Raw genomic sequence first — 57671 nt, forward strand, 5'->3', positions numbered from 1 at the left:
CCCTGTAGTTCTCTTTTTAGTGTGTTTCTGCTCGAGCCTTCTAAAAGCCTGTTATATGCATATCTCATGCAGGATGACCATCTTCTCATTAAATCTAGCACTATTTGCTCATCTTCCTTGCTTGGGAAAGTAAGCTTGGCCTGTATTGTTATCATGTTTTTTACCACTCCTGTTTTCATTCACCCCACTTGTTTCTTCCCTTTGGTGTCCTGATTGGGGCTATTAGCCCTTTCTTTTCTTGATTTATTAATGTACTTCTACTGATGTTATATGTTTCTTTAAGTTTTTACATATTCAATAACATCGATAATTATCCAATTAAAATTATATTATTTTGTATTGTTGTTTTTAACTGTTGTTACCTCCCTCTGACATCAAAGACGACATCTGTTCCCTTAACTCTTTTAGGATCTCATCCAGCTGCTCCAGCTGGCCCTCGGGAATGTATTTGGCCCGCCCTATGCGCTCTCTTACCGGAAGGTTGACCACCTGGCTGAACTCCGCCCCTGCATCCAGAGCTTTTTGTCCCAGATGATAAAACTCGATTATCAGCTTCAGCATCTTGTACTGCTTGGCAAGAGAAGTAGAAGTATAGGTATCCACGTCGTGGAAAGCGTTTTGGTGCAGGTAATCTTCCCTGATGGACTTAGCAGCCTCCAGCACCAGCCTATCCCTCACCGACAAGGCATCTACTCCCACCAGCCTGACTATCTCCTCAAGCTGTGCCTCCTCCTGCAAAAGGGCCATGGCCTCCTGCCTAAGCTTAAGCCACTCCTCCGATACTTCCTTGTTGTACCACTCGTTCAACCGATCAAGATACAGCGAATAGCTGGTTAGCCAGTTTATGGCAGGGAAGTGCCTGCGGTATGCAAGCTGCGAATCCAAAGCCCAGAAGACTTTAACTATGCGCAATGTGGCCTGGGTTACAGGTTCCGAGAAGTCACCGCCGGGCGGTGAAACGGCACCAATAGCGGTTATAGTGCCTTCTCGGCCGTCTTTCCCTAAACATATGACGCGGCCAGCCCGCTCGTAGAATTCCGCAAGCCTGGAGCTCAAGTAAGCCGGATAGCCCTCCTCACCAGGCATCTCCTCCAAACGGCCCGACATCTCGCGAAGGGCTTCGGCCCACCTTGAGGTGGAGTCGGCCATGATAGCGACGTTGTAGCCCATATCCCTGAAATATTCCGCAATGGTGATACCAGTGTATATGGACGCCTCACGGGCCGCCACAGGCATATCAGAAGTATTAGCGATGAGCACCGTCCGCTTCATAAGCGGTTCACCGGTCTTGGGGTCTCTCAGCTGAGGGAACTCCATGAGAACATCGGTCATCTCGTTACCCCGCTCGCCGCAGCCCACATACACTATGATGTCGGCATCGGCCCACTTTGCCAGCTGGTGCTGTACCACCGTTTTACCGCTGCCAAACGGCCCGGGTACGGCAGCCACCCCTCCCTTGGCCACTGGGAAGAAGGTATCGATAACCCGCTGGCCCGTTATCAGGGGAAGAGTGGGCGGGAGTTTTTCCTTGTACTTTCTCCCGATGCGAACAGGGGTCTTTTGCATCATGGTAATATCCACAGTAGCCCCATCAGCTGTTTTGACCTTGGCGACGGGCTCTACAATTGTAGCCAGCCCCTGGTGGATCCACTCTATGACACCTTCTATACCCTGGGGCACCATAATGCGGTGCTCCACTATGGAGGTCTCCTGGACCACCCCTATTATGTCACCGGGTTCAACCTGGTCCCCTGGCTTGACACGGGGCACAAATTCCCACTTGCGCTCTCGATCCAATGAAGGAACCTCAATACCCCTTACAATGCGGTCCCCCACCTTTTCACGTATGAGGGTTAAGGGACGCTGTATACCGTCAAATATGGAGCCTATAAGCCCCGGCCCCAGCTCTACGCTTAAAGGCTCGCCAGTGGAGTACACAGGCTCTCCCGGCCCTAGCCCCGAGGTCTCCTCATATACCTGAATCGAAGCCTTATCTCCCCGTAGCTCTATTATCTCGCCAATGAGCCTCTTGTCGCTTACTCGCACCACGTCGAACATCTTGGCATCGGCCATTCCTTCGGCTACGACAAGCGGCCCCGACACCTTTACTATCCTACCCTGCATAGCTCACCTACCCTCGCTCTCCAAATAAAATGTCGACTCCTACCGCCTTTTCCACGCTGGCTTTGATCCCTTTCATTCCCAGCCCCATGCTCCCAGCATTATTGGGAATCAAGGTAATAATAGGAAAAGGCTGAGCACTGTATCTATCGATGGTCTCCTGGATGTCCTTTGCTATCGGTTCGGTTATGAACAAAACCGCATAGTTCTCTTTGGCCAGCCTGTGAATAAGCCTAGCAGCCTGTTCAGGCTGTGTAACCGGAAAAACCGACAGGCCCAAAGCCTTAAACCCCAGTACTGAGTCCTTGTCGCCAATTACGCCCATCTTATACATACACATCACGTAGCCTTTCACGAATTTTTTCGGCAGGCAGATCGTTTATCTTACCCACCATGATTATGCGTATGAGCTTAATCTCGTTTTCCTTGGCCAATAGATACCCCACAATGGCTTCTATTCCAAATGGATTATATCTCACCGACTTGACGTAATTCAGCAGATAGTCGTCCATCAGCCTTTCAAAAGCAGTTAGAGTACCCGTCCGCAAAAAGTCCTGAACGCCCTCAGCTACAACTTTCCCGTAAGGAGTGGATTCCACCTCTTTGATCAACTGCTCATACGGCTGCTCAATGGCACGGCTATAGAAAGAAACGCTCAGGCTGCCGTGCGGGATCAGCATTTCCTTCAAAAAGTCAAACCCCTGGCCCAGCCTCTTTGCCCGCAAAAGCGAACGGAGGTTTAAAAGGTCAACCTGCATTTGAAAATAACGGAGAGCAAACGAATTCCTTTTCCTACGGCACACTTCAAATATATGGTCATACATGGCCCGGTCCAGCATGGTGTCAATCCTTTGTGGGTCAACCTTCAGCACACAAATCTCGTCAATATCCTTTACGACATCAGCCATAAACGGCGGAAGTATGCCGCTGTCCGGATCCTCCACGGCCTTCCTTAAAACCTCCACCGGAATAGTGCCCATTTGAGCCAAGGGCAACTCATCATCCTGGCCGCTTAAATACTTGTGTTTCAATAAAACCTTGAGATTATGAAAATCATATTTTAAGAAAAACAGGTCGGTAATGGCTGGGTCAGGCGAAATCTCATCGATGAAATCACGTACTCTCTTCATCTCTTTCGAAAGGAGCTCATCATATTCATAGGGAGAACTCAGCTCTGCAACCAAAGGAGCATAGCTGGTCTCCGACAGCACCTTGAGTGCCTCCTCGGCAGATTCGGCATCCACCATCCGCTCAATGCGCTCCCGAGTAAGCAGCCTGGTCTCCAAAACCCTGACTCTGGCCACCCCGTATTCATAACTGGGTTGAGGCATCATATCATCCTTCCTACAGCCAACAACAAGTCAATTATGTACTCTGCTACTCTAAAACCTTTTATAAGCTTAACAAGTTAAATTTAAGCAAGTTCACCGAATAGCATTTCAGCCACTTGAGGCTCCATTTCAATTCGCAATGCCCTCACAATTGCCTCAAACGAGCTGTTTATCTCAACTTCATGTCCTCGAAGGACAAAGCCGGCCTTAAACTGCCCTCTATCGGGCGCCAGGCGCAACTGTCCCTTCCGTCCTTGTTTTTTTAGCTGTTCATTGACGTAATCCAGGAAACCCTGGTCCAGGCGGTACTGGTCGTAAACCGAGAATACCACCTCTTCATCTCCCTGAAGAGGGGCATTCAAAAGCATGGAAGCAATGACCTCCCTGTATTGGTCATCGGCCATACTGCTTATCCTCTCAATAACCCCTCTAAATACGGCTTCTATCATGTCTCGCTTGGCGGCCAACACCTTTTTCTTCATCTCCAGCTGAGCTGACACCAGCATCCTTCTTTTATGCTCGCGGGCCGCCTCCATGTTTTGCTCGGTCAAGCGCTTTTTAAGCTTGCCGACCTCATTGGCCTTGGCCTCTTTAATCTCCCTTGCTTTTTCCTCAGCCGACTGGATTATGCGTTCGGCTTCCTGCTGAGCATCTTCCAGAATACGCTGTTTGATCTTGTCAAACCCATTCATAGCGCCCACTCCTACACTGGGATACCGTTCACCATGAGGAAGGAAGCCAGCAGAGCCAGCACAGCATAGGTTTCCACCACTACCGGGAATGTGATGGCCTTACCAAGCTCTTCAGGCCGCTTTGCAATTATCCCAATGGCAGCCGCAGAGGTTCTCCCCTGGTATATGGCCGATATAAGCCCCACTATGGCAATGGGCAAAGCGCTCACAAAGAGCAACAGCCCAGTCTCGGGGGAAACATCTATCATACCACCAAAGATGTTCAGCTTATTCATGATGATAAAACCTATGAGTAGGCCGTAAATCCCCTGAGTACCGGGCAAAGCCTGAAGCAGCAGTACCTGACCAAACTTATCAGGATCTTCGGTTACCACGCCTGCCGCACTCTGACCAGCAATGGCCACACCGAATACCGAACCGAGTCCTGCCAGCACCACTGCTGTAGCAGCTCCCAAAATAGCGTATATCTGTCCCAAGCTCAAACCTGTCTCAGTAGTTGACGCCGCAGTTCCCAATACTGCAAAAATCTGTCCTAATTCCATATCAAACAGCCTCCTCTTCCTTGTATACATCAATAAATTTTGTCTTTATGCGTAAAGGCTTAAAGGCATGGCCTCCAGCCTCAAAAAACCTGCCAAAAAACTCTATATACTGCAACCTGCTGGAGTGAACATATGCACCCAGTATGTTGATGAGTATGTTGAATGAATGCCCTGCTGCCAAAATAACTATGGCAATTATCCAGCCGATCCACGACTTTGCTGCCATAAGCCCCAGCTGATTTATGACCGTGCCGATGACGCCACCGGCCAACCCTAAGGCAAAGAGCCTGGAATATGAAAGCATATCGCTGAAATAACCGGTAATATTGTACAGGCTCAATATGCCAGACAGCAATCTCTTTATGATGCTCTTTTGATGTCTGCCTTGAGTGAGCACAAGCCCGATTGCCCCGGCCAGCGCCATGTACTGCCCTACCACTTTCGAATATGTCGCCATAAGCACCAGGCCTATTAAGGTAATATACCAAAACCCCTGGTCAAACATGGCATCCCACACCTTGCCCTGGCGTATGCTCATGTAAGCCTTGATGCCCATGCCTACGAAAATCTGAATGAGGCCTAAAGCAAAACAAAATATGAGCATCTTTATTGGCTGAGCAGCCGGTTCAAACCATAAGGGGGGCAGCCCTAAAAGCTGGCCCGCATTGCCAAACCATCCTCCAAACACAGCACCCCACAGAAAAGTGGATATCCCGCCCAAAAACACCAGCATACCCAGCTTTTTACCCATTCCCTTAAGCTTTAGCTTACGCATGGCCAAATAAGCTATAGATGCGATGACGATGCCATACCCCGCATCTCCCATCATTATGCCGAAAAATACGAAGAAGAACGGCGCCACAAAGGGATTGGGGTCTATGCTGCGGGGATGGGGCGTGCTGTAAAGCTCGGTAACCAGCTCAAAAGGCTGTACCAAAGGCGGATTATCATACGCCACCGGAAAAAGCTCATCAGGCTCCGGGTCCTCCAGCCGAATGTAAACCGCAGAGGTAATACCGTGCATTTTAGATACAAAGTCTTCGGCATAACGGCTGGGAACCCACCCTTTAAGCACAAAAGCCTGGCCGGTTTGCAGAAGCTTTAACCCTTCCTCTTCCTTATCCCTCTGTATCGACAGAGCATCGTAAAGGATTTCCAGCTCCTTGACCCGTACCGCCAGCGCCCTTGCCTGCTCCTCTATCTTTTGCCTTTCGGCATCAATGGCACGCAGCTCATGGTCACATTGCTTTATAATTTCTGCAGGAGTGCCTTCCATATTGCTGAAGCTTACGCGGTTGAACCCCAGCTCCTTCAGCCGCACATCCACCTCTTCTGCCAAATCCCTGTGATATGCCAAAAAGTAGTTGACCTGCTCTTTGTCCTCTCCGACTCTCTGTATGTAAAACTCCCTTGCACCCAGCTCCTGTACCATCCTCTCCTCAAACTGGGCTGCAACCCCTTTTTCTACCGTACCTATCATCGTATGGGTCGCCAAGGTATTGCCTATCTGCTCCAGAGGGACGTTCAATTCCTTCCAAGGCAACAGCTGTTGTTTTGTGCTGAGCATGCGGGTCTCACGAGACGACAGCTCTGTAAGGCGCTGTTCCAGCTTACGGCAGGTGGCTGCAACCTGCAATATGGAATCAGCATTTTTGCGCACCTTGTTGAGCTCCTCAAGACTGACAGCGGGTTTGGGCGCAAATGCCGAACGCTTCAAATTATTATAGCGACCAATAAAATCCAGCGCAAATTTTATTTCTGATAGCTGGGATTCGATGCGCTCCACAATCCCCTGACCGTCATATCTTTCTAAAAGCTGGGTCTCGCCATCCTGCCCCTCTTCAGCATACTCTTCAAGCTCGATATTATCGATTTCTACATTGCCCATGAGCTGAATGGCATTAAGTATCCTATCCTTGTCAGCCTGCAAGCCAACGAGGAGCAGTTTTTTCATTTCAACTATGGCCATGCATATTCACGACCTTTCCCATAATCAAGGAAATGGCTTTATCCAGCTTGGCCTGGGCCATTTGACGTATCTTTTGGCACTCTTCCTCCGCTTTCTGGTTTAAAGCCTCTATCTCCTTCCTGGCTTCCTCTTCAGCCTGACGCATAAACTGCTGCCTCTCTTGCTGCGCTTGCTGAGTCACCTCTACCAGAAATCTGTTACCCTCTTCCTCGGCCCTCCTCAATATCTCCCTTGCCTTTTCCATTGCCTGCTTCTTTATCTCTTCAGCCTGCTGCTCTGCCTGCCTAATCTCCTTTATGGCATCTATACCCATAACCGGCATCACCTCTCTTAACCCACCATTATGTTTCTCGGTGCAAACAGCAGGACCTCTAATTCTTATTTCGTTCCAAACAGCCTGTCTCCGGCATCCCCCAAGCCGGGTACTATATACCCGTGTTCGTTGAGGCATTTATCTATGGCCGCTACAAATATATCTACATCCTCATGATCCCGCCGAAGGCGTTCAATACCCTCGGGAGCGGCTATTAAACAAACGAACTTTATGCTTCTGGCACCCTTTTGTTTTATGAAATTCAAAGCCGCAGATGCTGAGCCCCCAGTAGCCAACATGGGATCGATTACAATGAGCTCCCTCTCTTCTACATCTGGGGGCAGCTTGCAGTAATATCCTACCGGCTCCAGCGTCTCGGGGTCGCGATACAGACCGATATGTCCTACCTTGGCAGCCGGTATGAGCTTGAGCATGCCGTCCACCATTCCAAGCCCTGCCCTTAAAATGGGTATAATCCCTAGCTTCTTGCCGAATATGACCTTGGTTCTGGCCTTGCCCACCGGAGTCTCTATCTCTACCTCTTTGAGCGGCAGGTCACGGGTGACCTCATAGGCCATAAGCAGAGATATCTCTTCCACCAGCTCTCTGAACTCCTTAGCCCCCGTCTCTTTATCCCTGACGAGGGACAGCTTATGCTGAATCAACGGATGGTCTAAAACGTGTACTCTACCCATTTTACCTCTCCTTTTGTTGTTAAGCTTTACGTGGTTACCGGTATGGCATTCAGTCCTTTTGACTTGCCAGCATTACTTCCACTCCATCCTCCCATGCAACCAAGGCTTTATGGGCCATTCCTAAAAACAGGCCGGTCTCCACCACTCCTGGTATCGATTTCAGCACACGATTTAACCGGTATACATCAGGTGCTTCGTCAAAATACAGGTCCACGATGAAATTGCCATTATCGGTCACCACCGGCCCAGCTTTTCTGACCGCCATTCTGAGCTCAGGTCTGGCGCCGATTTCTCTAACCTTTCGCATCACCAAACCAAGAGCTGCCGGAATAACTTCCACCGGCACCGGAAAAGATACAGCCAGCTTTTCCACCAGCTTGGAATGATCCACTATGATTACGAACTCATCGGCCATGGTGGCTATGACCTTCTCCATTGTATTGGCAGCGCCGCCACCTTTTATTGCGTTCAAGCTGTAATCGATCTCATCGGCACCATCAATGGCGATATCCAGCCTGTCCACCAACGAAGGATCAAGCAATGGTATCCCGTGCTGATAACACATGAGCTTAGCTTGATAGGAAGTTGGCACGCCGCGAATGGACAAGCCCTGTCTAACCCTTTGGCCCAGCTCCTCAATAAAAAACGCAGCAGTACTGCCTGTCCCAATCCCAACCGTCATACCATCCTTTACCAAATCAGCCGCTGCCAAACCGACAATTTTCTTGAGATTTTTACCCTCATCCTGTGCTTTCATGGCGCTGTAATACCCCCAAAAACATTCTTTAATATTATAACCTAACCCATCTGGCAATTGCAATAAAAAATATTAGGCTTTCAGCTTTTCTATCAGCTTTGTGAGGGCTTCCTCCAGCTCGCGAGCACAGCTTTCATAAACCTCCACCGGCTGGCCAAAAGGATCAAGTATCTGCGCCAATTCCCCTTTAACCGACCCGCCTTCGACGTATTCCTTAAGCACATGTATCTTGGATGCGGCTTCTGGATACATGCTGCTCAATATCGATTTGTGTCGATCGGTCATGGTCAATATCAGGTCAGCTTCTTCAACAAGCGATGCATCCACATTCCTGGCCCGGTGATCGCTTAAGTCTACCCCTCTTCGCTCCATAACTTCAATGGCCTGGGGCGTGGCGCTGTCCCCCTCGATAGCGGCTAGGCCCGCAGACATGACTTTTATATCGTCCAGCCCATTTTTCTTTGCCAGGTCTTTAAACAAGGCCTCGGCCATGGGGCTTCGGCAGGTATTGCCTGTGCACACAAACAGAACCGTTTTCAATCTATAAAACCTCCCTCTTGGCCGTAAAAATCCATTGGCCTACCGTTTTTTCTCCTATATTTCCCCAAATCCGTTCCTTGACATGCGCAATCAATTTATATGTTCTCTATTGTTCTATTATATAGTTACTCCATAATATCATACATGCTAAACCAAATGCTAGTTTTTACGCATCAATCACGCGGAATGCAGCTGCCCTCAACATGCGGTTCATTATTGCCAAACCTTCATCCTTTGTCTCTATCCATTCAGCAAAGACGACGTCCACTCCCAGGTCATCAAACTGCCTCAAAGCCGAAAACAGGTTGGAAGCCATCACAGCAGGCTGGGTGCGACTGCCCAATACCAGCACTTTCCCTTCTTTATAATAATCCTTTGTCTCATGAGTGGCAAGTATTCCTACCTTCATGCCCTGTTTTATATATTCTTCTGCCAGGGCATTTATTCTCTCCACCATTTGATCAAGCTCTCCCCGCACCACCACCACCTGGGCATGAGGCGCATAATGGGCATATTTCATTCCGGGAGATTTGACCGGTTGTCCTTCCTTGAGCGGTTTTAAAGCGCTGGCATCAACCCTTACCTGCCCCAATACCTCCGTCAGCATTTCATATGTGATCCCTCCGGGTCTCAAAATCGTAGGGACCTCGGCCGTCATATCCAAAACCGTGGACTCCAAGCCCACCTGACATTTCCCTCCATCCAGTATAAGGGGAATCCTGCCGTCGAGGTCATCCAAAACATGCTGCGCCGTGGTAGGACTGGTATGGCCCGACCTGTTGGCGCTCGGAGCCGCAATGGGCACCCCGCTGTATTCTATAAGCCTTAAAGCCACCGGGTGTCGCGGCATCCTAATGGCCACCGTATCCAAACCAGCCGTCACTGTATCCGGTATAAGATGGGACTTCTTCAAAATCAGGGTAAGAGGACCTGGCCAGAAACGCTCCATAAGGGTGCTGGCTGCGGGAGGCAATTCCCTTACCAACCTGTCCACATCCTGGCGTTTTGAAATGTGCACTATGAGAGGGTTGTCTCCCGGACGCCCCTTTGCCTCAAAGATCTTCTGAACCGCAGTTGCATCCAAAGCATTGGCCCCCAGGCCGTATACCGTCTCAGTGGGAAATGCCACTACTTCCCCACCCTGTATCAGCCTGGCAGCTTCCAGTATAGCACTACAATCGCTTTCCACATCATTTATCTTTAGTACCCTGGTCCTCAATTGTACCTTTCTCCTTTCGGATAGACGCGTAACTTGATATTCATTCACAATATAATATACTTTACTTTACATTAAGTCAGAAGATATGTTTATATTAAAGCAAAGAAGAAACCAAAATCCCCGTTATCACTCCCATTATAAGGCCCAGCCCAGGAATTCTGCCCCTGTACAGGTCCCTGGACCTGGGTATGAGCTCCAAACACGTTATGTATAGCATCGCCCCGCCGGCAAACCCCAGGCACAGGCTTATAAAATAAGGCGATATCTCGCCCAGCAAATATCCCACCAACGCACCAATGCCTGTCGGAACGCCGGCTATAACGGCAGCTAAAAAGACCTTCCACCTGCCCATACCGCCTATTCGCATAGGCGCAGCCATGGCAATGCCCTCCGGCACATCGTGAAAGGCGATGACAAGGCTCAATCCCACACCGTACGACTCCATAGCCGTGAACCCCGACCCTATAGCCAAACCCTCGGGGAAATTGTGAAGCGCAATGCCTATCCCCAGCAAGATGCCGGTCTTTATATACTGGCTTATGGAAGCGGCATTCCTTTTAAAATCGCTCCTCCAGGAGGTTATGGCCTCATCGCAGGCTATAATCATGACCACTCCCAGGCACACGCCCCCTATACTTACGCCAAACCCTCCTATTTCAAAAGCTTCAGGTAGAAGGTCAAAACACACCACCGCTATCATGAGCCCGGCAGAAAAATTCAATAAGGTGCTCAAAAATCGCCTGCCTGGATTGTTTAAAACAAATCCGATGATACCTCCTAAACCAGTGCCCAAAATTCCGGCTGCCGTACCCATGACACAGCTAAACAGCAGCTCATCCAACCCAAACCATCCCCAAACATAGAGCTTTTATAAAAATTGTATTCACTGGGATGCTTGGGTATTCTTAAGCCTTTCGGTCTGATCGTTTATTATAAGCTCATTTATGATTTCGTCCAGGTCTCCATCTAGAAAACCTTCCAGGTTGTAGATGGTCATCCCAATCCTATGATCTGTCACGCGGCCCTGCGGAAAGTTATAGGTCCGTATTCTTTCGCTTCTATCGCCCGTACCCACCTGGCTCTTTCTGGCCTGAGCATATTCCTGCTCCCGTTCCCTCTGAATGGCATCAAGTACACGGGCCTTTAAAACCCTCATGGCCTTTTCCTTGTTCTTCTGCTGCGACCTCTCATCCTGGCAGGTAACCACTATACCTGTGGGAAGATGGGTTATGCGCACGGCCGAATCAGTGGTATTGACGCTTTGGCCCCCATGCCCCGACGACCTGAAGACGTCGATCCTTAAATCGTCAGGATTTATCTCCACCTCAATGTCTTCAGGTTCTGGAAGCACAGCCACGGTAGCGGTGGAGGTGTGGATCCTGCCACCTGATTCGGTGGTGGGGATTCTCTGCACCCGGTGGACTCCGCTCTCGTATTTTAGCCGGCTATAAGCGCCTTTCCCTTCTACTACAAATATGATCTCCTTCACGCCACCCATGTCGGTATAGTTGGCGCTCATGACCTCTATCCTCCAGCCCTTACGCTCGGCATACCTGCTGTACATCCTGAAGAGGTCAGCGCCAAAAAGGGCTGCTTCCTCTCCTCCTGCCCCGGCCCGTATCTCCATAACGACGTTTTTCTCGTCATTGGGGTCTTTAGGCAGAAGCAGGAGCCTAAGCTCATGGAGCACCTTTTCTTTTCTTTCTTCAAGAGCATCTAGCTCATCTCGAAGCATGTCCAAAGACTCTTCATCCAGCTTTTCCTTTAACATCTCGCGCGCCACAGCTATGTCCTGCTCTATGGTCTTGTATTCCCTGTATTTGACCACAATATCCTCCAGGTCGGCATGCTCTTTGACCAGCTTTTTCCATTCGTCTTGCCTGGCAATCACTTCTGGATCGGCAATTGCCTTGCTCAATTCTTCATACCTTCTTTCGATAAACTCCAGTTTATCCAGCATATATCTTCCCCTTTTGCCACAAGTTTGTTTAAAAAATGAAACAAGATAGTTTGACAATCGGATCATAGCAATGCTGAGCTTAAAAACCTACTCGTATGATCAACTCAGCAGCGTGTGGCTGAAACAACGCGCTCAATACCCGCCAAATCTTTCTCGATTGTAATATCTTGATAGCAGCCCGTGCTTTCCAGTATGGCTTTAACGGCCCGGGACTGGCCGTACCCCACTTCAACGGCCAACAATCCCCCGGACTTCAACCAATCCAACCCCTCCCTGGCCAACCGGCCGTAAAACTTTAAACCATCATACCCCCCATCAAGGGCAATACGCGGCTCATAATCCTTGACCTGCGGCTCCAAACCCTCGATCTCCTGTGTGGGTATATACGGCGGATTGGATACAACAACGTCGAAAGGCTGAACAGCAGGATGATTATACAAAGGCGCGAAGAGGTCTCCCTCCAGAAAAGTTATGCGATCCTGAACGGCGTGCCGGCAAGCATTAAGCCTTGCCACATCCAATGCCTCGGCCGAAATATCAACAGCAGTTATACGGGCATTGGGCAAAAAAAACGCAAGGCTTACGGCAATTGCGCCGCTTCCCGTACCCACATCCAGTATCTGGACAGGCCCATCCTTTTGAGATCCCCATTTGATCACATGCTCTACTAGTATCTCAGTATCGGCACGGGGTATCAATACCCTGTGGTCAACATAAAATTCCAGCCCCATAAACTCCTGCCTGTTGGTTATATACTGAATGGGGCAGCCCTCGCATCTCCTGTATATCAGGTCAAAAAACTCATGGGTCTGAGTGCCGTCCAACTTCCAGTCCCTCATGAGATACAGGTCGTGTCTCTGGCACTTTAGTATATGTGCCATCAGAATCTCTGCCTCCAGCCTGGATGCCGGGACATTATAGCACTCTAAAATCTTCTGTCCCTTCCTTAATACCTCCATCCCCTTCAGCTGCATCTTCAGCCCCCTTGCCAGTCAACCCCGCGGCCTCCACAAAAGCCCTTATGGCAACTTCCAGCTGGGCATCATCCGGCTCGCGGGTGGTCAGTTTTTGCAGCATAAGCCCTGGGAACATGACGAATTTTACACCCGGCCAGCTGGTTTTACCCGCCCATTTTATTATCTCGTATGAGACGCCGGCCACCAGAGGTAACAACAATATCTTCATGAGGATGCGCACTATCAGGTTATCCCAGCTCAATGCCGAAAACGCCACGATGCCCACCACCATCACCACCAATAAAAACGCCGTACCGCACCTGGGATGCAGCGTGCTGTACTTTCTGGCATTTTCTACTGACAGCTCCTCGCCGTGTTCATAGCAGTGAATAGCCTTGTGCTCTGCCCCGTGATATTGGAAGACCCGCTGTATATCTTTGATCCTGGTCACCAGTACAATATAACCGATGAATATAGCAAGCCTTATTATTCCCTCAATCAATCCCAGTATAAAGCGATTGGTTATCCATTCTCTGAGCAATCCCGTCAGCACAGCAGGAACCACCACAAACAGCACTATTGCCAGCCCAATGGCCAGCAACAGCGCAAACCACGCCATTACGTCTTCCACCTTTTTGCCGGTTTTATCGGCTACAAACCTCTCAACCCTCGATGGCTGGTACTCTTCTACAGCGCTTTGGTCACCGTACATCTCGGCAGAGGCCATAAGGGATTTTACCCCTATAACCAGCGTTTCGGCAAAAGTTATAATCCCCCTTATAACCGGCAATTTAAAGATGCGATGCCTATCCTTTAAAGAAGAGAGCGGATGGCTGTGCACCACGATCTCGCCGTCACAGCGCCTAACGGCTATAGCCACGCAAGAAGGAGCCCGCATCATCACTCCTTCCAGCACCGCTTGACCCCCTATATCGCATTTTCTCATTGGCTACACCCCTCGTAACAAACAAAAATGCAGACCAGGGTACAACCCCAATCTGCACTCTTCTGTGGAATTCACACCTGGTCGCTGTCCAGACCATACCTCTTCTTAAATCTTTCCACACGCCCTCCTGTATCTACCAGCTTTTGTTTCCCGGTAAAGAAAGGATGACACTTCGAGCATATCTCAACCCTGATCTCCTTCTTGGTAGAGCCGGTAACAAATGTCTCGCCACATGCACACCTCACTATGGCCTCTCCATACTCGGGATGTATACCTTTCTTCATCACTGTCACCTCTTTCGTTGATAATTACAACCCTTTTATAACTATTACAGTATAGCACACCAAGAATATTAATTTCAAGACATTTTTCAGCCATAACTCGGCTTTCAACTACCTCTTTCATGCATATCTGGCTTTGCAACAGTAAAGCTAAGCTTAAAACCGTCGAATTCAGGCCCTTATGCCTTCCACTGAGGCAAAATCCTGGCTTTTTGAAGCGCTTTTATAATAGCCACAATAATGGGGCCCAAAAACAGTCCAATGATTCCAAAAAGCTGCAGCCCCACATATATCGATATAAGGGTGACAAGCGGATGCAAGCCCAGGCTTTGTCCCACCACCTTGGGCTCTAAAAACTGGCGAACTATCAATATGACGATATAAAGCGCTATAAAGGCAAGCGCCTTTGGAACATTGCCCATAATCAGGTTAATGGCTGCAGCAGGAATTAAGATGGTCCCAGTGCCCAATACCGGCAAGGCGTCCACCACTGCCGTTATGAGAGCCAACGAAAAGACGTATTTTACGCCTATCAAGCTGTATCCTATGAGCAGCTCGATAAAGGTAACCGAAATGAGGATGGACTGCGCCTTAATAAAGCCCATCAGTGCAGCGAAAAGGTCCTCTTTTACCGTGCGGACCTTGTTTCTCCATCCCTCTGGTATCTGCTTATAGACAAACCTCGAGATCTTCTCCCTGTCCCTGCTCATGAAGAAAGAGGACACTAGCGATATTACTATGAAGAGGAACAGCTGAGGCAAAAACTTTACCATATCCAACAGGTAATTCAACAGGCTTTGCAAGAATACCGATATACTCCCCACAACAGACCCCAGGCTGTCCCTGATCGTCCTTTCAAGCTCAGCAGGCAAGCTCAAATATAAATTCTGCACCCTGCCCAACAGCGTATCGACATACTCTCTAACCACTTGAGCGCTGGGAATCTCCCTGGTTAACCGCCATATCTCATTGACCAGCTCCGAGAAGATGAGTATCACAATGCCACCCGTAATCAGTGTGAAAAAGAGGAGCACTATGCCCACCGCTGTCCCCCGGGGCAACTTGAGCTTAGTCGTTAAAAAGCTGACCGGCCGTTCGATAATAAAGGTTATAAACAGGGCTACTACAAATGGGGCCACATAAGGTATGACCTTGATAAGCAGCAGGAGCACCAGCAAAAGTACCAGTACTATCCATGCTATGCTCTTTAAATATCTTTTATACCGTGGACTTATGCTTACCATAGTTTACCCATACCCCGCTGTACCATGTTTACCGATAGCTGTAATAGCTGTCGCGCTCGACAAAATAGCCGTCTTTCTCCATCTTTTCAAAGTGCTCCAGCATCAAGTCTATAAACTCTTCGTTCGAATTGGTACGCAACAGGTCGTTGATTATAATCTCAATTACCCTGTCCGGCCGCCCTTCGCTCAAGTTCTTTCGTATGGCCCATACGCATTCCAACTCCCTCTGACTGAGCAGCAGCTCTTCCCTTCGTGTACCCGACCGGAAAATATCAATGGCCGGGAAGATCCGCTTTTCAGATAGCTTTCTATCCAAATGAATCTCCATATTGCCCGTGCCCTTAAACTCCTCGTATATCACTTCATCCATACGGCTTCCCGTATCGATTAAAGCGGTGGCAATGATGGTCAGGCTACCACCCTCTTCAATATTACGGGCTGCACCAAAGAACCTCTTGGGCTTGTGAAGCGCCGCCGAGTCAATACCGCCTGACAGCGTCTTTCCGGTTGCTGGAACGGTGAGGTTATAAGCACGGGCCAGGCGGGTAAGGCTATCCAGCAGAACCACCACGTCCTTCCCGTGTTCTACCAACCTTTGAGCGCGTTCCAACACCATCTCGGCCACCTTTGTATGGTGTTCGGGCAGCTCGTCAAAGGTGGAATACACCACATCTCCTTTTATAGAGCGCTGCATATCGGTAACCTCTTCGGGACGCTCGTCGATGAGCAGCACTATGAGGTAGATATCAGGATAATTGGTTGCAATGCTGTCAGCAATCTTTTTGAGCAGCGTGGTTTTCCCTGCCTTTGGAGGTGACACAATTAATCCTCTTTGCCCTTTGCCTATCGGGGCTATAAGGTCTATCAAGCGCGTAGCCAGCTCTTTGGGATTTTTTGGATTTTCCAGCGTTATGCGCTCATTGGGGAATATGGGCGTCAGCTCATCAAACGGCTTTCTCTGAGTAGCCTTTTCAGGGTCTTCGCCGTTGATTGCAGTCACATACAGAAGGGCTTGGAATTTTTCTCCTTCCTTTGCAGGGCGGGTTTTACCTTCCACCAAATCGCCGGTCTTGAGATTAAAACGGCGTATCTGCGACTGAGAAACGTATACGTCTTTGCTGCCGGGCATGTAGTTTTCAGCGCGCAAGAATCCGTAACCATCTGGCAGCACTTCCAATACGCCTTTGGCGTCACCGCATTCCCCTGTACTCAGCAGAATAGGTACAGCGGGATTGGATGTATTAAAGTATTTGCGCGCGTAGGCAACCTGCCTTTCATACTCCTCTTTGTCATAGATGATCCTCTCTAACAGGTCCTCTTTTTTGCGGGCTGCAGCAACTCTCTCCTTTTCAGCATCCTCTTCATCGTCGTGCTCTTCGGGCTGATGCTGCTCCTTGGCTTGATCTGGCTGCTCATTTTCCTGAGCCTTACGCTCTTCCTCGGATTCCACCTGCTTTTCTGCCAATTCTTCCCTTTCAGGGCGCTGCTCGGCCCTTTGTTCCCGTACTTCTTCTTCCTCCTGTTTCACTACACGCAAATGCCGCTGCTCTGAATCTTCCTGCTTCACATCAAGGCCTCTTTCTATCTGCTGCTCTGTCTGGTCAAGCAGGTGCAGCTGTTGGGCAGTTTCCCCAGCTGTCTCTTTCTCCTCAGCAGCCTCCATTTTCCTTTTCCTGGGCCGCCCTCTTTTGAGAGGCTTGGGCTCGGCAGCTTCCCCCTCCAGCTGAGCAGCCCGCTCCTCCTGCCCAGCCTGCTGATCATCCTGCCGCTCTTCCTGCACAGCTTGATCCTGTTGTTCTTCCTGTTGTATCACCTGCTGAGCCTCCTGTTCCTGAGGTTGCTTATCCTGCTGCTCTTCCTGTCTTTTGGCAAGCCATTCCCGCTGCTGCTCTTCCGCCAGCTTCCTGAGCCTCTCTTTTATGCGTTCAATGAGCTCAGCCTTTCTATATCTGGTAACGCCCTTTACCCCTATTTCCTTGCCAAATTCTCTGAGTTCAAATATGTTGTTGTTTTCTAAATTGTTCAAATCAAAATTGCTCAAATCCAAAGTCCTTTCTCCTCGCTTTCTATTTAGGATTTTTGCTGCGAATGCACAAATAGGTATACAGCTTTTGTATGCACTGTGTTTTCTATCATGTTTTGATATTAAATGGTTTACGCGCTTAAAATACACGGAAATATCAGCGACACAGGGAATGTACTGATAAATGCTGACGGGAATACTCTCTCTTCCATATTATTTCCAGCTTCCCGTCTTTCATACAGTGTGCCTTAAATTCAATAAATAAAATAATCAACAAAACATCACAAAAAGCAGCACTTCACACAACATGAAACCATTATATATAATATATACCCCTTGTCATGCTTTTCAACCCAAAACGCCGTTTTATTATGGAAAACTTGCAAAAACAAAATGAACAAAAACTCATAAGCTTTTGTATGTAAATAAACTTCCCTCAATGAGAAAGTAGATTTGAAAGGCATCCAAGGGTACCCACAAGATGGCATTATGAGCAGTTTATAGATATCATACTCTAAAAGCCTTCTGCCGTCAACAAAAAAATTCACAAAAAAACCCCACTCAAAATTAGTAGGGTTACACAAAAAATATATAAAATCACTGCATATTACCGTTCTTACGCCCCTTGTATTCCACAGCAGCCCCCACAAAATCTCTAAACAGAGGATGAGGCCTGTTGGGGCGAGACTTGAATTCCGGATGATATTGCACGCCTACAAACCACGGATGGCCAACCAACTCCACCGCCTCTACCAACCTGTTATCCGGCGAAATACCCGATACAATGAGTCCATGGGCAGAAAGGATATCTCTAAAGCTGTTGTTATACTCATATCTGTGACGATGCCGTTCCTCCACAATTTCCTGCCCATAGGCTTTTCTGATGAGGGTGTTTTCCAAAGTCTTACACGGGTATACCCCCAATCGCATGGTTCCTCCTTTTGAATCCACTTTTTCCTGCTCGGGCATGAGATGTATCACAGGATAGGGGGTATGGGGATCAAATTCGGTGCTGTGAGCGCCGGTAAGCCCTGCGACATTTCGCGCAAACTCTACCACAGCTAGCTGCATTCCCAGACATATGCCGAAATAAGGGATTTTATTTTCCCTGGCGTACTTGCTGGCGTACATCTTGCCCTCTATCCCTCGATCTCCAAAGCCTCCCGGCACCAATATCCCATCCACATCCGACAGCAACGCATCCACATTGCTTTGGTCCACCTGCTCGGAATGAACCCATTTGATTTGCACTTCAGTATCATGATAAAGCCCTCCATGCGAAAGGGCTTCCACCACGCTAAGGTACGCATCATGAAGCTCAACATATTTGCCTACCAATCCGATGGTAACCTTGTTTTTCAAATTCTTCATGCGCCTGACCATCTCGCACCATTCATCCAAATCAGCCTGTCCACAGTTGAGCTTCAACCTTTCAATCACCAGGTCATCCAATCCCTCTTTTTTGAGTAGCAGGGGTACCTCGTACAAGTTATCGGCATCCAGGTTTTGTACCACCTGCCTGGCTTCCACGTTGCAAAACAGCCCTATCTTTTCTTTGAGCTCCCGACTGAGCGGCTTTTCAGAACGGCATACGATCACATCGGGTTGAATACCAATGCTGCGCAGTTCCTTAACGCTGTGCTGGGTCGGCTTGGTCTTCAGTTCGCCGGCCTTTCCCAGATATGGGACCAGCGTGACATGTATATACATGCAGTTGTCAGCTCCTACTTCCCACTTGATCTGACGGATGGCCTCCAAAAAAGGCAGGCTCTCGATATCGCCCACCGTACCGCCAATTTCGGTAATGACCACATCCACATCCGATTCCTGTGCCACGCGAAAAATCCTGTCCTTTATCTCGTTGGTTATGTGTGGAATAACCTGAACGGTGCCTCCCAGGTAATCCCCTCGACGCTCCTTGCTAATAACCGACCAATATATCTTCCCGGCCGTCACGTTGTTATTTTTGCTTAAGTTTTCGTCAATGAACCGCTCGTAATGTCCCAGGTCCAGGTCGGTCTCGGCGCCGTCTTCGGTGACAAAAACCTCACCGTGCTGATAAGGGCTCATGGTACCCGGGTCAACATTAATATAGGGGTCGAATTTTTGGATAGAAACCTTCAACCCCCTGCTTTTCAACAACCTTCCTAAAGATGCGGCAGTTATACCTTTCCCGAGAGAAGACACCACCCCTCCGGTGATGAATATAAACTTAGCCACCTTATCCCCCTCCGAAACATGCTTCAGCAAATTTCTACAACCATCAATTTTATACACCACTCAATCCCGTTGTCAAGGATTTTTATCACGGTTTGTAATCAAGCACCACAATGCGGGTTTTCTTTCCTCCTAAATCCTGCTTTTTAACCTCAAAGGTATGGTCATTGAGACGAGTCCCACCACCCATGACTTGCAAGAACTTATCCACGCCGTCAATGGGAAAATCTATCCTGTCGGTCTTGTAGTGCATGGGTATTACTATGGAAGGCTTGAGGGCTGCAACCACGTTGGCTGCCATCCCTGCATCGATAGTATATGTACCCCCGACGGGTATGAGCAGCACGTCTACATCGCCTATTTGCTCAACCTGCTCATCAGCAAGGGCATGCCCTAGGTCTCCCAAATGGCATACCTTTATGCCATCTATATCGAATACGTATATGATGTTGATGCCCCTTTTGCTGCCACCCTGGTCATCATGGTAGCTCTTTATCCCCTTTATAGGTATGTCCTTTACATAGAAATTTCCTATTTTGCTGATAACCTCGGGGTTCCCAGGCACACCCTGCACATAGTTATGGTCAAAATGTTGGTGGCTTACCGTGACAATATCGGCCTGCTCATCTGGGAGCCTGTATCCCACAGTCTCATCAAAGGGGTCGGTGATTATGGCAACCCCAGAATCCGAGACCAGCCTGAAACAGGCATGCCCAAACCAAGTTATCTTCATAACCTCTCTACCTCCTTTTTAATTTGAAAAAATCGCTAATAGTTTTCAATGTCCACCTTGCCAGCATATTCTATCTCCCTATTCAAAAAACGGCTTCCTATCTGTTTGAATCGCTGGCTGAAATCGCTCAAGTAATACAGGTATTGAGGCTCCTTATCGCTTTCATTGAGCATGCCCCGCTGCTCCAAAATCCGTTTAACCTCCTGAGCCGTATCCACCGCAGGGTTAATCAACGCCACATCAGGGCCCATGACTTTGGAAATGGTATTGATAAGCAAAGGGTAATGGGTACAACCCAATATGAGGGTATCTGCCCCCCACTCCCTCAAAGGCGCAAGATATTTTTCGGCAGTTAAATATGCTATGGGCGTGTCGCTCCACCCCTCTTCTACTATGGGCACAAACAACGAACAGGCCACGCTACAGGTGTGTATATTGGCGTTCATGCCGGCAATGGTCCTGGAATAGGAACCGCTCTGTACCGTGGCCTCAGTCCCAATTATGCCCACCTTACCATTGCGAGTGGCCCTCACCGCGGCAGCCGCGCCGGGTTCCACAACTCCTATTATGGGGATATCGAAAACCTCCTTTACGGCATCCAGGGCCATCGAACTGGCCGTATTACAAGCGATTACCACAGCCTTTATGTTCTGGGTAAGAAGAAACCGTATGCACTGCATGGAGTATTTGATAATAGTTTCCTTAGAACGGGTACCATACGGAAGGCGCGCCGTATCGCCAAAATAGACGATGTTCTCGTTGGGCAGCTGAGCCATCAATTCCTTCACTACCGTCAGTCCACCCAACCCCGAATCGAAAACGCCAATAGGCCTATGATCCACTGCGCAAGCTCCTCTCACTCGGGATGTTTTTCCTTGAACCTGTCCAGCGCAAGCTCGATTAGCCGATCTATAAGCTTGGAATACGGCACACCTGTCGCTTCCCACAGCTTGGGATACATGCTTATCTTGGTAAATCCCGGTATGGTGTTGACCTCGTTTATATACACCTCCAGAGTGTCCTTTTCCACGAAAAAGTCCACCCTGGCCATTCCGCTGCAATCCAGCGCTTTATAAGCCTTTATAGCCAGCTGGCGAATCTCATTGGCTTTCTCCTCCGGCAGGTCGGCCGGTATGATCAAACGCGATTTCCCATCATCGAAATACTTCGCATTATAATCATAGAATTCGTTGCACGGGATGATCTCTCCCAGCACCGAGGCCTGAGGGTCATTGTTACCCAAAACGGCGCACTCGATCTCCCTGCAATCGATAAAAGCTTCAACCACCAGCTTTCTGTCATACCTTCCGGCCTCTTTCAAACCTTCAATGAGCTCTTGCCTGTTGTGGGCTTTTGTAATCCCCACGCTGGAACCCATATTGGACGGCTTTACAAAACACGGATAACCTAAAGCCGATTCAATGGCATCTATTATGTGCTGTGGCCTTTGCTCAAACTCCCGCCTTAACACCACCAGATACTTCCCCTGTGGCAAGCCAAAGCTGTCAAAAACAGCTTTGGCCATAGCCTTATCCATGGCCACAGAGGAGGCCACCACGTCGCATCCCACATAAGGGATATTGGCCAGCTCCAGCAGGCCCTGTATAGTCCCATCTTCGGCATGAGGTCCATGCATTATGGGGAAAACCACGTCTACCTTGTATACCTGGGACGGGTTGTCTACAAGAAAAAATCCCTTGAACGAAGGATCAGCAGGGAACACTATGGGCTTTGAACTGGCTTCCCATACCCCGTTTTGTATGTCCTCCACATCTCCCTCAAACAGGAGCCATTTGCCAGACTTGGTAATACCGATAAAATATATATCATACTTGTCAGGGTCCATATTCTTTACAACCGAAGTGCACGACATCAACGAAACCTCATGTTCACCTGATTGACCTCCAAACAGAACGACTACCTTTAACTTTTCAGGCATATGCTTTCCTCCTTCAGCCTATCCGCCACTTTGCCTACCAAAACTTTGCGGCGGTATTTGGGCACCGTATAAGATAGTAGTCGACGTTGTGTACAGTTGTAGTTGATCGTTTCCATCGCTTTTCGTTCATAACATAGCTATATTATATCACAATTATTATAAGCCTACAATTTATTTAATGCCAGGACCGCCTTTCAGCCCACCCTTAAAGGGATGGGCTTCCTCGACGGATCTCCTTAAACAATTATTATTCAATGTTTCATCGATATTTTCTTTTAAAATATGATGAGACATAAAACTCATTTGATTATCAAAAAATTGCCAAAACACAAATGGTATAACCAAAAGCTTAAGCGGAGGCGGTAGCCTCCGCTTAAGCCTTTGGTACTATATGGCTACTTGGTTCGGCTTATGCTCCTCTCGGCCATTTCTATAGCCTTGGCCACCATGTTGCCGCAGTCGCGAGAAGTCACGTCTCCCCAACCCCTGCTCTTTACAATGTCGTACACGCCCAACTCCTTAGCAATTTCTTCCTTAAGCCTGTCAGACATTATCCCGCGCCTTCTAGCCATAATAATACCCCCTTCTCAAGCAAAAGACGTTTTATTGTCCTTTGCTGATAATAGTTTTCCCCGCCTTACAGCACACTATGCTGCAAAAAATATGGCTAGATTGCCAGGGTTCCATTGGCAGTGTCAATAATTTTCAATATATTAACTTCTTTCCCATTGTTTGCATCGATGTAGACTATGAAGTTATCTCCTCCGTATTCGCCCCTAAACTCATAGCACAGCTTCTCTCCGCCCGACTCGGTGGGAATGATGGCCAACCCTTCGGACTTTATCTTGAGGTTGGGGTTTACCAGCTTTCGCGCTTCGTCAAGCGACAGCCTTGGAGGTTTTATATCCCGCTCTTTATGGGCTATAAGGTAGTTGCGGGCATCAAACCCCACGATACTTCCATCTTCCAGTGACACCTTTACCTTGATCAAATCGGGATATACTATGACATCGCCCTGCTTATATGCAAAATTTATCACCAGGGTGCCATCAAACTTCTGGCTGTAAGTGGGTACCATCGACCTGTATCCTTTTTGGGATAAAAACCTTTCAGCCGAACGCCGCGCCTCCTCCACGGAGATCCTGGCGGACTTAATCTCCCCATCTGAAATCATATTTACCACCTTACCGCCTCTCTTGCTGACAGAGAGGAAGATGGTCCCATTGCCGTTTTTTGGTTTTATATACACTCCCCAAGTCTCTATATCAGCCGTAGTCTGAGGGCCGTTATTTATCTCAGCTACCCTGTCCCTCCCAACAAAGTCGGCAGCAATCTCCTCGGCCTTTTTCTGGTCAATAGCCTGCCCCTGGATGCGGATATCCCTTTTTTGCTGAAGCGTTTCAGAGAAAGGGCCATCATATATCAGTGTGGGGTAATCAATGCCAGTCCTCTCTATTCTCATAAACTGCCTCTCAATCAAGTTCTCAGCATCTTCATTGAGCTCCTGCTTGACCTTTGCCTGCCTTATTTCGCCCCATTTCACCCCGCCCGAATTGATGTTGTCAACCAGTACTTTAAGCTCATCGTTCAACCGCGCACAGCTGTTATGTAATTTCTGGAGGTTATTCATCTCCTCTACCGAGATGGTTTGATCCCGTCCCACCTTTTTGGTCAGGTAATAGCAGTAATCTGCTAGCTGATTTATGAACTTCGAGGTCTTAATGAGCGATAGATGTCCCAAAGGCAACTGTCCCAGATTTACCTGGGCGGCATCGGCCTGCCTCCACACATCAGAAAGTAGCATCATGCTCTGCCCCTGATCGCCGCTCACCATCAACTTTGAAAGCTTGGTCTCTATATCACCTATCTGCCCTACCAGCTCGAAAAACGACTTTTGATACAGGTTTTCCATATAGTTTCGATACTCCAAATTCTGCAAATACTGGTTGTATCCCCACAGCCCTACCACTATCAAAGCCACCGCCAACACTATTGTAAGTATCCATCTGGTCATGCGCCTTGCCTCCTGTCATACCATATTGGTTATCTCCTGTAAAGGGCCGATATGCCCCTGAACCGTAATGCTTTTGCTCCCCGAACACATGAATATTCAACAATATCGCTTGCGTTACCACACAGCCTATTTGGCAAAACGGTGATTACCAATGACGATGTGCACCGGCCTTGACCATATCCAGCCGCTGGTCGCCTTGGCCGGATTGTAATAATAAAGCGCACCGTAAGTGGGGTCCCAGCCATTTAAAGCATCCCTGGCAGCACGCAGCGATTCTTCATCGGGAGCCAGGTTGATCTGGCCATCAGCAACGGCCGTAAAGGCACCTGGCTGATATATTACCCCTGCGATAGTATTGGGAAAAGAAGGATGTTTTACGCGGTTTAACACCACTGCCGCCACTGCTACCTTTCCGATGTAGGGTTCGCCTCTGGCCTCGGCGTGTACCAGTCTGGCCAGCAAGTACAAATCCCCGCTGCTGTGCGTTCCACCGGCCCTTGAAGCCTGGTAAGAGGTAGTAGCAGTGCCCGTAAGGGTAATGCCCAAGGCCGCCGCCGTCTGCGGCCCCACCACTCCGTCCACTTTTAAACCATTTTTTCTTTGAAAAAGCTTCACCGCTTCAAAGGTCTCGGGACCGTAAACTCCATCGATAGGGCCATCATAATAACCCCATTGTTTGAGCTTCCTCTGAACCTCCATCACTTTGCTGCCAGTAGATCCCCAGTACAGTATGGTTTCAACGGCAGCATCTTGCCCTTTCCAATGATCTATGAGCATTGCGCCACAAATAAAAAGGGTTAACAAAACAGCTATAACAGAAAGCCTTTTTTTACGACTCATACCATCTCCCTTTCTAGCATATGGCTTCTGTTATATTTTTTGTTAACCCAAAACCGAATATACCCACCAAAATATTCCTTTGTAGTATCGCTATAATCAGGCTTATATATCTAGCACCTTAATATAGTTGATAAACGGGTCTTCTGTGCCCTGAAGCTGTGTCTCTTCTTTCTTTAAAGCCTGAACATACTCCACCACCTCATGGGTGATGCGTTCCCCTGGACAGATCACTGGAATCCCGGGAGGATATGCCATTATCATCTCGCCGCTTATCTCGCCCACAGCCTCCTCCAGCCTAACGCTTCGCTTCGGGCTATAAAAAGCATCGCGCGGTCTCACAATCATCTCGGTTTTGCAGGGCACCAGATTGCAATTAGGCTTGTTTTTTACACCCCTCTTCCTGGCAATGTCCTTTAAAGCCTCAATGAGCCTGTCTATATCTTCTTTTTCATCGCCAAAAGTTATGATCGCCATTATATTGTAAAAATCCGAAAGCTCGATCTGGATGTTGTACTCCTTGCGAAGGACGCTCTCCATTTCATAGCCGGACATGCCCAGCTGCCGAACGTATATGCTGAGCTTGGTCTCGTCAAAGTCGTATACACCAGGACTTCCCACCAGCTCTTTACCAAAGGCATACAGCCCTTCAATCTCGTTTATCTTTTCTCTAGCATACCGTGCCAGTTCCAGCGCCTTACTCACCAGTTCCCTTCCCCGCAAAGCCAGCTGCTTGCGCGCCATATCAATTGAAACCATGAGAACATACGAAGCACTGGTTGTTTGTGTCAGGTTAAGCACCGATTTTACGCGGTTGCTGCTTACCTTATCGCTTTCACGGATGAACAAAGCCGAACTTTGAGTCATGGATCCGCCGGTTTTGTGGAGGCTGACGGCGCTCATGTCGGCTCCCGCTTCCATAGCAGACATGGGCAGCTCATCACTAAACGGCAAATGCGCCCCATGAGCTTCGTCTGCCAATACCAACATGTTGTTCTGATGGGCTATCCTGCAAATCTCCTTCAGGTTGGACACCGCACCATAATACGTTGGATTTATGACAAACACCGCCTTGGCTCTGGGATGATTCTTTATGGCCTCCTTCACGCTGTCCACAGACATGCCCATGGCGATGCCCAAATCATAATTTATCTCCGGCTGAACGTATACGGGTATGGCACCGCTCAGTATCATGGCCCCGATGGCGGACTTATGGGCGTTTCGGGGTATGATTATTTCATCACCAGGTCCGCAGGCATAGAGGATCATAGCCTGTACCCCTTGCGTGGTGCCGTTTACCAAAAAGAACGAATCGTCTGCGCCGTATAGCTGAGCTAAAAGCTTTTCAGCCTGTTTGATAACACTGATGGGATTACATATATTATCCAAATCCTCCATTCCGTTGAGGTCTATTTGAAACACTTTTTCGCCTAAATACTCTACCAGCTCACCAGCTCCTTTGCCCTTTTTGTGCCCTGGTACGTGAAATGGAATTACTCCATCCTCGACGTTTTTCTTGAGAGCTTCAAACAAAGGGGCTGTGTTCTGATCTAGCTTTTCCATGCTTTCTACCCCTTCCCCTTGAGAAAATCAACAAAAAGCAAAAATCCTTTTTGCTTACAAAGAATTATTACAACACAAATCGGCTTAAATTGCAATAACAATTTTTTATAACAAAAAAAGGGTGCTATACGCACCCTTTTACCGGTCCCAGAAACTTAAAAAAGAAAACAACCTCTTTATCTTAACGCCTGAAACCTTTATCCATTCCACCACTTTCCACCTGTATTCTATTTTTGCTGCACCTTCAGATTCACTGGTCATACTATAAGAAGCAGATGAGCGCTGCTGGCCCTTTACACCATCCTGCTCATCAGCATGGCCCGTTATGCTACTGCTTGTCCCCGTATTATCAGCAGATTCATCGTATCTCGGCTTACCACTTCCTGTATAGCCTTCGTCCTCTTCATCAACCGATTTTCCAAGCACAACGGCTTCCGTCCCCTCGGCAACCCTCTCCTCTTGAGGTTCAGGCTTTTGAATCTCGATGGCTATACCGGTCTGTGAAGCGTTGTCACCCCTTGTTGCTGTCTCGTCTTTCTGTTTGGCCACCCCGTGGGAGATATCTATAAAGCACAGCGGCGGAAACATTACGCACCACCAGTTGGATCCTTCTCCCTTGCCTATGACCACCTTCAAAGCCTCATATTCCCCCGCCGGCAAAACCAGATGGCCATACGCCTTGGTGGGAAACGGAAAGCGCCCAAACTGAACCTGCACAGGATATGACTTGCCGGACCGCTTTATTTCAAGAAAGGCAATCCTCTCTATCTCGTCTATGCTGTCCTTGATTTTCTCTCTTCCCGTTTCTATCGAATCGATATTGGCAAACTCCCTACCAAACCTCTCCAGCAATCTGTCCCGTACTCTGAGCTTCAAAGCTTGATCTTCCGGAGAATCGCTGTTTGCCACCACATGAAAACGTATATACTGCTTTTGAGAAGCATTTGCGCACACGCCAACTGTTATCAACGCGACTATTAAAAAGATTACAAATGAGTACACCGCCCTTTGCTTGTGCTTCACTGCCAATACCCCCAATACCTGCCGCATTATTCTAGACCGATATTAGAAGTATTGACAGTTTTTAATTTTTTAATCATCTGGACAGGTATTTCTCCACCATTTCGATATCGCTGGGTTTGTCCACATCATTGGCCAGCTGCGGAAAGGGGGATATGATGGCCACTGCCTTTATGCCCAGAAGCTCAAAAAAGCGCTGCTCCACCTTTGATATCGACAGCCTGCCTAAAGTCAATAGGGTCAACAGGTCAAGGCCCAAAATCCTGGCTATTTCCCATGGGGTTTTACGGTTTTCAATGAGCAAAGCCGCAAAGTCGCGGCACCGTTCAAAAATGGCGGGATTTATGTAAAATATATTGCCTCCAGTAAAGGTACCTTCTTTAAGCCGCACGTAAGTCCTTTTAAAGCCGGGATACAGGCTTTCATTTAAACTCTTCTCAACGATGGGATAACACAAGTCAGCATCGGTAGTTATACACCTATTTACAAAGTCGTCCACCACTTCGCTTGTGAGCAAGGGTATGTCAGATGAGACGATTATTACCCTTTTATCGTTTTTGAAGGGCTGCATGGCAGCCTCCAAATTTTCAAAGAACGAACCTGTATCCTCAAAGTAATAGTCCACTCTGCTTCCAAGGCAATCCTTTAAAGGGTCAACCGGCCCCACGATAGAAATGCCGTCCACTGAAGAAGAGCACCTCAAAGCATCAACTACATATTCTATCATGGGCCGACCACAAATGCTCAGCAATGCCTTATTGGTTACATTAATCCTGGCCAGGTCGGCCTGGTTATCCCCTGCCAATATTACCGCATTCATGCCTTAAAAAACCTCCTCCACCACCTGTACCCCCAAGCTCACAGTTTGAGCAACAAAGCACTGCGAATATTTCCGATTGAGCGCTGCATATGCCTTTCGCGCCGCATGCTCATCCTCAAAAAGACCATATACAGTGGGACCGCTTCCGCTCATACAACACCCAACAGCCCCTTGCCTCATAATATCGTCCTTAACCGTATTTATCCGAGGGCACAATTCAATGGTTACTCCCTCAAGAACGTTTACCATGTTTCGGGCAATGCCTTTAAAATCCCTGTGCTGTAAACTATCCATCATGCCGGCTATATCCGGCCTTACAGACACTTGGCTCAAATCCAGCCTGCCGTAAACCTCGGCCGTGGGGACGCGCTGCTCAGGTGTTACCAGAACCAGCCACATGCCTTCAGCCGGAGGAAGCGCCGTTATCTCCTCTCCTCTGCCTCGGGCCAGGGCAGTGCCCCCAACAACGCAAAACGGTACGTCGCTCCCTATAATGCCGGACAGGGCCATAAGGTCTTTCTCATGAAGATTGAGGCCCCACATCCTGTTAAGCCCCACCAGCACAGCAGCGGCATCAGCGCTTCCTCCAGCCATACCCGCCGCCACAGGGATATTCTTGTGCAGCTCAATCTCAACCCCCTTTGCAATGCCAAACCTTTCTTTAATCAAAGCAGCCGCCCTGTAAGCCGTATTTGCTTCATCTACAGGGATGCCGTCCATATCGCATCTGATGCTTACTCTATTATCCTTTTCCATAAGGACGACGATATCGCATAAATCTATCGACTGCATGACCATCTCTACATCGTGATAGCCATCGGAGCGCTTTCCTATCACATCCAGCGCCCAGTTGATCTTGGCGTAAGCCTTTAAAGCAATCCTTCTCATCCCATTCTCAACCCTTGCTTTACAGTATTTATAAAAGGTAATGCTTTACTAATTATACATTACCACATGCCAGTTTGCCAATGTCTTCATCCATTTGACAGACCCGATGAACCGGTAAACGTATCGCCACAAATACAATCCAGCAAGCCATAAAAACAAAAGCGTGTTCCGATGCCCCAGAATACATAAATTTAAATTAGGGGCTGCGAACACGCAAAGGCTTCAACCCCCTTTGAATTTCACAGCGAAACCTCAAGCTTCTTATAGATCAGCAGCTTGTCTCCAGGGGTCAATATCTGTGACTCGTCTATCGCGTTATACTTCAAAATGCTGGCGATGGTGGTGTTGTACTTTTTGGCTATCGACCACAGGCTGTCGCCCGGTTGAACAAAATAGATAAACATTCCAGAGTCTTCTCCCTGTTTCAGCTCCTCGACCTCGACATCAAGAAATATTTCCTTTTCCACGCTGGTGAACACGCTTACTTCGGCCATCATCACAGCACGAAACTCAACTTCGTCAGGAGCGACTAAGGTACAATTTACATGGTCAACCACCAGCTGGCTCTGGCACTCCATGTCTTCCAGCGCTCCCTCAACCTCCACGCTTTGCCTGAAAGGGATATCCTCCTTTATGCTGGCCGGCCCATAGGACGGATCGGTAGATTGATAGATCACCTTGGTCACCAGGACTCCCTCAATGACCACCTTGCCGTCGCTTATATGCTGATCGGTGATGATAGGCTTGGCTTCAGCGTACAGGACCCTTGAGGCCTGGGGGACGTTCTCTGCTGGGAAGGTTATGCTATCCTTGACCACCACTTGGTCCTGTACCTCACCTACTACCTGGGTTAACTTTATCTTTCTTTTCTTAGGCTGAATGGACAATCCTGGGCAATAGGCGTCTATCAACAGCTCCTTTTCTTCGGTCTCAAACACCCGGGCTTCCGCTGCTATCACCGCTTCTACGTTGAGCACCCGCATCTCCCCATTGATATCTTCCCGCGGTTCAACGAAAAGCTCCTGTACCCATACATCGGCGGCGCACTCTAATCCCTGATACGCCCCTACAATGTCCACCGAATGGGTAAACGGCATATCGTAGCTCACTTGCTGAAGGGGCTCATTGGGCTCATCGCACAAGTAAAGAAGCTGAATCTTTATATCTCCCTCAATGACCACCCTGTTATCCATGACTTTCCTGCTATTCACCTTTACCGAAGCATTCTTCTTCAATATCTTCTGTATAGAGGGCATTTCTTCCTCCAGCTCCAGGTCCTCCCTGACAATGGCTTGCGAACTGCCCTGCCCCTGGCTGCGTGACACCGCTACCTCGTCCTTCAGCAGCTGGGCATTGGGCATATCCTTAAAATTCTGAATGACCTCCAGCTGAAGGACATCGTTGACCCTGCTCTGTAGATTGACCACCGTTTTTATGTTAAGTTTCCTGCTGTTTATGATTTCATACTCAACGTGCTCAACCTGACATTTCAATGTGGATAACATGTTGGGCTTAGCACCCGGCATATCAAGATAATGCGTAAAGCCTAGCTCTGTCTCCAGATTCTCTATAATTTTAGAATCGCTTTGGCCAACATACAGGACAGTGCAGCGCACTACTCCCTCAACCATTACCCTGTCCTGAATTACTTCTTTGCTGTTTACAACCGCCGTACCGTCAACATCCAATACCCTGGCGATATCGGGTTTAGCCTCTGGAACGACGACATCCCCCTCTACCAGCGCCTGCGACAGCTCTTGCCCCACCGTTTGGTCCACTTTCAAGACATCCTTTATGTATTCGACGGTCACCTTCACTCCTCCTCCCCATGCTTTTGTCCCATAAAGATACCTATTATAATAAATATAGGTGACCGTCGAAAAATATGTTTAAATCCTTTCATTATTTTTGCATATCACCACTTCTACATTGGAAGTGAGTATATCGAAATATGTAAAGGAAAGCGTTTGGACAAACCTGTCGTCTATGTTGACGCGTACTGTAAAAATGCTGGGGTAAACCTCATGGATAACCCCTTCTTTAATAAAGCTCTTCTTCCTTCCTCTGTTTGCCTTTAGTTTGACCCTTTCACCTATATTGGACTCTACTGCCTTTCGAACCCTCATCAAAGCTTGTGCGTCAATCATAAGGCATCACCTTTAAACAAAATTTCCATTCAGGATTATTTTTGCCACAAATGGCATAAAATATATTTAAAAATAAAAAATAATCATGTTCCCTTTCTCCAGCTTACACCAATCACAGGGTAAGGGATGCCAATTATGTGGCGTCCCTTACCTTTTTTATAAAAAAATAAAAACGCCCATGCTGTCAAAAACAGCATGAGCGCATATCAGTACTTTATTATAATATGATATCAATCATTCCGATTCCTCTTCTTCATCCTCATCCTCAAACTCTTCGTCAAATTCCTCGTCGATCTCCAAATCCTCCAGTGGTTCCAGCTCCTCTGGCTCGGCTAGATCCTCCAAATCCTCTAATGGACTCAAATCGTTGTCGATATCCTCGTCAAATATCTCCAAGTCTTCCTCATCTGTCAACAGGAAATCGTCCCAACCTTCACTCTCAATGCGGTCTTCCTCAGCCTCCTTCATGTGTTCCATGGCGCACTGATAACACATCTCTTCCCCCGGCTCAATGATGTTTTCACCACACTCTGGACATATATCGTATTCCTCTTCCCTATCGGTATCGTTTAAAGATTTCCCAACCTCCTCCAGGCAAACTTTGCATAAAGATTCGGTGTCTTTAATATAGTTCAAATTGCAACGCGGGCATTTCTTATAAGCCATCCCCTTATATCCCTCCGAAAACAGAATTTACCCTTTTAAGCCTTTGAATCAATTAAATACAATTTTACGGTTTGCATCTATTTTTTATTCATCACCTTTTAAGAAAATTCTCTTAAATAAATTAATATAAACCTATATTAAAATCAAGATATTTCCTCAACTAGTTATCTACAATTTGTTCATAAAGTTATCCACAATATCCACAAAATTATCCCCAGGCCTTCATTTTATAGCCTTTTCAACTGTGGATATATACCCTACTTTTCCACAAAACCCACATCACATATCCACACCTCATGCAAAAGGATATATGAGCAACCCGCCATCCAGCACTCTTAAACGTTCAAAGCCCAGCTGCTTAAGCTTAACAAAGGCAAGATAAGCCCTACGACCCCTCTCGCTTATCAACACTATACTGCGCTGCCTATCTAGTTCATCCTTCCGAGCTTCCAATTCCTCCAGGGGTATATTTATGGCCCCCGGCAACGTCCCCATCTTGAACTCGGATTCAGTGCGAACATCCAACAGAATGACTTCTCCATCCTGCATAAGGTCATTTAACTCAAAGGGCGAAATACCCTTCAACTTGCCTTCCAGCTTATTAACCATCACATGGGCCACAAGCGGAATGGGATGCAGGTTCATGAAATACGAAAAATGGCGCGCAACATCCAGCATGGCCAAGTCCCTGGCCGTACCTCCCATGCTTATAACCGCGGCCACTGTATCGACCAATTTATCCGACAAAACTCCTCCCACGCACTGCACTCCCAGTATCTTACCATTTGACCTATCAACCATGAGCTTAATCACATTTTCTCTGTAACTACCACCGCACGCATACCTGTCATCGTAGACCGAAACGATGGCTGTCTCCACCTCATAGCCTTCTTCCCTGGCTTGTGCTAAAGAAAGGCCCGTTCTGGCTATCCCAAGGTCAAATGCCTGTATACTCATAGTGCCCAGCACGCCTTTCTCCAACACGCGACCGTTTTCGAAGGCTATGTTTTCGCTGACTGCCTGGAGCGCCACATCATCAACCGCCTGCCTGTAAAGCCATACAGGCTTACCGGTTATCTGGTGAATTCTCTGGGCACAGCTGCCCAAGGCATATATCCCGGGTACATTGGTCTCCATGTACTGGTCCACCTCGATTGCGCCGCTGTCCCCGATTATAATGCCCGCTTTTTTCGCCACCTCCACATTGGGCTTCATGTCCTCCAGCCATATGACTAGGTCGGCAGGAAGGATGCGCTCAGGGGTATGGACCTCAACCACATCCCCCTTTGCATTGCCTATTAAGGACAAGACTTTCTCTCCCACCAGCACTTCAACGCCTTTGTGTTCCATCTGCCTTCTGACCAGCTCAGCCATTTCCATATCCAATTCAGGAAGTATCTGTGGCCCTCTTTCCACAAGGGTAACCTTAACGCCTCGCTTCCACAGGCTTTCAGCTGTGTACACCCCCACCATGTTGGCTCCTACCACAACGGCCTTCTTTATTCGCCCGGCTTCTATTCCCTCTCGAATAGCCATTACATCATCCAGAGACCTGAGAAACAGAACATTGCCCAGATTGATGCCCTCCACTTCCGGCACAACCGGCACAGCTCCTGTAGCAATGATCAGCTTATCGTATTCTACTGCAGAGCTATGGCCCTTTTTTAAGTCTTCAAACACCACTTTTTTTTCAAGAGGGAGGATGTCCGTTACTTTGAGATGCGTTAAAATATCAATCCCATACTGCGCTTTAAAGGTTTCTATAATGCCGTCCATGAAAGAAAAAATGTCCTCATCGGAGTTTTGAATGAAGTAAGAAAGTATATAGCAGTTAAACGAAAGATGTTCACTCGAAATCAAAACCTTTGCCTCTATCTCCGGATTTTCCCGAACAGCTCTAGCGGCTGCCCTTATACCGTCAAGTTCGTCCCCAATCACAACCAGCCTTTTCTTACCCATAAACTATTCCTCCTTTACCCCTGTAGAAAAAAGGTCCTCTTCATCCAACAGAACCTTAACCACCTTAATGGCATCACCGTGGATTACTGAATACTTTACCTCCACACCTCTCCGTTCTCCCTTAATGATACCTCTGGACTTCAATATCCCTAAGTGCTGGGAAATTGTGGACTGGGGAAGCTTTAAACACTGCTGAATTCCAGATACATTGCAAGCATTGTGCATAAGGCCGTGTACAATACACAACCTTACAGGGTGTCCCAGCGTCTTCAAAAGCTCAGCCTTTTGCTGATATTTCGACACATCCATTTATAACCCATCCTTCCTACCATAAATACTTTCCACGTCGTGTATCTATTATATCCTTGTACTATCATATTATGATAGGAATGATAGGAAGGCGCTGTCAACATTTATTAAGCGCTCAACAGCTAGGCTGACCGCTCCATGCTCAGCTTATCCGCAACCAGAGCAATGAATTCCCCATTGGTAGGCTTCTCGTTCTTGCTATATACGACATACCCGAACAGTTTGTTGATGTTCTCCACCTTGCCACGGCTCCAAGCCACATCGATGGCGTGGCGAATAGCCCGTTCAACCTTGCTGGGAGTAGTATTAAACTTTTTAGCAATGCCGGGATAAAGCTCCTTGGTAATGTGGTTTATGAGTTCGGAATTCTCCACCACCATCTTGATGGCTTCTCTCAAGAAGTGATAACCTTTGATGTGAGCAGGGATTCCAATGGTCAAGAATATGTTTGAAATTCTTTCTTCAAGGTTTTCGCTTTTTCCAGCACTGGCTACATTTGCCTTGGCCGGTTCGACTTTACGCATGACTTCCCTTATCCTCTTTACCATCATTCCTAAATCAAACGGCTTTACCATATAATATTTAGCGCCCAATTCTATGGCCCTTCTAATCAAGTCCTCCTGCCCTACTGCCGACAGGCATATCACCGAAGGAAACGATTGCAGGCCAGCTGTACTAAGATGCTCAAGCACTCCTAAGCCATCCAGCTGGGGCATGATCATATCCATGATGACTACATCAGGGCAGACCGCCTTTATGACCTCCAGGCCTGTCACTCCATCGCAGGCTACTCCAACCACTTCCATATCGTCTTGCATGTCGATGTACTCTTTTAATATCCCCCTTATACCCACATTATCATCCAATATGACAACCTTGATTTTCGATCCCATTTCCCACCTTCACTCCTTAAAACAGTATTTTTGATGTTAGATCTGCACGAATTTTGTTATTTTAAATCGAAATTTCCCATAATTAGTATAATTTGTAAAACACTCTTTTATTTTACCATATTTCTTTGGAATTTGGAAGGAGGTGTTAACAATATTTTTACACAAGAAAAAGGACAAAACGCCAAATATAGCGCTGTCCTTTCCGTCTTTACACCTCAGTTTAAACAACAAGGATATGCAATTTCTCGCACGTGATACGAGAGGCAACAGTATATATTTACAACAGGTTAGCTCAATAAGGATATGCAATTTCTCCTGTGTAAGCGTCGACATACAGCAGCCAGTAGCCTATCCCATAACCGTACCTTGATGGCACCCATCTGGAAAATCCCTGCATAAACATGGATGGCATGGTACCGTATGGTCCAGGAATTCCATATGCCACATAACGAACTTTGCCGTTCTCCTTTACAAGCCCCACGATGTAATGGTCATAATAATAGACACTGTCCATATGCTGGGCTCCTATGTAGGCATACTGGCCGTAATCATCCACGTATGGCACCTCAATCCATTGGACCTCTCCCATCTCCACCATAAATGGATAAACCCTTCTATGGGTTTCAAACAACCTGGTATAATATTCCTTGGTCTTCTCCCAGTAGGTTTGTTTGTCAACTAAGTCCGATTTATGCCATTGAATAACGCTTTCTCTCTCAAGAGGTTTCTGCTCAACCTCATCAATCTGCCTTTGAGCTTGCTCCTCTTCAAATAGTATCTCTTCCGCTGCAGCTTTCTCGGTTTTGTATTCTTCATCCACCTCGGCCCCTTGAGATATATTTTCCAGCGGGATAGCCGTTTCACCATCAGCTCCGACCTGAGCAACTTCATCGCCCTTCGCCTCAAGCACTTCTTGAAGCGCTTCAGACGCGCTATCACGGTCATCGGTCTGTTCCTCCACCGCCTCTTCATCCCTCTTTGCCTCATACACCAGCGTTGCGTCGTCTTTCAACTCCTCTGCATCACCATCTAAACCTTTCATGTCAACATCTTCTGGTTCCTTTTTTGTTTGTTCCTGTTCCCTCTGCATTTTTCTATCGCCTATTTCATCCTCCAGTTTTTTGCTCTGCAGCAAAGGTCCCAGCGCTGCAATTATATCCTGTATAGTTCTCTGCTTTTTATTTTCCATTGAAAATGGCATTTCGCTTTGGACCACCTCACGTTTTTCCCTTTCAACCGGCTGCACATCGCTGCGCTCCTTCCTGCCGTCAAATGTCGGCTTTACTGTTTTATTGTAAAATTGCCCGATATCCCTTTTTATTCGTCCCCCCCAATCCAGTTCCACCCGCTTGTTGGCATAGCCCACCAACGGATACCTGATATCATCGTGGCCATTATGCACAACGGCTAGTCCATGGAATTGGTCAAGAGAATAACCTGAACCGCCAATATTGTTCACATTTATTTCCACAGTGCATTCTCCACGTCCCCGTTGGTCAACATAGATGCTGGCAATCTTTTGGGGAGGAATCCCTTCCTGTGCCGACACCAAAAAGACGTCATATCCTTCCTGATCAGCGCCTTGGGGCTTTAAATCCTGCACGTGAAAATACATCTTACATTTATCGTTTCGCACCTCAATTTTACAGTAACCAGCAGCCGGCTTTTCAGCTTTAATATTGAATCTCGTATCCCTGGGCTGTAAAATAACAAATGAACGATGATAATACCCTTTAGCCAATTCTTCTCCCTCCTTTTTCCTTTTTACTAATAAATATATGAAGCAAAGCAAAAAAAGAAACCCCAATTCAACAGAATTGGGGTTTTTCATCGCCTATCGCACGCTCATCTATTGGCCTTTTTGGCTTTCCAGGCACAGCGCGTTGGCCATATCAGCGTATTGCTGTATTGCCAGATCCTCCCCCCTCATTTTGGGATCGATGTTACATTTTTTCAACATGTCCTGCAATTTCTGTTTGTCCACGCCTTCCATCTCCAAAGCGGTCAAGGCATTGAGCACGGTCTTGCGCCTCTGGCCGAAGGCTGCCTTTACCACTTTGAAAAATACCGTGGGGTCTTGCACATGCACGGGAGGATTCGGCCTTTTTCTAAGCAGCACAATGGCCGAATCCACCTTGGGAGGAGGGATAAATACGTTGGCCGACGCCACAGCCACTATTTCAGGGCAGGTGTAGTACTGAACAGCAATGGACAGCATTCCATAATCCTTTGTGCCCGCTACAGCCGTCATTCTCTGTGCCACTTCCTTTTGCACCATGACCACCATGGCCTCAAAAGGAAGGTTGCTTTCCAAAAACATCATCAACACCGGGGTGGTAATGTAATAGGGCAGATTGCCCACTACCTTAAAGGGCCGCTGACCAAAATACTTCTGCACCAGCTGCTTTACGTCCAGCTTAAGGACATCCCCCTGGATCAGTTCCACATTGGAGCAGCCTGCCAAGGTCTCATTGAGAATGGGAAATAGCCTCTTGTCTATCTCAATTGCCACTACAAGCTTTGCAGCATTTGCCAGCTCCCTGGTCAAAGTCCCTATCCCTGCTCCAATCTCCAGCACGACATCTTGCCTGTCAAGCTCAGCTGCCTGTATTATCTTCATAAGTATGTTTCTGTCAATCAGGAAGTTCTGCCCCAAACTCTTTTTAAAATTAACCCCATATCGGGCCATAAGCTCCTTTACGACTCTTGGCGAAGTAAGCGGTTGTATATCCTTACACATCATCATTTAGGAAAATATACTTTAACACTCCTTCTGCCAAATCTCAAGCACTGGTTTTCACTCTCCATAAAGATATCGATCCTGTATCCCTTGACAGCCCCTCCAATATCCATGGCCTTATAGTAACCGTTTAAGTGCTCCCATCCTCTGGGAAACTCTATATACACCGTTTTGTACAACGGAATTATCCTGGGGTCTACTGCGATGTACCCCACCTTTGGCATAACGCCCGTTTTAGTAGGCCTGCCGGTATGGGTATAAGCTGTAGCCTCAAAAGTCTTTACCGTTGAATAGCGCAAAACATCGCCACGCGAGGTTATCTTCTTCTTTACCGTTCCAACATGCACAATGCGATTTACCGGCTGTACCGCCACCTTTTCCTCTATCACTTTCCTGGATATCTCCTGGCCATCTCGATAGGTAACCAGTATCTTCCTTTGAAGTTCTCCTTCTCTGCCCTCCTGAACGACCTTCTGTACCCCTTCGTCCATATTGTCATCTTTTTTAACGATCACGCTGTAGGCAATGGGTTCCTTTTCTATTATAACCTCCTCGTCGTATCTGGTCACTATGATCTTTTCCCGTGGAATGGCGCCGGCATCCAACCTGTAGTTTACCACATCCTTTTCTCTTAAGGCAACACCAGCCTTGTTGAGTACATCAGCTACCGTAGCGCCTTTAGGAAGGTATACCGTTTTCTCCTTTTGATCAGCTACAACATAGAAAGGCAAGGTACGCGTTATCTCAATGACAACACCATCGTGAAGCCTATATCCTCTATCGAGATTTATGCTGTCTCCTGGTCCCAGCTCAATTTCATATTTCTTCAAAAAATCGCCAACCGTTTTCTCTAGAGTAACTATTTCGACCTCCCGGCCATCATCTCTCAACGTGACTGCATAGCTTACGCTGTCTATATAATGGACAGCTGCGGCCGAAGCTCCGCTTAATACCAGCAGGGCAACCAACACTGCCAAAAAAAACTTGCTTTTTGAAGCCCCACCTGCCCTGCCTATTTGAGGTTCCATGAATCACCCTCCTTCATTCGTCAATGGCTTTACGGGGGCCACATGCAGTAAAAACAGCTAAAAAAGCTGTTACTACATTGTAATACTTTTTTAATATTTTGTCAACATTTTGTAACATTTATGGCATGTGCATTGCTGTAGCCATAAGGTCCCCAAAAGTAAAGCCATCTCCAAATTTTTAACCATATTTTCCTTATTCTATTTCTATATTATTCCATAGGATATGGACTCTATACCCCTTGATTGTGATGGACAAAGAAAATTTTATGGATGAACCTTTGAACAATATATGATAAAATATACAAAAGTAATGGATTATTAACTTAAAGAGGTGAACCGCTCTCATGAAGAGATTTTTAATGGCAATAGCGCTAGGCTTAATCATGTGTTGGACAGTATCGAGTTGTTCCAAGCCCAATCCTGAAGAGCCTGCCAACGCCTACCTGGATGCCTGGAAGCAGGGCAGGTATCAGGACATGTATGAACTTCTATCGTCGGATTCGCAATCCTCTATCAATCAACAGGACTTTGTAAACAGGTACACTAACATATTTTCTGCCATCAAATTAAATAAGCTAGAAATCACCACAGAGGAAATTCTAATCGAAGGCGACAAGGCCTATCTTCCCTTTAGAGCGACATTTCATACCGGTACCGTCGGAACCTTCGAGTACGAGTATACCCTCCCGTTGGTGCTGGAGGATAAGCAGTGGAAGATCGCCTGGTCTCCCTCCCTCATATTTCCCATCATGCATGAAGGAGACAAGGTAAGGATCACTCAGCACAGCGCCAAAAGAGGGGTGATCACCGACAGGGAGGGTAACCAGCTGGCAGTTGATGGACCAGTTTATACGGTAGGAGCCAAACCGTCGGCCATCCCCGATATCGATGGCTTTGTAAAGGCCTTGGCACCCCTTATAGAAATGGATGAAAGCGCTATACGCAACATACTCAACCAAAAATGGGTAAAGGACAACCCTGACCTATTCGTACCCATCAAAAATCTTCCATTTAATATCTCCGAGGATTGCAAAAATCAGCTCCTCAATGTAAAAGGGGTTATGCTTTCCAGCAAAAGCCATACCACGCGCCAGTATCCCATGGAGCAGGCATTCGCCCATGTAACGGGGTATGTACAGCAGATCAATCAGGAAGAGTTGAAGGAAAAGTCACCTGAGGGGTATGAGGCAGAAGACTTGATTGGACGGCAGGGGGTCGAAGCAGCGCTGGAAGAAAAGCTAAGGGGCCGTAGAGGCTATACGCTCTACATAGAGGACAAAGAAGGAAAACAAAAAAACGTGATAGCAAAAGTGGAACCTCAGAACGGCAACGACGTTATGCTGACCATCGACCCTGACCTTCAAAAAACCGCATACGAGGCATTAAAAGGCCATAAGGGCAGCGTTGTAGCCCTAAACCCCGCCACTGGCGAGGTACTGGCCCTGGTGAGCCAGCCGTCCTTTGACCCCAACATATTCCCCGTGGGGGTGTCTCCCTCCTCGTGGAAGACCATATCCCAGGACCCCAACCATCCGCTTATAAACAGGTGCGTACAAAGCCTATATCCTCCAGGATCTGTATTTAAACCCTTCACGGCAGCCATGGCCCTAGAGGGGGGGATAATCACACCCCAGACCGTAGTGCCCGAAGCTCAAAAAGAAGAATGGGTTCCATCCCCCAACTGGACGGCCCCGCCAATCAGGCGGGTACCCCATCCGCCAGGGGAGGTAAACCTGCGCAATGCCATCGTGTGGTCCGACAACATATTCTTCGCATGGACCGGCTTAAAAATAGGCTATAAAGACTTCGAAGCCTTTGCTAACCGATACGGGCTGGGCACATCTCTCCCCTTCATCCTGCCGGTCAAAAGCTCCCAGGTGAAAAACGATACAACCCAGTGGAGCGATCCTTTGCTTGCAAACACCAGCTATGGACAGGGCGAAATGCTGGTAACTCCCTTGCAGATGGCCGCGATGTACACCGCTTTTTATAACGGCGGCGATATGATGCTTCCACAGCTTATAAAGGAAATCCGCACCGCATCCGGCCAAACCGTGGAATCCCTACAGCCCAAGCCATGGCTGGAGGACGTGATACCCAAGCAGCACGTGGAGACCCTCCTGCCCATACTGGTGGACACAGTGGAGGACCCAACAGGGACGGCCCATAAAGTAAAAATCCCTGGACTTACCATCGCTGGCAAAACCGGGACCGCCCAGGTTGGAGACAAAAAAGAAGAGATAGCGTGGTTTATCGGATTTACCTTAAATGCTGAAAGACCCCTTCTGGTATGCGTAGCACTGGAGGTGCCAGCAGGTGAAGGGGATATAAAGCTGGACATAGCCAGGAGGATGTTCGCCGAATATTACCGGTGAGCATCCTCCTCATTTTATCATTTGGCGTACCTTAAGCTGAGCTCCTATATCCTCGGCAATTGCACGACACCTTTCAATATCTTCAGGAGATAGCACATCTACCACCGAAAGCACCACTGTTGGGATGACCTTCACGCACTCCCTGGCAAACTGCAGAACGCCTTCAAAGGCTTGCTTTCCATAGCCCGAATGGCATATGGCGTCATACTGTTCAGCAGTGGGCGCATTGAGGCTTATGGATATTACATCCACCAATCCTTCGAGCAATGGCACCACGTTCCTACCATGATAGAGGTTGGCTTGGCCGTTGGTGTTGACCCTCACCCTGCCCCCCTTTTTCTTTACTTCCCTTGCAATCTCTATGAGCTCCTCAAGCCTCATCATGGGCTCCCCAAACCCACAGAACACTATTTCGCTGTACCGAGTGGGATCCCCTATCTGTTGCAGCACCTCTTGGACAGTGGGCTCCTTGTCCAGCCACAGGTTATACTCTCCCACACCCTCATAGGTATTACGTATGCAGAAATCACAGCAGTTGGTACACCGATTAGTCAAATTGATGTATAAAGCATCCCCTAGCCTATAAACATAGGTATCCATTTCCCCATCTCCTTTTTCATCAGCCTTACTTACCATCTTTAATTTTTAAACACAGTTACTCAATTTTAAATAGCTTTTTTGCATTATTCAAGGTAGCCTCAGCGATTTCCTCAAAGGACATTCCTCGGATTTCCGCGATCTTTTCGGCCACCAGCCTCACATATGCTGGATTGTTGCGCTTGCCCCGATGAGGTGTAGGCGCCAGATACGGGCTGTCGGTTTCAATGACCAGCCTGTCCAGAGGAATTTTTTGGGCTACCTCCACCGGCCGTTTGGCATTTTCAAAAGTGACAGGGCCACCTAAAGAAATATAAAATCCAAGGTCCATGAAATCCTTTGCCATCTCCCAGCTGCCTGAATAGCAATGCATTACCCCGCCCAATATCCTATCCCTTTTGGCTTTAAGTATGTCCAGCACATCGGCGTGGGCATCCCTGTCGTGTATGATTATAGGCATTCCCAGGCTATATGCCAGGTCTATTTGCCGGGCGAACCACTCCTTCTGCAGCTCCCTGGGCGAAAAATCGTAATAATAGTCCAAGCCGATCTCGCCAATTGCCACAACCTTATCGCTTTTAGCGATGGTTTCAAGAGCGTCCAAATCTTCGCTGCCCATCTGCGACACCTCATGGGGATGGACCCCCACAGCAGCGTATATGAAAGGATATCGCGCTGCCAGCTCCACCGACATACGAGAGGTTTCAAGGGTGGAGCCTACATTTACAACGTAGGCCACACCCTTTTCAGGCAATTCTTCAATCAGCTGTTTCCTGTCCTCATCAAATCTTTCATCCTCCAGATGTGCATGGGTATCAAACAACATCTCCATCCCCTCAATCCTCTTTTTTAGCTTATTTTGGAGCCGCTGGCGATGTCCTGATCCACCGTTAACAGGGCCAAATTCCCTTTATCATCGGTGGCAGCCAGTATCATGCCTTCGGATACTATCCCCATGAGCTTGGCAGGCTTTAAGTTGGCCACCAGTATAACTGCCCTGCCCACCAGTTGCTCGGGCGTGTAGTATTTGGCGATCCCCGATACAACCTGGCGCCTCTCCTTTCCTACCTCCAGCGTCAGCTTGAGCAGCTTGTTGCTCTTCTCCACGCGCTCAGCGCTTATAACCTTGGCCACCCTAAGGTCCAGCTTCGCAAAGTCCTCAATGGTGATCTGGCTGTCTGCCTGTTCTTTCTCTTCCGAACTCTCTTGTCGCCCCTGATGTGCAGCGTCGCCTGCAGTCTGCACCGCCTCTTGGCCAGCAGGGCAATTTGCGCTCTCGCTCTGGCTTGCTTGCTTCATCTTTTGCTGTATCTCTTCCAGCTCTTTAAGCTCCTTCTCCATATCCAACCGTGGGAATATGACCTCGCCGCGCTGTACCCTGGTCCCCGGCGGCAGCTTCCCAAACTCGGCCAGGCTATCCCAGGTGATGAGGCTTTCATCCTTTACGCCCAGCTGTTGGCGAATTTTCTCGGGCGTTCTGGTCATGAAGGGGCTGATCAATACCGATATCATGCGCAAGCACTCAGACAAGTTATAAAGCACCGTACCCAGTCGACCGCGCTTGCTTGGGTCTTTTGCTAAAATCCACGGAGTAGTCTCATCAATATACTTGTTGGCCCTGCCGATCAGCTTCCATATCTCGGCCAGAGCGTTGCTGTATTCGAACCTATTCATCAATTCCTCCACCCTGGAGGGAGTAGAAAGGGCCAACTGCCTCAGCTCGGTATCGACATCGTCAAGCTCTCCCGGCTCTGGGATCAAACCATCAAAATACTTTTCAACCATGGCTATTGTCCGGTTGACCAGGTTACCCAAATCATTTACCAGGTCCGAATTTATCCTGTTGATCAAAGCCTCATTGGAAAAGACCCCATCGGCACCAAAGGGCACCTCTCTCAGAAGGAAATAGCGTACTGCGTCCACTCCATAGCGCTCAACCAGTATCACCGGGTCAACCACATTGCCCTTGGACTTCGACATTTTGCCACCTTCCAGCACCAGCCAGCCATGGCCAAACACCTGCTTGGGCAGGGGCTCGCCTAGCGCCATCAGCATTATGGGCCATATGATGGTGTGGAACCTTACGATCTCCTTGCCCACCAAGTGCACGTCAGCCGGCCAGTACTTCCTGTATTTCTCGTCGTTTTCGGTCATGTATCCCAAAGCCGTAAGATAGTTGGAAAGGGCATCGATCCACACATATATCACATGTTTGTCATCAAACGGCACAGGAATACCCCATCTAAACGAAGTGCGGGAAACGCACAGGTCTTCCAGTCCAGGCCTCAGGAAATTGTTGAGCATCTCGTTCTTGCGCGAGGGCGGCTGTATAAACTCATCATGGGCCTCAATATACTCTATTAGCTGCTGCTGGTACTTGGACAGTTTAAAGAAATAGGCCTCTTCCTTCACCAGCTCCACGTTTCTGCCGCAATCGGGGCATTTCCCGTCCACCAGTTGCCGCTCGGTCCAGAACGACTCGCAGGGAGTGCAGTACCATCCCTGATATTCGCCCTTGTATATGTCCCCCTGGTCATACAGCTTTTTGAATATCTTTTGCACCACCTTCTCATGGCGCTCTTCAGAGGTACGGATGAAATCGTCATAGGATATATCCATCAGCTTCCACAGCTCTTTGATGCCGGCCACGATGTTATCCACATATTCCTTAGGGGTCACTCCCTTTTCCCTGGCCAGCCGCTCTATCTTTTGGCCGTGCTCATCGGTCCCGGTCAAAAACATGACGTCGTAACCGGTAAGCCTCTTAAATCGCGCCATGGCATCAGCCGCCACAGTAGTATAGGCATGCCCAATGTGAAGCTTATCGCTAGGATAATATATGGGAGTGGTAATGTAGAATGTCTTTTTATCGGCCATATTTAACCCTCCTTTTTTATTGTTGTTAGCTGCATTTTGCCTAACTTTTCACCATGCTCTTAGGTCCCGGTCAAAAACACAACGCCATAACCTTTAGCCACCCTTAAAACCTACAAAACCTATACAGCATTAAAAACGCACAGCTTTTTCCCCTGTTTACAGCGCGATAAATTTGGCGCTTGAAAAGCTTTAATGCAAAAAACCCCTCGCTCCAACATAGGGGCGAGGGGTATCCTTCGCGGTACCACCCTACTTCTTTTTCGCCTCGCGGCGAAAAACTCTGCCGGTGACCATCATCACCTGCGTCTATAACGGGACCTCCCGTAACGGCCTACTCGCCACTTCAGCCGCTCCGCTCCAGGGCCATGTTCAACAGGAAACTCCGCCACCGGCTTTCACCTGCCCCGGCTCTCTGAAGGCGGGTCTGCCTGCCTACTCTTCCCTTCATCGCGTTTACGAGTTTACAAATACTATACTATGATATTCTCCATTATGTCAAGTATTATTCCGGCAAGTCAGAAATTTCGCATCTTTTATAGACTCCTCTTAGAATTCATGACCTTTGAAGGCATTTTGAGCCCTTGAGCAACCGATATGGTTGTACTTTGCAGGATAACCCTTACTCCTTTGGCAGCTCTGCCTTGGATTTGACCGACACGGCATATTCTGATGGGGTCATATCAGTGATCTTCTTAAAAACGTGGGAAAAATAATGGACCGAACTGAAACCCAGCCTTTCGGCAATCTCAGAAAAGTTGTAGTTCTCCTCCCTTATAAGCTCTTTAGCTCTTTCAATCTTCATTCGCCTGAAGTACTGTATAATGCCCGTCTGCATCCTATCCTTAAACAGGCTTTTTATTCTGGTACGGCTCAGGGAAAACTCCCTGCAAAAGTCATCTACGGTAAGATTTTTTTCGATATTCTGCTTCATAAAGCATATCATGCGATTTACCAGGTCATCCTCTGCTCGCCGCCTGGTCAAAGAGGAAATGCGCTCCTGCTTCTTTATGGCCGTATTGTTCCTTATAAGCGTTATAAGCAGCAGCTCCAGATATATTTTTATAAGCTGCTGTGCACCAAACAGCTCATCCGGCCTCTTGTCCTTGACTGTGATGAATTCATTGAGCCTTTTATTAAAACAGTGGGTGCGCTCCCTTATCAGATTGGCAAGTATGTTTTTCTCCTCTTCCCCTGCCTTGAGTATCTTGTTCTCAAAAAACTTCATGGCAGGGCTGTTGCACACAAATGACACCACTATAAGGTTGGGGGCAATCTTGCCATTTGCCCATACGCTGTGGAATTCATTGGGCTTGTGAAATATCATTTCCCCCTGCTGCAGCTGATACCCTTCGGTATCGGCCATGACCTCAACCTGGCCCTTGTCCACATAAAGAAACTCCCAGAAATCATGGCTTTCCCCCTGAAACACGAAGTCCTTTGCGTACTCAAAATAAAACAGGCTTACGATCTCGTTTATCTCTATAACGCTGTCCAGGGGTATTTTGGGGTACTCTACCCTTCTATTCACAGACAAGGCAACGTATTCCCCTTTCCGAGCAAGAGTGTCCGATATTATAAAAAAAGAGTCTTTTTATGCAAAGAAAAAGAACCTGTTTCGATATATAATCAAAGACGTGTAAACCATTTAAGTCATACAGAAATCGATTTTCATAGTCTATATAAATTTTAACAAATTCCTGTCATCAAATCAATAAAAGAGGGGAGGTCAAGAGCAATATGAAAAAGGGTATCAACATCTGGTCTTTTAAAAAAGGCATGACGGTGGCCGAATGCATGGCCATGGCCAAAGATGCGGGGTTTGATGGTATCGAGCTCAGCTTGGATGAGGAAGGCGAAATTAGTTTAAACAGCTCTGAAAAGGATATCTTGCGGATCAAAAAGATGGCCGAGGACACCGGCATCGAAATAGCCAGCCTGGCAACCGGCCTATACTGGACATATCCCGTCACCAGCTCAGACCCCAAAATCAGGCAAAAATCCAAAGACATAGTGAAAAAACAGCTTGAGACAGCGGCTCTGCTTGGAACAGATGGCATCCTGGTGGTGCCGGGTATGGTAGCGGGGCTTTCGCCCGACAGCCAGGTGGTACAATACGACGTGGCCTATGAGCGCGCGCTGGAAGCCTTTATGCAGCTTAAAGAAGAGGCAGAGGCCATTAAAGTCAGCATATGCCTAGAAAACGTGTGGAACAAATTCCTGCTGTCCCCCTTGGAGATGAGGGACTTCATTGACAAGATCAACAGCCCATACGTAGGGGTTTATCTGGACGTGGGCAACGTCATATACACGGGGTATCCCGAACACTGGATAAGGATTCTGGGCAAACGCATTAAAAAAGTGCATTTCAAGGATTTCAGAAGAAAGGTTGGCACCCTGGAAGGATTTGTGGACCTCCTGGCCGGAGACGTAAACTTCCCTGAGGTAATGCAGGCCTTCAAAGAAGTAGGCTACGACGATTACGTCACAGCCGAAATGATACCGAATTATACTCATTACACCAATCAGATAATATATAATACTTCCAAGTCTATGGACAGGATTTTAGGAAGATAAAAACAAAAGGGGGAGATACATATGGTGAAGGTAGGACTTATAGGTATAGGCTTTATGGGTAGAGGCCATTTGGATAACTATATAAGGCTTGAAGCTGAAGGTTTTCCGGTCAAGCTGGTGGCCATATGCGATATAGACAAGGACAAATTCGAAAACAAATTCTTGCCTGGTAACATCAATGTAGGCAATAAGAAGTACGATTTTTCAAAGTACAACCTCTACACAGACATAGACGAAATGCTGGAAAATGAAGATCTGGATTATGTGGATATCACGCTGCCCACCTACCTGCACGCCGAAGCAGCCATAAAGGCCCTTAACAAGGGCATGCATGTGCTGTGCGAAAAGCCCATGGCTCTCACCGTGGATGAATGCAAGGCCATGATAGAGGCTGCCGAGAAGAACAACAGAAAGCTTATGATCGCCCAATGCCTGCGTTTCTGGCCAGAGTATGAATACCTAAAAGAGTGCGTGGAGACCAACAGGTTTGGAAAGGTGTTGGCTGGGTATTTCTTCCGCGGTGGCGGGACTCCGAAGTGGTCATATCAGAACTGGTTGTTACAGAAAGATAAGAGCGGGGGAGCAATTCTGGACCAGCACATCCATGACGTAGACATGATAAACTGGCTGTTTGGCACGCCCAAGGCGGTTTCCACAATAGCCAAGAACGTCATCCCAGGCAGCGGGTATGACATCGTGTCCACTCGATACATCTATGAAGACGGCAAGGTGATAACGGCTGAAGACGACTGGGTACTAAACGGCGAGTATGGCTTCAGCATGCTGTACAGGGTAAACTTCGAAAAGGGCAACGTGGTATATGAAAAAGGCACCCTCAAAGTCAATCCCAACGACGGCAAATCCTTCACGCCCGACCTGCCAAAGGAAAACGGATACTATCGTGAGATAAAGTACTTTATAAACGCGCTGATCAACGATACCCCCATCGATGTGGCCTCGCCATATAGCACCATGGAAACCATACGCATCGCCCAAGCTGAAATAGAATCAGCCGATAACGGCGGCAAATTTGTCGAGCTGTAAATTAGCAAATTAGCCACTGTAAGATTTAACTTTGCTATGAATCTACGCCTGTGGACACCAGAAACGACAATTTCAATACAACGCCGGTGGATGAAGCAGGAATTCAGTAATTAAATGTTGTTTACACTCTTATTAAAGCCTTTATAACAGTAGTACAAAAATTGGCCTATCCTAAATAAAGGAGTGAAAACGATGTATAATCTGGACATAGGGGTAATTATCTCCCTAGAAAAATTGCTTCAAAATGGGATACAAGAGCTAGAGGAGCTGGGCCTTGATACATGTCAGGTAAATGCATGGAATACCGATATACTGACGGAAGAAAATGCAAACAGATTAAAGGAAATTGTGGGGAACAAGGTTAAGATATCCAGCGTTTGGGTGGGATGGCCGGGCCCAAAGGTGTGGAACTTCATTGACGGCCCCTCCACTCTGGGGCTGGTACCAAAAGAATACAGGTATGTTAGGATGGAAGCCTTGAAGCGTGGAGCGGATTTTGCAAAAATGCTCGGGGTAAACGACGTTGTCACCCACGTAGGATTCATCCCCGAAAACCCGTCCACAACGGAGTACCACGAAACCGTGATTGCAGTGAGAGAAGTGGCCTCGTACTGCAAGAGCCTCAACATATATTTCAACTTTGAAACAGGGCAAGAGACCCCTATTACCCTGGTTCGGACGATAGAGGATGTGGGCCTGGACAACCTGGGGATAAACCTTGACCCGGCCAATTTGCTGCTTTACGGCAAGGCCAACCCGGTAGACGCTGTGGACATATTTAAAGGCCTCATAAGAGGCGTACACGTAAAAGACGGCAGGTATCCGACCGACGGCAAGCACCTGGGCAAGGAAACGCCGGTAGGAGAAGGGCTGGTCAACTTCCCGCTATTGATAGACAGCCTTGTAAAGTATAACTACAAAGGGCCGTTGATCATAGAGAGAGAAATATCAGGCCCTAAGCAGAAGGAAGACATACTCAAAGCAAAGAATATGCTAATTGAAATCTTAAGCAAATATTGAAAATCTCGATTCAAGACAAACAATGAGGTGCAACATTAAGAGGGCTATGCTCAAATCAGCATAGCCCTTTCAATTTAATTCACCATACCGTCTACCCAGGTCCTCTATCCCATATTTTTCTTTATAAAAATTCACTGCCGCAGTGACCGATATTTTTGAATGCTTTAAAATACTCTCCAGGCTCTCTTCAACACAAAAATCCCTTAAAGCCCTCTGAAACGCCCTGGCCATATGGGGATATGTATTGAACAACGTCCCATCGAAATCCCAAATGAAGTGCTTGAACATGGAAAACGACCTCACGCCGTTTCCAAAACCCTTATGACCCCTTCACGGTACACTGGGATGGTGGGCAACAGGTTTAGCTGAATACAGTAATCCACATCGGATTCAAAACCCGCCCTCACTAAATTTCTGTAATGATATGTACGCTCTAGCACCTTTCTGAGGTTTTGCTTATGGGTAGAATACATTTGCAGGCACACCAAACCCAAATCATCCATCTCCAAGGGTTTTCCCATATTTTGAAGCGCATCAATCATTGCACCTACGGCCAAAATATCATCCAACGAAAACTTCCCTTCAGTACCTGCGCATATGAAGGCCACGTCTTCATCCCGTTGTCCAATATATTGAGCTACAGCTCCAACGTTTAAAAATCCCCCAATGATAACTTCCTTTGCCTCACTGGCTTTTCTTATAGCCCTGGTACCGTTGGTGGTGGTCATAAGTACAGTACGACCCTCCACTACATCGCGGGTATACTCATATGGAGAATTTGAAAGATCGAACCCCTCTATCTTCTGGGCGTTTCTTTCCCCGCCTAAGAGGAAAGCACCTCTTTCATAATTCTTTGAGAGGTTTATGGCTTCTTCAATATCAATCAATGGAATAACTTCCCTGCAGCCATTATGTAAAGCAGTAATAATGGTACTGCTGGCGCGAAGTACGTCAATGACGACAGCCACGCGTTCCTTAAGCTCTTTTTCCTGTACATTGCTCGGTAATGCATAAACGTCTATCTTCATGATAACCCTTGATGCCCTCCGATCAAAATTGGATTATAATGCAACCTTATGAATTGATTTTAAAGCCAAAACACCCTCTTTGTCAACTTCAATTCAGGCAATCTCATAAAACCTAAATCGACATTATCTACCAAATACTATGCTACAAACCCCCACAGATGCGATAAGCCCCACCATCTCGGCCAACAGCGCAGCCCACAGAGTATATCGAATCCTTTTTATGCCAACAGCTCCAAAGTAAATCGATAGAGTATAGAATATCGTTTCGGTAGAACCCATAACTGTAGAGGCCACGCGACCGATAAACGAGTCGGGTCCATAAACCTTAAAGAGTTCAGCCAATATCCCCGTTGAAGCAATGCCCGACATAGGACGCATGATTACAAGTGGGAGTATCTGCGCTGGAATGCCCAAAAACTCAGTAACAGGGCTTATAACGCTTATAAGAATATCCATGGCCCCAGAGGCTCTGAAGATGCTAATGGCCACGAACATAGCAACCATATACGGCAGCACCTTGACCGCAGTGACAAACCCCTCTTTTGCCCCTTCGACAAACGAATCATATACGCTTACGCCGTTTAAATGCCCATATACTAACACAACAAAGATAAAGGCAGGGATCGCAAAAGAAGATATTATATCTATAATGTCCGCCATATTATATTTGCACCCTCGCTTTAGTAATACCTCTGTAATATCTTCGCCGCTATAATACCAGCAGCTGTTGAACAGACGGTGGCTATAAATACAGTACCAATAATTTCCGTTGGATTGCTAGAGCCGGCCGTACTGCGCAGGGCCACCACCGTAGCGGGAATCAGCTGTACAGACGAGGTGTTTATAACCAAAAACATGCACATGGCATCGGTAGCCCTATCCTTATGGGGATTTAACTCCTGCAGCTCCCTCATGGCCTTTATCCCCAATGGGGTAGCCGCATTGCCCAGCCCCAGCATATTGGCGATTATATTCATGGTTATCGCTCCTATGGCTGGATGCCTGGCCGGTATATCGGTAAATAAAAACCGCATTACACCCTGCATCTTCTGAGAAACCTTCTTGACCAATCCTGCCTCCTCCGCTACCTTCATCAGCCCCAACCACAACGCATAAACGCCTATCAATCCAAAACATAGCTCCACCGCATATTTGGCATTGTCCAGAGCCGCCTGTGTCACCGCCTCTATCTTTCCATTAAAGGCAGCAACTACCAGCCCAATTAATATCAACAGTATCCATACGATATTGACCATAGGCCTCACCTTTTCAGCAGCTTTTTTCTTTATGCATATGATATTGCTTTCAACAATAGAACACATGCATAAATTAATTATATTTTTTATATTTTTTACAAACAGCCTATTGACTTTTATTGGTATTATTGGTAATATAAATTACGTGATTGGTGTCGAATTTTGTTAGGGGAGGAGGGGACAGCGTGAAATCGACAGGCATTGTAAGGAAAGTGGATGAGCTAGGAAGGGTTGTAATTCCTATTGAACTTCGTCGAACCCTTGGCATTGATAAGAAAGACGCCTTGGAGATTTACGTAGACGATGAACACATCATATTGAAGAAATACGAGCCTGCATGCATATTCTGCGATAATGCGAAAGATATTCAGACCTACAAGGGCAAGAACATATGCAAAGAGTGCCTGGCAGAGCTGCGCAAACTGTCCGAGTGATGCCTCACCAACCCCCAGGCACTGTCTTTTTTCTTCGGTTGTAAACAAAGTTTCAGATAGATTCGATTCAACCAACAATTATTTAAATATTGATAGAGTGTTTGTACACCTCGCTTTTCGGTAAACCACGAGCTTTGGCCACCTGCTTTACAGCTTCCTTTTTGTCAAAACCTTGAGCCATATATTGCCTTATGTGGTCTTCTATGGAGATATCCCATGTGTGGTTCTGTATATCCTGCTGTGCGCATCCTTCTAAAATGAGCACAATCTCACCTTTGGGAGGGTGCTCTTTAAAATGCCGCAGCATTTGCTCAAGATCTAAAATAATGACCTCTTCATGCACCTTTGTCAGTTCACGAACCACCGCAATCCTTCTGTTACCCAGCTTGTCAAGCATATCCTCCAGCGTGGCGACTAATCTGTGCGGCGCCTCGTATAAAACAACAGTACGCTGCTCGCTCTTCAACTCTTCCAGCCTTGCTTCCCTTTCCTTCTTCTCTCGGGGGAGAAATCCTTCAAAAACAAAACGGCTGGTGTTCATCCCAGACAACACCAACGCCGAAATGCATGCCGTGGGGCCAGGCAATACCGTAACGGGGATGCCATTCTGCCTCGCCAGGCTGATTAGCGGCACCCCTGGGTCCGATATACCTGGCATACCCGAGTCGGATACCAGGGCTACGTTATGGCCTTGCATAAGTAGCTCGATTATCTTCTGACCACGCTCCCGCTGATTGTGTTCATGGTAGCTTATGAGCGGCTTTGAAATCCCATAGTGGTTTAAAAGCTTCAGGGTGTGTCTGGTATCCTCAGCAGCGATATAATCCACTTCCTTAAGGATGCGCAGTACCCTCAAGGTTATATCCTCTAAATTCCCTATTGGCGTCGCGCAGACATAAAGAGTCCCTCTTGCCGGCAAAACCATCGCCCCTTAAATTCTTATACAAAGTTGTCACTCTTCCAGTGCTCTAATTGCCTTAACTGCAAGCTCCATCTCCTGTTTGCCCGAAAAAGCTCCCATCTTAAAATAGCGAACTATTCCTTCCTTGTCAATAATATAATTGGCAGGTACTACGCTTCGATAATAGATCTTCCAAGCCTCGTCATCCCTATCCAGGAGTACAGGAAAAGTATAGCCATGCTCCTGTATAAAACTTCTGACCTTCTTTTCGGCGGCCTTGTCGTCTGTCCCGCCCCGAAGCTCCACAGAAGTGGAGCTGACTGCCAAAACAACTACATCCTCATCCTTGTATTCCTCGTAAAATTCTTCCATGTGAGGCATCTCGGCCCGACAGGGAGGACACCAGGTAGCCCAAAAATTGAGAAATATTATTTTGCCTTTATAATCCGACAGCTTAACCTTGTTTCCATTTAAGTCTTCAGCCTCAAAGTCTTCCATGGGCTTGTTGATCTCATAAAAATAGTATTTGTTCTTCAAGATATCCTGAGGCGACGCCCCATCATCGCCATTATTCTGTGAAGGTTTAGCGGCATTCTCATCTTGGGACTCAGCCGCCTGATCTTGTGGCGTTTCCCGAGGTGTGTCTTTCGATACAGCACACCCGCTTACAAACAGCCCTAGCACCAGCAAAAGGGTGAAGATTTTAATAATCCTGCTCATGGATTTCAAATCATCCTTTCATGCAATGATTTTTTATTATGCACCTAAAAAGGCCAATCTATTGAAAAATATCAATAACCCTATAATGATGAGGAGCCCACCACTGACCCACCGAATTGCGTCCATATACTTGTATAGCTTTTTAATGGGATTCCACAGCACTCGTATGCCCACTGCCAACGCCATAAAAGGCAACCCCAGCCCTAAACTGTATACCGCCAATAGCCCCATTCCCCCAGCAACAGTACGGGCCTGACTGGCCATTAAGAGCACCGAAGCAAGCATTGGACCCACGCAGGGTGTCCACCCAAATCCAAACCCCATCCCCATAATTACAGAGGCAATAAAACCTGTTCCATTAACGTTGACCTTAAACCTTTTCTCGTAATTTAAAAAGGGAACAGGAATGAGCCCTGTATGAAACAACCCAAAAAGTATGATTAGCACTCCGCTTATCTTTCGCATAACTTCTCGGTGTTTTACTAAAAACCTCCCAAAGGAGCTTGCCGCAGCACCCATGCTGACAAATACAAAAGAAAAACCTATTACAAATAAAAGAGCGTTTAACACCACAGTACGGTACGCTCTGGAGGATCCCTGCAACAGATTATCGACGCTCTGACCTGTCAAATAAGCTAGATACACTGGAATAAGCGGTAAAACGCAGGGAGATAAGAAAGAGGCTACCCCTTCAACAAACACCATAAAAATAAAGGCCAAGTCTCCCACCGGCATTCCCCCTTATTTTTTATTAATACCCCCCTCTTTCAATTTAAAACATCATATTATCTTTATATTAAGATAATACTCATAACATTCTTATGTTTTTAAGTATAGCACGTTAACGCGTTTATTTACGATGTGTGTAGCTTTTTTAACAAATTTTAAAATTTCACAATCTCATATTGACTTATAAAATAATTTGTAGAATAATGTTAGATGCTAAACAATAAGCTCAATGGGGGTATTTCAATGAAAAAGTTCTTCATAACCGCATTGTCCATATTGCTCATCTTTCTAATAGCCTCAGCTACTTATATCTATATACTACTTGATCAAATTGAAAATAATTCTGAAGATAATTCTCTAGTAGACTCTTTGGATTCATCAAATTCTTCGAATTCATCAAATCCTCCAAAGAAATTGACCCCTGAAGATTTAGGAATCTCTGAAACGGCTCCCAAAGCAAGCGAAACCGGGGTGACCAATATACTTTTGTTTGGACTGGACTCGCGAACCGAAAACCACATATCGCGGTCAGATACAATAATAATTACAACCATCGACAAGAAAAACCAGGTCATCAAACTCACTTCCTTGATGCGCGATATGTACGTACCCATCCCCGGCAGAAATAAAAACAGGATAAACACAGCTTACATCTTTGGCGGCCCTACCCTCGCCATTAAAACGGTAAATACAAACTTTGACCTTGATATACGCTATTATGTTACGGTAGACTTTTTTGGCTTAGAAAGAATCATTGACCAGGTAGGTGGGATAACGATAGATGTCAAAAAGCAAGAAATTCCCCACATTAACTCCTGCATAGCAGAGCTCAATAGTTTAAACAAAAACACCAAGCCTGTACCTCTACTCACGGAGCCCGGGCTACAGACGTTGAACGGCAGGCAAGCGGTAGCATACGCTCGCATACGAAACGTGGGAAATGCCGATTTTGAGAGGACCGAAAGGCAAAGACGGGTACTAGTAGAATTGTTCAAAAAAGTAAAAACCCTCAACCCTCTAAAGCTGCCCGGCCTGGTGAGCACCATATTGCCCTATGTGGAGACTAACCTGCCAAAGACGGAAATTTTGAGCTTAGGAATTTCAGTCCTAGGATTTAAGGACAAGGATATAATACAATACAGGATACCAGTGGACGGTACGTTTACTTCGCAGCGGATCAACGGGATGGCCGTGCTTGTACCTGATATAGAAAAGAACAAAGCCCTCCTCCACGATTTCATCTATGGGGACGACACAAATAGCGAAGTTGCTGGCAATGATGATATCAATGCCAGGCAATAAAGGCATTGATGTGGTCTATCTACTTAAAGCTCATTCAGTAGAATTTTTAATTACAAAACAGAGACCATGGCGAGAAAATCGTTTAACAGTGTAAATGCCGCAATAAAAGAAAGCGTGGGTTTAACTCCCACGCTTTCTTTTAAAACTTGGAAATGTTTCTTTTAAAATCCGAGGTAATCTCCAGAAACATATCCGGTCAACGTTCCATACCTGATCTTATACCAGGAACCCACCTTTTGGAGGATGGTCACTTGCGAATTCTTCTTTATAGCTCCAATCCTGGTATAGTTAGTCCCCGGCCCCGTCCTGACATTGAGCCATGTGGCCGTCACTACGGCTGTACTCGGCAAGCTCCTATCATCCTCTCCGCGGGAAGGTATAGCATTTGAAACCTTCACATAAGCGCTATGCACGTATCCTGTCGTACCGCCAAATTTTATTTTATACCATACGCCAGTCTGTCCCAAAATGGTCACCTGGCTATTGCGATACAAAAGCCCGATCTTGCTGTAGTTTGTTCCCGGACCAGACCGCACATTCAGTCCGGTAGCGGTAACAATTCCAACAAAGGTCTGCTCTTCTCCTTTAGAAGGTGAATCGTTAGAAGTCAGCCTTATATAGTCCCCATGTACGTATCCAACTGTGCCGCCATATTTAATCTTGTACCAAGCCCCTACCTTCTCCAAAATATCTACTTTTGCGTTTCTAGCAAGCTTCCCAATCACGCTGAAACCCATACCTGCACCTGAACGAACATTGAGAACGCTTGCCGTCACTGTTCCTTGCGCTATCACATTGCCATTGTTACCGCTAGGCGGTTGGCTGCTGCCTCCACTGGGCGGTTGAACGCTGGCACTTTCTAGCCTTATATAATCGCCGTATACATAACCTGTTAAGCCATTGTACTCTATCTTATACCACTCCCCAACTTTTTCTAACACAACTAACCTGGTACCTTTAATTACCAGACCTATCCTATGGTTTCTCGTGCTGGGGCCGCTCCGCACATTCAACGCACTGGCAGTCACAACAGCATATTTCCTCTCCTTGTTTGGAGGTACAGGCGGATCGACTGGCGGCAACTGTCCCTGGTTGCCCCCTGAAGAAGAGCCTGGTGGCTTTTGCCCTCCTTCTAATACAACGTAATCGCTATGGACATATCCCTGCAGGTTACCCGTTTTTATCTCGTACCATTCCCCCACTTCTCGCAATATTTGTACACGGGCATTTGGCCCCAATCCTCCAATACGCTTGTATTGGATACCCGGCCCTTGTCTGACATTCAGCGAAGTAGTCACCTTTACAATGCCGTAAACGGGTTGAGGCTGGCCACTGCCACCGCTGGGCGGCTGTGGATCCTGCTTATCATCCCCTCTTGACGGCATATCTGTGAGAGCAGGCGGAGAAATGTTGAGAGCCTCTATGACCGCACCAGGATAGTAGAAATTTAAG

The 57671-nt window shown here is 47.3% G+C and carries 56 protein-coding genes, 3 pseudogenes and 1 other annotated feature (1 of these 60 running past the window's edge); of the genes and pseudogenes, 6 read left to right on the plus strand and 53 right to left on the minus strand.

Annotation, left to right across the window (positions count from 1 at the left end; genetic code table 11):
• From BM241_RS13120 to BM241_RS06655, 41 genes and pseudogenes are all read right to left on the minus strand, one after another.
• Positions 1-155: pseudogene (locus BM241_RS13120) on the minus strand (IS200/IS605 family accessory protein TnpB-related protein); the annotation flags it as partial.
• A gap of 29 nt (positions 156-184) precedes the next feature.
• Positions 185-265: pseudogene (locus BM241_RS12760) on the minus strand (IS607 family transposase); the annotation flags it as partial.
• Between the two features lie 83 nt (positions 266-348).
• The gene (locus BM241_RS06465; RefSeq protein ID WP_092282327.1) at positions 349-2124 is read right to left on the minus strand and encodes a V-type ATP synthase subunit A; all 1776 of its coding nucleotides are present in this window, start codon (positions 2122-2124) and stop codon (positions 349-351) included.
• A gap of 7 nt (positions 2125-2131) precedes the next feature.
• Positions 2132-2455 (minus strand): V-type ATP synthase subunit F, encoded by a 324-nt coding sequence (locus tag BM241_RS06470; protein WP_025748173.1) that lies wholly within the window; start codon positions 2453-2455, stop codon positions 2132-2134.
• A complete protein-coding gene (locus BM241_RS06475; protein ID WP_177206114.1) occupies positions 2448-3452 on the minus strand; it encodes a V-type ATP synthase subunit C in 1005 nt (334 codons plus the stop codon). The genes BM241_RS06470 and BM241_RS06475 overlap by 8 nt, the downstream gene beginning before the upstream one ends.
• 83 nt (positions 3453-3535) lie before the next feature.
• Entirely contained in the window at positions 3536-4144 is a 609-nt protein-coding gene (locus BM241_RS06480) for a V-type ATP synthase subunit E (RefSeq protein ID WP_092282329.1), read from the minus strand.
• Between the two features lie 11 nt (positions 4145-4155).
• A complete protein-coding gene (locus BM241_RS06485) occupies positions 4156-4686 on the minus strand; it encodes a V-type ATP synthase subunit K (protein WP_084054715.1) in 531 nt (176 codons plus the stop codon).
• 1 nt (position 4687) lies between these two features.
• Entirely contained in the window at positions 4688-6655 is a 1968-nt protein-coding gene (locus BM241_RS06490; protein ID WP_025748177.1) for a V-type ATP synthase subunit I, read from the minus strand.
• Entirely contained in the window at positions 6642-6980 is a 339-nt protein-coding gene (locus tag BM241_RS06495) for a V-type ATPase subunit subunit G family protein (protein ID WP_169729757.1), read from the minus strand. Before BM241_RS06495 ends, BM241_RS06490 begins: the two co-directional genes overlap by 14 nt.
• A 53-nt stretch (positions 6981-7033) precedes the next feature.
• Positions 7034-7663: a uracil phosphoribosyltransferase gene (gene upp, locus BM241_RS06500; RefSeq protein ID WP_025748179.1), complete on the minus strand. Its 630-nt coding sequence runs from the start codon at positions 7661-7663 to the stop codon at positions 7034-7036.
• Positions 7664-7712: 49 nt separating this feature from the next.
• Entirely contained in the window at positions 7713-8420 is a 708-nt protein-coding gene (gene rpiA / locus BM241_RS06505; protein ID WP_025748180.1) for a ribose-5-phosphate isomerase RpiA, read from the minus strand.
• 72 nt (positions 8421-8492) lie between these two features.
• The gene (locus tag BM241_RS06510; protein ID WP_025748181.1) at positions 8493-8960 is read right to left on the minus strand and encodes a low molecular weight protein arginine phosphatase; all 468 of its coding nucleotides are present in this window, start codon (positions 8958-8960) and stop codon (positions 8493-8495) included.
• Positions 8961-9126: 166 nt separating this feature from the next.
• Entirely contained in the window at positions 9127-10179 is a 1053-nt protein-coding gene (locus BM241_RS06515) for an L-threonylcarbamoyladenylate synthase (protein WP_092282330.1), read from the minus strand.
• 94 nt (positions 10180-10273) lie between these two features.
• The gene (locus BM241_RS06520) at positions 10274-11020 is read right to left on the minus strand and encodes a ZIP family metal transporter (RefSeq protein ID WP_242948290.1); all 747 of its coding nucleotides are present in this window, start codon (positions 11018-11020) and stop codon (positions 10274-10276) included.
• Between the two features lie 42 nt (positions 11021-11062).
• On the minus strand, positions 11063-12139 hold the full coding sequence (gene prfA, locus BM241_RS06525) for a peptide chain release factor 1 (RefSeq protein WP_025748184.1): 1077 nt from the start codon (positions 12137-12139) through the stop codon (positions 11063-11065).
• 104 nt (positions 12140-12243) lie between these two features.
• The gene (prmC, locus tag BM241_RS06530; RefSeq protein WP_025748185.1) at positions 12244-13113 is read right to left on the minus strand and encodes a peptide chain release factor N(5)-glutamine methyltransferase; all 870 of its coding nucleotides are present in this window, start codon (positions 13111-13113) and stop codon (positions 12244-12246) included.
• On the minus strand, positions 13055-14041 hold the full coding sequence (locus BM241_RS06535) for a DUF1385 domain-containing protein (RefSeq protein ID WP_025748186.1): 987 nt from the start codon (positions 14039-14041) through the stop codon (positions 13055-13057). Before BM241_RS06535 ends, prmC begins: the two co-directional genes overlap by 59 nt.
• A gap of 71 nt (positions 14042-14112) precedes the next feature.
• Complete coding sequence (gene rpmE, locus BM241_RS06540; RefSeq protein ID WP_025748187.1) at positions 14113-14325, minus strand: 50S ribosomal protein L31; 213 nt, start codon at positions 14323-14325, stop codon at positions 14113-14115.
• Between the two features lie 176 nt (positions 14326-14501).
• Entirely contained in the window at positions 14502-15566 is a 1065-nt protein-coding gene (gene ytvI, locus BM241_RS06545) for a sporulation integral membrane protein YtvI (RefSeq protein WP_025748188.1), read from the minus strand.
• A gap of 28 nt (positions 15567-15594) precedes the next feature.
• The gene (gene rho / locus BM241_RS06550; RefSeq protein ID WP_242948292.1) at positions 15595-17613 is read right to left on the minus strand and encodes a transcription termination factor Rho; all 2019 of its coding nucleotides are present in this window, start codon (positions 17611-17613) and stop codon (positions 15595-15597) included.
• Positions 17614-18186: 573 nt separating this feature from the next.
• Positions 18187-19809, minus strand: a complete 1623-nt coding sequence (locus BM241_RS06560) for a CTP synthase (protein ID WP_025748190.1) — start codon at positions 19807-19809, stop codon at positions 18187-18189.
• Positions 19810-19894: 85 nt separating this feature from the next.
• Positions 19895-20539 carry an MBL fold metallo-hydrolase gene (locus tag BM241_RS06565; protein ID WP_092282332.1) on the minus strand — a complete coding sequence of 215 codons (645 nt, stop codon included), beginning with the start codon at positions 20537-20539 and terminating at the stop codon, positions 19895-19897.
• Positions 20540-20574: 35 nt separating this feature from the next.
• Positions 20575-21381: a glutamate racemase gene (murI, locus tag BM241_RS06570; RefSeq protein ID WP_025748192.1), complete on the minus strand. Its 807-nt coding sequence runs from the start codon at positions 21379-21381 to the stop codon at positions 20575-20577.
• A 14-nt stretch (positions 21382-21395) separates the two neighbouring features.
• Positions 21396-22478: a D-alanine--D-alanine ligase family protein gene (locus BM241_RS06575; RefSeq protein ID WP_025748193.1), complete on the minus strand. Its 1083-nt coding sequence runs from the start codon at positions 22476-22478 to the stop codon at positions 21396-21398.
• An 8-nt stretch (positions 22479-22486) separates the two neighbouring features.
• Positions 22487-22608: pseudogene (locus BM241_RS13290) on the minus strand (IS200/IS605 family transposase); the annotation flags it as partial.
• Positions 22609-22873: 265 nt separating this feature from the next.
• Positions 22874-23050, minus strand: coding sequence for an alpha/beta-type small acid-soluble spore protein (locus BM241_RS06580; protein ID WP_084054717.1), 177 nt, complete (start codon positions 23048-23050; stop codon positions 22874-22876).
• Positions 23051-23145: 95 nt separating this feature from the next.
• Entirely contained in the window at positions 23146-24492 is a 1347-nt protein-coding gene (gene ypeB, locus BM241_RS06585; protein WP_092282333.1) for a germination protein YpeB, read from the minus strand.
• A gap of 126 nt (positions 24493-24618) precedes the next feature.
• Positions 24619-25269: a spore cortex-lytic enzyme gene (sleB, locus tag BM241_RS06590; protein ID WP_084054734.1), complete on the minus strand. Its 651-nt coding sequence runs from the start codon at positions 25267-25269 to the stop codon at positions 24619-24621.
• A gap of 165 nt (positions 25270-25434) precedes the next feature.
• Positions 25435-26892, minus strand: a complete 1458-nt coding sequence (locus BM241_RS06595) for an aminotransferase class I/II-fold pyridoxal phosphate-dependent enzyme (RefSeq protein ID WP_092282334.1) — start codon at positions 26890-26892, stop codon at positions 25435-25437.
• Positions 26893-27030: 138 nt separating this feature from the next.
• Positions 27031-27915 (minus strand): stage II sporulation protein R, encoded by an 885-nt coding sequence (spoIIR, locus tag BM241_RS06600; protein ID WP_025748197.1) that lies wholly within the window; start codon positions 27913-27915, stop codon positions 27031-27033.
• 73 nt (positions 27916-27988) lie between these two features.
• Positions 27989-28732: a nucleotidyltransferase family protein gene (locus BM241_RS06605; RefSeq protein ID WP_092282335.1), complete on the minus strand. Its 744-nt coding sequence runs from the start codon at positions 28730-28732 to the stop codon at positions 27989-27991.
• A gap of 3 nt (positions 28733-28735) precedes the next feature.
• On the minus strand, positions 28736-29620 hold the full coding sequence (gene ispE, locus BM241_RS06610; RefSeq protein ID WP_092282336.1) for a 4-(cytidine 5'-diphospho)-2-C-methyl-D-erythritol kinase: 885 nt from the start codon (positions 29618-29620) through the stop codon (positions 28736-28738).
• Positions 29621-29859: 239 nt separating this feature from the next.
• Positions 29860-31431, minus strand: coding sequence for a DUF3794 and LysM peptidoglycan-binding domain-containing protein (locus BM241_RS06615; RefSeq protein WP_143094063.1), 1572 nt, complete (start codon positions 31429-31431; stop codon positions 29860-29862).
• Between the two features lie 78 nt (positions 31432-31509).
• Entirely contained in the window at positions 31510-31767 is a 258-nt protein-coding gene (locus BM241_RS06620; protein WP_025748201.1) for a Veg family protein, read from the minus strand.
• A gap of 234 nt (positions 31768-32001) precedes the next feature.
• Entirely contained in the window at positions 32002-32433 is a 432-nt protein-coding gene (locus tag BM241_RS06625) for a hypothetical protein (protein WP_092282338.1), read from the minus strand.
• Between the two features lie 294 nt (positions 32434-32727).
• Positions 32728-34392 carry an FAD-dependent oxidoreductase gene (locus BM241_RS06630; protein ID WP_025748203.1) on the minus strand — a complete coding sequence of 555 codons (1665 nt, stop codon included), beginning with the start codon at positions 34390-34392 and terminating at the stop codon, positions 32728-32730.
• A gap of 3 nt (positions 34393-34395) precedes the next feature.
• Positions 34396-34701, minus strand: coding sequence for an ArsR/SmtB family transcription factor (locus tag BM241_RS06635; protein ID WP_025748204.1), 306 nt, complete (start codon positions 34699-34701; stop codon positions 34396-34398).
• 122 nt (positions 34702-34823) lie between these two features.
• A complete protein-coding gene (gene spo0A, locus BM241_RS06640) occupies positions 34824-35594 on the minus strand; it encodes a sporulation transcription factor Spo0A (protein ID WP_025748205.1) in 771 nt (256 codons plus the stop codon).
• A 292-nt stretch (positions 35595-35886) separates the two neighbouring features.
• Complete coding sequence (locus BM241_RS06645) at positions 35887-37335, minus strand: hypothetical protein (RefSeq protein ID WP_143094064.1); 1449 nt, start codon at positions 37333-37335, stop codon at positions 35887-35889.
• A gap of 108 nt (positions 37336-37443) precedes the next feature.
• Positions 37444-38340 (minus strand): 16S rRNA (adenine(1518)-N(6)/adenine(1519)-N(6))-dimethyltransferase RsmA, encoded by an 897-nt coding sequence (gene rsmA, locus BM241_RS06650; protein ID WP_278292351.1) that lies wholly within the window; start codon positions 38338-38340, stop codon positions 37444-37446.
• Positions 38337-39362: a 3D domain-containing protein gene (locus BM241_RS06655; protein ID WP_025748208.1), complete on the minus strand. Its 1026-nt coding sequence runs from the start codon at positions 39360-39362 to the stop codon at positions 38337-38339. The genes rsmA and BM241_RS06655 overlap by 4 nt, the downstream gene beginning before the upstream one ends.
• A gap of 344 nt (positions 39363-39706) precedes the next feature.
• Between BM241_RS06655 and BM241_RS06660 the strand changes: the two genes are divergently transcribed.
• The gene (locus BM241_RS06660; protein ID WP_092282340.1) at positions 39707-41737 is read left to right on the plus strand and encodes a penicillin-binding transpeptidase domain-containing protein; all 2031 of its coding nucleotides are present in this window, start codon (positions 39707-39709) and stop codon (positions 41735-41737) included.
• A gap of 9 nt (positions 41738-41746) precedes the next feature.
• On the opposite strand, the gene BM241_RS06665 is transcribed toward BM241_RS06660, so the two are convergent.
• The 4 genes from BM241_RS06665 to BM241_RS06680 form a co-directional block, all read right to left on the minus strand.
• Positions 41747-42337 carry a TatD family nuclease-associated radical SAM protein gene (locus tag BM241_RS06665; protein WP_025748210.1) on the minus strand — a complete coding sequence of 197 codons (591 nt, stop codon included), beginning with the start codon at positions 42335-42337 and terminating at the stop codon, positions 41747-41749.
• Between the two features lie 55 nt (positions 42338-42392).
• Positions 42393-43160 (minus strand): TatD family hydrolase, encoded by a 768-nt coding sequence (locus tag BM241_RS06670; RefSeq protein WP_025748211.1) that lies wholly within the window; start codon positions 43158-43160, stop codon positions 42393-42395.
• A gap of 23 nt (positions 43161-43183) precedes the next feature.
• Positions 43184-45211 (minus strand): methionine--tRNA ligase, encoded by a 2028-nt coding sequence (metG, locus tag BM241_RS06675; protein WP_025748212.1) that lies wholly within the window; start codon positions 45209-45211, stop codon positions 43184-43186.
• A gap of 215 nt (positions 45212-45426) precedes the next feature.
• Positions 45427-45668, minus strand: a binding site (T-box leader).
• A 162-nt stretch (positions 45669-45830) separates the two neighbouring features.
• Positions 45831-46739 carry an AraC family transcriptional regulator gene (locus BM241_RS06680; RefSeq protein ID WP_051456392.1) on the minus strand — a complete coding sequence of 303 codons (909 nt, stop codon included), beginning with the start codon at positions 46737-46739 and terminating at the stop codon, positions 45831-45833.
• Positions 46740-46948: 209 nt separating this feature from the next.
• Between BM241_RS06680 and BM241_RS06685 the strand changes: the two genes are divergently transcribed.
• The 3 genes from BM241_RS06685 (at position 46949) to BM241_RS06695 (ending at position 49849) form a co-directional block, all read left to right on the plus strand.
• Positions 46949-47785: a sugar phosphate isomerase/epimerase family protein gene (locus BM241_RS06685; protein ID WP_025748214.1), complete on the plus strand. Its 837-nt coding sequence runs from the start codon at positions 46949-46951 to the stop codon at positions 47783-47785.
• Between the two features lie 21 nt (positions 47786-47806).
• Positions 47807-48829: a Gfo/Idh/MocA family protein gene (locus BM241_RS06690; protein WP_025748215.1), complete on the plus strand. Its 1023-nt coding sequence runs from the start codon at positions 47807-47809 to the stop codon at positions 48827-48829.
• A gap of 192 nt (positions 48830-49021) precedes the next feature.
• The gene (locus BM241_RS06695) at positions 49022-49849 is read left to right on the plus strand and encodes a sugar phosphate isomerase/epimerase family protein (RefSeq protein WP_092282341.1); all 828 of its coding nucleotides are present in this window, start codon (positions 49022-49024) and stop codon (positions 49847-49849) included.
• 69 nt (positions 49850-49918) lie between these two features.
• Here BM241_RS06695 and BM241_RS06700 read toward each other — a convergent pair whose 3' ends face one another.
• The 4 genes from BM241_RS06700 to BM241_RS06715 all read right to left on the minus strand — a co-directional run bounded on the left by BM241_RS06700 (position 49919) and on the right by BM241_RS06715 (position 52133).
• Positions 49919-50137, minus strand: coding sequence for an HAD hydrolase-like protein (locus BM241_RS06700; protein ID WP_092282342.1), 219 nt, complete (start codon positions 50135-50137; stop codon positions 49919-49921).
• An 11-nt stretch (positions 50138-50148) separates the two neighbouring features.
• Complete coding sequence (locus BM241_RS06705; RefSeq protein ID WP_025748218.1) at positions 50149-50877, minus strand: 2-phosphosulfolactate phosphatase; 729 nt, start codon at positions 50875-50877, stop codon at positions 50149-50151.
• Positions 50878-51000: 123 nt separating this feature from the next.
• Entirely contained in the window at positions 51001-51537 is a 537-nt protein-coding gene (locus BM241_RS06710; protein ID WP_025748219.1) for a spore maturation protein, read from the minus strand.
• A 20-nt stretch (positions 51538-51557) separates the two neighbouring features.
• Positions 51558-52133 carry a nucleoside recognition domain-containing protein gene (locus BM241_RS06715; protein WP_025748220.1) on the minus strand — a complete coding sequence of 192 codons (576 nt, stop codon included), beginning with the start codon at positions 52131-52133 and terminating at the stop codon, positions 51558-51560.
• Between the two features lie 185 nt (positions 52134-52318).
• Between BM241_RS06715 and BM241_RS06720 the strand changes: the two genes are divergently transcribed.
• Positions 52319-52567 (plus strand): AbrB/MazE/SpoVT family DNA-binding domain-containing protein, encoded by a 249-nt coding sequence (locus BM241_RS06720; RefSeq protein WP_025748221.1) that lies wholly within the window; start codon positions 52319-52321, stop codon positions 52565-52567.
• Between the two features lie 82 nt (positions 52568-52649).
• Here the strand turns inward: BM241_RS06720 and rsmI are convergent, their stop codons facing one another.
• Genes rsmI through BM241_RS06735 form a run of 3 tightly spaced genes read right to left on the minus strand, consistent with a single transcriptional unit; the run spans position 52650 to position 54917 of the window.
• Complete coding sequence (rsmI, locus tag BM241_RS06725; RefSeq protein ID WP_035146751.1) at positions 52650-53492, minus strand: 16S rRNA (cytidine(1402)-2'-O)-methyltransferase; 843 nt, start codon at positions 53490-53492, stop codon at positions 52650-52652.
• Between the two features lie 27 nt (positions 53493-53519).
• Entirely contained in the window at positions 53520-54188 is a 669-nt protein-coding gene (locus tag BM241_RS06730) for a TlpA disulfide reductase family protein (protein ID WP_025748223.1), read from the minus strand.
• A 36-nt stretch (positions 54189-54224) separates the two neighbouring features.
• Positions 54225-54917: a cytochrome c biogenesis CcdA family protein gene (locus tag BM241_RS06735; protein ID WP_051456376.1), complete on the minus strand. Its 693-nt coding sequence runs from the start codon at positions 54915-54917 to the stop codon at positions 54225-54227.
• Between the two features lie 243 nt (positions 54918-55160).
• On the opposite strand from BM241_RS06735, the gene BM241_RS06740 reads away from it, so the two are divergent.
• The gene (locus BM241_RS06740) at positions 55161-56219 is read left to right on the plus strand and encodes an LCP family protein (protein WP_025748225.1); all 1059 of its coding nucleotides are present in this window, start codon (positions 55161-55163) and stop codon (positions 56217-56219) included.
• A 161-nt stretch (positions 56220-56380) separates the two neighbouring features.
• Here the strand turns inward: BM241_RS06740 and BM241_RS06745 are convergent, their stop codons facing one another.
• On the minus strand, positions 56381-57671 hold the end of the coding sequence (locus BM241_RS06745) for an SH3 domain-containing protein (protein ID WP_092282343.1). The gene runs 1343 nt beyond the window's last position; only the last 1291 of its 2634 coding nucleotides appear in the window; its start codon lies beyond the right edge, outside the window; its stop codon occupies positions 56381-56383.

This window comes from Caldicoprobacter faecalis (genome assembly GCF_900115765.1).
GTDB classification, from domain to species: domain Bacteria; phylum Bacillota; class Clostridia; order Caldicoprobacterales; family Caldicoprobacteraceae; genus Caldicoprobacter; species Caldicoprobacter oshimai.

What these genes read in the sequence shown, in the direction of transcription:
- BM241_RS06535 (WP_025748186.1), bottom strand. Translation starts at nt 14,041, where the DNA reads ATGAGAAAATGCGATATAGGGGGTCAAGCGGTGCTGGAAGGAGTGATG.
- BM241_RS06635 (WP_025748204.1), bottom strand. Translation starts at nt 34,701, where the DNA reads ATGGATGTGTCGAAATATCAGCAAAAGGCTGAGCTTTTGAAGACGCTG.
- BM241_RS06710 (WP_025748219.1), bottom strand. Translation starts at nt 51,537, where the DNA reads ATGGCGGACATTATAGATATAATATCTTCTTTTGCGATCCCTGCCTTT.
- BM241_RS06660 (WP_092282340.1), top strand. Translation starts at nt 39,707, where the DNA reads ATGAAGAGATTTTTAATGGCAATAGCGCTAGGCTTAATCATGTGTTGG.
- BM241_RS06580 (WP_084054717.1), bottom strand. Translation starts at nt 23,050, where the DNA reads ATGGCTAGAAGGCGCGGGATAATGTCTGACAGGCTTAAGGAAGAAATT.
- rsmI (WP_035146751.1), bottom strand. Translation starts at nt 53,492, where the DNA reads ATGGTTTTGCCGGCAAGAGGGACTCTTTATGTCTGCGCGACGCCAATA.
- BM241_RS06705 (WP_025748218.1), bottom strand. Translation starts at nt 50,877, where the DNA reads ATGAAGATAGACGTTTATGCATTACCGAGCAATGTACAGGAAAAAGAG.
- BM241_RS06470 (WP_025748173.1), bottom strand. Translation starts at nt 2,455, where the DNA reads ATGTATAAGATGGGCGTAATTGGCGACAAGGACTCAGTACTGGGGTTT.
- BM241_RS06485 (WP_084054715.1), bottom strand. Translation starts at nt 4,686, where the DNA reads ATGGAATTAGGACAGATTTTTGCAGTATTGGGAACTGCGGCGTCAACT.
- metG (WP_025748212.1), bottom strand. Translation starts at nt 45,211, where the DNA reads ATGGCCGATAAAAAGACATTCTACATTACCACTCCCATATATTATCCT.
- BM241_RS06665 (WP_025748210.1), bottom strand. Translation starts at nt 42,337, where the DNA reads ATGGATACCTATGTTTATAGGCTAGGGGATGCTTTATACATCAATTTG.
- spo0A (WP_025748205.1), bottom strand. Translation starts at nt 35,594, where the DNA reads ATGGGATCGAAAATCAAGGTTGTCATATTGGATGATAATGTGGGTATA.
- ispE (WP_092282336.1), bottom strand. Translation starts at nt 29,620, where the DNA reads ATGAGAAGGATTGCTTTAAAGGCTTACGCCAAGATCAACTGGGCGCTG.
- BM241_RS06625 (WP_092282338.1), bottom strand. Translation starts at nt 32,433, where the DNA reads ATGGCTTATAAGAAATGCCCGCGTTGCAATTTGAACTATATTAAAGAC.
- BM241_RS06575 (WP_025748193.1), bottom strand. Translation starts at nt 22,478, where the DNA reads ATGCCTGAAAAGTTAAAGGTAGTCGTTCTGTTTGGAGGTCAATCAGGT.
- BM241_RS06565 (WP_092282332.1), bottom strand. Translation starts at nt 20,539, where the DNA reads ATGAAGATAACTTGGTTTGGGCATGCCTGTTTCAGGCTGGTCTCGGAT.
- sleB (WP_084054734.1), bottom strand. Translation starts at nt 25,269, where the DNA reads ATGCTCATAGATCATTGGAAAGGGCAAGATGCTGCCGTTGAAACCATA.
- BM241_RS06605 (WP_092282335.1), bottom strand. Translation starts at nt 28,732, where the DNA reads ATGAATGCGGTAATATTGGCAGGGGATAACCAGGCCGACCTGGCCAGG.
- BM241_RS06740 (WP_025748225.1), top strand. Translation starts at nt 55,161, where the DNA reads ATGAAAAAGTTCTTCATAACCGCATTGTCCATATTGCTCATCTTTCTA.
- BM241_RS06695 (WP_092282341.1), top strand. Translation starts at nt 49,022, where the DNA reads ATGTATAATCTGGACATAGGGGTAATTATCTCCCTAGAAAAATTGCTT.
- BM241_RS06655 (WP_025748208.1), bottom strand. Translation starts at nt 39,362, where the DNA reads ATGGAACCTCAAATAGGCAGGGCAGGTGGGGCTTCAAAAAGCAAGTTT.
- ypeB (WP_092282333.1), bottom strand. Translation starts at nt 24,492, where the DNA reads ATGACCAGATGGATACTTACAATAGTGTTGGCGGTGGCTTTGATAGTG.
- BM241_RS06715 (WP_025748220.1), bottom strand. Translation starts at nt 52,133, where the DNA reads ATGGTCAATATCGTATGGATACTGTTGATATTAATTGGGCTGGTAGTT.
- ytvI (WP_025748188.1), bottom strand. Translation starts at nt 15,566, where the DNA reads ATGGTAAGCATAAGTCCACGGTATAAAAGATATTTAAAGAGCATAGCA.
- BM241_RS06490 (WP_025748177.1), bottom strand. Translation starts at nt 6,655, where the DNA reads ATGGCCATAGTTGAAATGAAAAAACTGCTCCTCGTTGGCTTGCAGGCT.
- BM241_RS06630 (WP_025748203.1), bottom strand. Translation starts at nt 34,392, where the DNA reads ATGGGTAAGAAAAGGCTGGTTGTGATTGGGGACGAACTTGACGGTATA.
- BM241_RS06595 (WP_092282334.1), bottom strand. Translation starts at nt 26,892, where the DNA reads ATGGAAAAGCTAGATCAGAACACAGCCCCTTTGTTTGAAGCTCTCAAG.
- BM241_RS06480 (WP_092282329.1), bottom strand. Translation starts at nt 4,144, where the DNA reads ATGAATGGGTTTGACAAGATCAAACAGCGTATTCTGGAAGATGCTCAG.
- BM241_RS06700 (WP_092282342.1), bottom strand. Translation starts at nt 50,137, where the DNA reads ATGTTCAAGCACTTCATTTGGGATTTCGATGGGACGTTGTTCAATACA.
- BM241_RS06685 (WP_025748214.1), top strand. Translation starts at nt 46,949, where the DNA reads ATGAAAAAGGGTATCAACATCTGGTCTTTTAAAAAAGGCATGACGGTG.
- BM241_RS06465 (WP_092282327.1), bottom strand. Translation starts at nt 2,124, where the DNA reads ATGCAGGGTAGGATAGTAAAGGTGTCGGGGCCGCTTGTCGTAGCCGAA.
- BM241_RS06730 (WP_025748223.1), bottom strand. Translation starts at nt 54,188, where the DNA reads ATGAGCAGGATTATTAAAATCTTCACCCTTTTGCTGGTGCTAGGGCTG.
- rpmE (WP_025748187.1), bottom strand. Translation starts at nt 14,325, where the DNA reads ATGAAGAAAGGTATACATCCCGAGTATGGAGAGGCCATAGTGAGGTGT.
- prmC (WP_025748185.1), bottom strand. Translation starts at nt 13,113, where the DNA reads ATGCAGCTGAAGGGGATGGAGGTATTAAGGAAGGGACAGAAGATTTTA.
- upp (WP_025748179.1), bottom strand. Translation starts at nt 7,663, where the DNA reads ATGGGTAGAGTACACGTTTTAGACCATCCGTTGATTCAGCATAAGCTG.
- BM241_RS06475 (WP_177206114.1), bottom strand. Translation starts at nt 3,452, where the DNA reads ATGCCTCAACCCAGTTATGAATACGGGGTGGCCAGAGTCAGGGTTTTG.
- BM241_RS06620 (WP_025748201.1), bottom strand. Translation starts at nt 31,767, where the DNA reads ATGATTGACGCACAAGCTTTGATGAGGGTTCGAAAGGCAGTAGAGTCC.
- rsmA (WP_278292351.1), bottom strand. Translation starts at nt 38,340, where the DNA reads ATGATGATGTGTAAGGATATACAACCGCTTACTTCGCCAAGAGTCGTA.
- BM241_RS06670 (WP_025748211.1), bottom strand. Translation starts at nt 43,160, where the DNA reads ATGTTGTTTGATACCCATGCACATCTGGAGGATGAAAGATTTGATGAG.
- BM241_RS06690 (WP_025748215.1), top strand. Translation starts at nt 47,807, where the DNA reads ATGGTGAAGGTAGGACTTATAGGTATAGGCTTTATGGGTAGAGGCCAT.
- prfA (WP_025748184.1), bottom strand. Translation starts at nt 12,139, where the DNA reads ATGCTGGATAAACTGGAGTTTATCGAAAGAAGGTATGAAGAATTGAGC.
- rpiA (WP_025748180.1), bottom strand. Translation starts at nt 8,420, where the DNA reads ATGAAAGCACAGGATGAGGGTAAAAATCTCAAGAAAATTGTCGGTTTG.